Here is a 57,671-nt window from a genome sequence, read left to right as displayed (position 1 = left end):
CGGACATCGGGCTTTATCCTCCGCCGGGTTGCCTGACGGATCTGCGCCTGGCTTGCGAACGTACTGCATCGGATCGAACTGGCATGCGAGCGGATTCGTTACAACTCCGTCCCGCCCCCACATTCCGCCCGAACCAGCCGGTTCAGCAGCGACAACTGACTAGAGACCGGCGCCATTGTCCCATGTCTTCGCTTGTTTGATGTCACAAAACCTTGCGGCAAATCTGGTCTTAAAGAATGCGCGCGCCGGTGCCCGCATCGAAAAAGTGACCCGTCGTTATGCTCGGCACCAGCTTAACTGTCTCGCCTGGGTTCAAGTTAATTCTCTCAGAGAAGATCGCCGTGAGATCTGTCTTGTTGGTTGTCTTGAACAATACCTGTGTTTGTGCGCCTGTTGGCTCTACCACGGCGACTTGAGCGGGTATGCCCTCTTCCGTTGCGGAAATTGCAAGGTGCTCCGGGCGAATGCCGTAGACGATCTCATCTGGCATCGAGGGTCTGTCAGTTGCCGGAAAATCAACGTCAAAATGTTCGGCTAGTTTGAGTTTCTGATTGATTCTATCCCATTTGCCGGAAAGAAAGTTTATCGAGGGAGAACCGATGAAGGCGGCAACGAACGTATTGACAGGATGATCGTAAAGATCGAGCGGCGATCCCACCTGCTCAATAATGCCGTCCCGCATCACTACGATCCGATCCGCCATCGTCATAGCCTCTACTTGATCGTGGGTGACATATATTGAAGTTGTGCCAATACGCTGGTGTAGCTCTTTGATTTCGGTCCGCATCTGAACACGCAGTTTGGCGTCGAGGTTTGAAAGTGGCTCATCGAAAAGAAAGGCTTTCGGCCGACGAACGATGGCACGTCCCATAGCCACACGTTGCCGCTGACCACCGGACAAATGACGCGGATGCCGATTCAGATACGGAAGGAGGCCAAGAACTTCAGCCGCTGCAGACACGCGGCGGTCTATCTCAGTCTGTGCTACACCATTCATCTTAAGCGGGAAGGCCATATTCTCCCACACTGTCATATGTGGATAGAGAGCATAGTTCTGAAACACCATAGCAATGTCCCGATCCTTCGGGAGAACATCATTGACGAGGCGTTCACCAATACTGATTTCGCCCGAGGTAATGGACTCGAGCCCTGCGATCATTCGCAGAAGAGTGGACTTGCCGCATCCGGACGGGCCAACCAAAACAACAAACTCTCCATCTGCAACGTTCAAGTTGACGCCGTGGATGACCTCCAAACTCCCGTATGACTTTTTGGCTTCCACAACCTCGACACTCGCCATGTCCGCAATCTCCTAGCTCTTCCAGATCGCCGGAACGTCGATCAGCCTTTGACCGCGCCGGACGCTATCCCTTGGACTATGTGCCTCTGTACGAAAAAAGTGAGGAGAATGACCGGAATAATCATGATCGTTGAGACAGCGCCGAGCTGTCCCCACAGTACTCCCTCTTCCACTCGCATCCGTGATGCAATCACCGGGAGTGTTACGGCGTCAACGGTGGTCAGCGGTAATGAGAACACGAGATCATTCCACGCCAGCAGGCCTGTGAAAATCGACGTTGCCGCAAGCCCCGGTGCGGCGAGGGGCAGAATCACGTGCCAGAACGCTTTGATCCGTCCGCATCCATCGATCATCGCAGCCTCCTCCAACTCCTTGGGCAGATTCAGGAAGAAGCCAATCATCATCCAAGTCGCAAGCGGAACAGACAGGCCCACATAAGGTATAATGAGCGCCGTTTGTGTGTCGGTTATCCCCCAGGACTGGAAGATTCGGAATAGCGGCACGACCAGTACGATCGGGGGGAGCATGCGAACCCCGATGATAAATACGACAATGGCTGCCCCACCCGCTGGCTTCAGGCGGGAGAGCGAATAGGCCGCGGGACACGCGACGAGCAATGTGACGATCATGGAGATCCCGGTGGTCAGGATCGAATTGATGAACGCCTTTCCCAGCACTTCGCCGCCGCTACCGGAGAGCAATAGTCCGTAATGTTCGAGTGTGGGGGTGAAAAAGAACCTGGGAGGATACGAAACGGCGATGTTCGCTGGCTTCACGCTCGTCAAAATTATCCACGCAAGGGGGAAGACGGTGAACAGGATCACCGCGATTACGCACAGGCCGATGAGATATTTCTCTAAGAGCCGAACAACGCTCGGGTTCATGTCAACGCCTCCCTACGCAGCAGACGCATGTAGACGAGGGTGATTGCAAGAGTGACAGCGAGGAGAATGATGGAAAGTGTGGCGGCTATTCCCAGATTATAGTAGCGGAAGGCTGCACGATAGATATCGACGCCGATAACCAGGGTACTATCCGCTGGGCCGCCTCCGGTTAATACCCAGACCGGTGCAAAAACACGCAAGGTAAACATGGTTCGAAAAACCAACGCCAAAAGCAGGATCGGAGTGATCAGAGGGAGAACCACGTAGCGGAAACGTTGCCAGCGTGATGCGCCGTCCATCATCGACGACTCAAGCAACTCGCGTGGAACGGTCTGCAGCCCAGCGAGCATTATCAGCGTAACGAAAGGTGTATGCTGCCAGATCTCAACAATCATGACCGATGGGAGCGCCAAATCCGGTCCGAGCCACACCTGTGGCGACAAGCCGAATAACCCGATCAGGTAGTTCAGTAGTCCGAATTCGGTATGGTAGATGAGACGCCACGAGAGCCCTGCTACGACTTCGGAAATGAGCATCGGTACGAGTACCAATGTCCTCACGAAATGATTGCCTGGAAACGGCAGATTCAACAACAATGCGAGGGATGTGCCAAGAATTACCTCGGCAAGGACAGTGATCGCCGTGAAACGAACGGTCAGGAAGAGAGACGAGACGTGAGCCGGGTCTTGGATGACCTTAAGGTAATTCCCAAAACCGACGAAGGTGTTCCGTGCCGGGCGCAACAAGTTATATTCATGGAAGCTCAACCAGATATTGTAGATGAGTGGGACTACCAGAATGCACCCCAATGCGATAAGGGCCGGAACCAGGAGCAGATAAGGTAGACTGTTGTCGCTACTGAGAAGCCGGCGGGTGCGCCGGCGACTAGAAGCCTTCGGCACAACTGTTCTGGACGCGATTATCATGGCTCATCCTCTAGGATTGCCTTGTCAAAGTGCTGCGTTGACTGCTTTCTCAGCAGCGTCCAGAGCCTCTTTGACCGTCTTCGTGCCAGTCACCGCGGCTGACAACTCCCGGGCGAGGATGTCTTCAATCATAGTCCAACTCTCAACCAATGGACGATCAGATGCACTCGCCAAGGCCCCCTGGACATCCGCCGCGGCCGGAAACACCTTCAGGTAATCTGGGTCCTTGTAGACGGCGGAGGCGGTGGGAGCATTATTGTTCTCTACCGCTAGTCGCTTCTGTTCGGCGTCGCTTGCCACGAACTGAATAAACTGATGTGCCTCCTTCTTATTGCGGGAACTGGCGGCTACACCAAATCCCCAACCCGAGATGAGAGTGCGCCCCGTCGTCATACCTGTGGCTGGATCACGGGGGAGCGATGGCGCAATTGCCAATTTCCCAGCCACCTTGGATTCCTTCGGGTTGTTCATGTTGAGGAAATAGGGCGAGTAGGTGAGCGCCATCGCTGCAATCCCTTGAGAGATCGCAGTGATGATGTCTGATTGCTCGTATGCAGTAGCTCCAGGCGGCACGAGGCCATCACGCACCAAGTCCACGAAAAACTGTGTTGCCTTGATGCCCTCAGGTGAATTGAAGGCTGCCGCTGTGCGCTCCTTGTTGAGTATTTGGCCGCCATGGCTGAAGAGAAACGGTATCCACTGGACAACGAGGTAGTTGCCTTGCCGCAGAGCAGGGGCAAATCCATAAACGCCATCTTTGGTTAGCGTTCTGGCGGCGAAACGGAACTCCTCCCAAGTCGTTGGAGGCTTGAGTCCGGCCGCATCGAAGAGATCTTTTCGATAGATAAGCACCCATCCGGCGATGCGAACAGGCAATGCAACAAGCTTGCCGTCAGCGCGAAACAGATCAACCATAGAAGGTATAAGGTGCTTGGTATCAGTAGTCTGCTCGTCGATAGGATCGAGAAAGGGCGCGACCTCTGGCATCCAGATTGTTCCGTCGACACTTATCACATCGAGGTTGCCTGTCTTGCCGACCAGCTCGAGTAACTGTTTTTCGCGCACTTCAGCATAGGGATTTTGGATGACGTTTACCGGGATACCGGTAGCCGCGGAGAAATGTTTAGCGGCCGCCTCAAAGGTTCGTCCGGACCCCCCCGAGGAGACCAACATTGTGAGGGTTTGTGCATGAACCCCACCAGCGCCGAGTGTGATTGAAACGGCGGCTGCAAAGAAAAGGCGTCGAAACATAAACATCCTCCCGCTTTTTGTAAATTAAGACGGTGCGGTTGGAGTCGCACTCATCCAGAGAAATCGATTGTTGCTGCTGTTTGACACTCACCACTTCTCGAGAGCAAATACTTGTGCCGGAAAGCCTCCCTGATGGCTGGCGGGAAGAGCGCAAATCGCCAAGATGAACCGCTTTTTACGTAGGTTCTTCATATTTACACACCACTCGACCACGGGAATATCATTCTTGTGGAGGAAATAGTGGATCTTGTTAGGAGTGTACTTTACCGCAGGGCTCGAAGGCATGGGATCACTTTTCTCTACGGCGAAGTCTAGCACGAGAGCACGGATCTTCTTTTCGACGAGCCACATCGCTGCGTCAGGCGATAAGCCGGGAGTGTTGCCAGGCGTGCTGCCATAGAAGCTCCAATCGGTGATATCGGCTCGCATGACACAGATATCACCCGCCTTAAGTCCTGGGTCATTGCGTTTGAGATGCCGGCTGTCGATTTGTTGAAGGGGGCCGACTTGATCCGCAAGATCGATCAGAGCCGCCTCACCGACTAAGCGGTCTTTTGGTATGCGGATGTAGCGCTTGAGGATTTCTTCCGGCACGCCGTGCCGCCCCCAAGGATCGAAGAACGCTGCCTCAATGTGAGTCCCGGTTCCGTGACTGTACTCAATGTACATATCCTGGCCGATCTCGCGTCCTTGTTCATTCAACAGGCGAAAGGGGGTGAGGCGTGTACCACGCTGCGTTTTGCCCTGCTCCTCGCGAGGTTCAATGCGGCCGGGCCATGGGTTCGGGTAGTCGCCAATCTCGTCGATGGCAACTTCGCTCTCCGGTAGTGAAAAGGGTAGCGGGTGATCCCTATGGGTATTCGGGTGGAAGTCGACCACATGCGAAAGATCGACAAAATCGAGCGGGTTGTTCGGATCAACGGCGAATACGCGGGCTGGGCCACCCAGTGCCCAGCGGATCGGCAAAGGAATTCCAATGAAGGCCATGGTATGGGAATTCCGAACCTGATCCAGATTGGCCATATCGTCGATCACGACAATTCCAGCCTCGTTGAGGATTGTATAGACGGGGGTTTCTCCCTTGCCAGCGTAGCGTGGGTCGATTGTGCGCGCGTCTGATCCCAGCATGCGGATGCCGAGCGTTGTCAGATAATGAGCCGCAGCTTCATCGAGGACGGGGGAGCTCGCTAGGTACTCTTCATTCGGTGTTGGGGGGCGGTTCCGGGAATGTCCCGTACGAAGAAAGACAGTACGCTCAGGTCTCTGATCGCCAAGAGCATCCTTGAGCGCCGCAGCCGTGATAGTACCGTTTTCGATACTGTTTGTTACATCGAGCAACGAGTATGGACCGACAAGGTCTTTTGCTGGAAGCTCCGCCAAGTACCGTCCGGCCCAGCTATCGGTTTCTTTCGGATTGTGGAAAGTCGCATAAGTCGTGTAGGGCTTAGTCGTGAGCATGCCTTTCTGGAAGATCTCGCCCGGTTGTACGCCGGACATCGCGTAGGTTACTTTGTAGAAGCTCAATATTTCTGTTATGGAACGGTTCTCGTCCGAAGGCTCATGGAGAATAGGAGCTTCTGGGCGATAGCCGAGATTGGGGCGGACGACGCCCTCGCCATCTCCATTCGGTGCGGGATACGGCTTAAATGTTAGGTCGACACATCTAAACATTGCTTTGGTGCCCAGGCTACGAGTTGCTCTGCATCGCCTGCGTGTACGGCATTGCACAATCGCAAGCTGGTTAAAGATGAGGCCCACAAGGCTGGACAATTCCTGAGGTCAATACGCTCAATGGCGTTAGTCCCTATCAGAAGGAGTACTGTTCAGCTTGTGTCATATGAGAGCTTTTCATTGACGAAGCGGAGCTTCAAACGATATTTTGAGCGAACTCAGATGAGTTTTTGTTAAGTGAAGGGTGTCGTTATGCCGTGGCAATTACCGCCCCTGAACCCGCTCCGCTGCTTTGAGGCGGCCGCGCGCCATGGCTCAATAACGAATGCTGCTCTGGAGCTACATGTAACGCAGGCGGCGGTCAGTAAGCAGATCAGGGCCCTTGAGATTGCGCTACATCAACGTTTATTCGTACGCCTGCATCGCGAGATCCGCCTTACAAGCGCAGGTGAGGAATACTTCGCGACTATTACTCAGTTGTTCGGGGAGCTTGATAGGGCAACCCGGTCCGTCACAAGCCGTCGCGAACGCGCCCGAGTTCGCTTCATGGGATACAATACATTCAATCTACGCTGGTTGATTCCCCGTCTTGCGGACTTTTATTCTCAATACCCACATATAGAGATCGATGTCTCAGACAATCTGGAACCTGTCGACTTCTCCCGCCACAGAGTCGATTGCGCTGTACGGACGGGACGAGGAGAATGGTCGGATTGCACAAGTGTCCTCGTAGCACCGATCGAATTCAGGCCCATATGCAAGCCGTTAGGTCCGGCCGATCCTCCCCTCGATCAGGTTGAAGACCTCCGCCGTCATACTTTGATCATGTCAGCGACACGATCGAATGTCTGGGGCCATTGGCTTAGGATCGCGGCCGATACCCAGATCGAGCCCGCCGGCTGGCTGACCTTCGATCATGGAAGTTACTGTTATCAGGCCGCTGTTGAGGGGGTCGGAGTCGCAATCGGAGAGCCGATTTTCGTAGATGCCGATATCAAAGCAGGGCGCTTGTATTATCCCTTCCAGCAGTCGTACCAGGACAATATTTCGTATTATTTCCTGCACCCAGCGGGATCCGACAAGCCGGGCGTTCGTGAGTTTGGGGAGTGGCTTGTCCATCGTGCAAAGTCGGACGTGACTTCTGCTTTGCCAAAAAATATCAATGATTACTTCTCGGAATCTGCTGCGGTATTTTGAGCTGATTCAAATTAGGCGATTAGGCAATATCGTGCTGGCGGTTGCTGAGATATTTCTCGCATTACTCAGTCAGGAAGCTGTCGAACACCTAGCGGTAGGCGTGCCGTCGGCCAAGAACTCGGACGGCCGCCGATGGTCCGATGTGAGGCGAGATCTTCCGGTCGTATGTCGAGCAGGTGCCGGCGCTCGCAATCGCCAGTTCTCAATATGCTCGACTGCCAACAGTCCGCGGCGCCCTGCCACTTTGGATCCGCTCCTTTGAATGCCCACATCATCAGAATGGATGTGCTCTCGGACGAACTCTTCTCGAACTGCTCAGCAGGACAGCCCGCCAAGCCGGCCGTCACCGCGCCGCGACCTTAACTCCTGCAGCCCAAGCGCGTGCTCGTCACGCCTGCCGCTCTCGAGTGGGAGCACGGCCACGCCATGCTCACCCGCGCTGAAGCCTTGGGTTGTGAGGTCGTGCGCCTGAAGGCAAACCGTCTCGCGGGGCTCGCGGGCAAAGATCCGCGGCGCGCCTATACGGATGCAAAGAACACGCTCGCGATCGTCGTCGCTCCGCCTACCAACCCGCCCGATGCAACAAGGTCCGTGACGGCGGATCCGATGCCGCCGGATGCCCCAATGACAACAGCTCGAGCCGGTCGCTCAAGACTGCTCAAGAGCTATGGGCTTGACACGCCTGAGGCATCGCAATCACCCGTTCTTTGCGGCATAAGCTTAGACCTGAAGGACATGCACCCTGACAGCGTCTCGAACCAAGCATAGCTTGTCAGACTTCCGATACTTCTTCGGAATCCAGATAAACCTTAGGGAGCACTATTGCGCCGGAATAGTTCGGTTCTGGCGCATCCCGGAACGAGGTTGAATGTCCGCTCATGCAGTGAACAGCGGATGTTCGGGCAGGGCAGGGGATTGGCGGAGAATGACCCAATGATGACAGTGCCCTGAACGATTGTGGCGGTACGGCTCAGGAATGCTGTCAGGTCGACTGATCCTGTTGCACCGGCTGAACCTTCTGGGGGTAGCCGAGGGCGTTGAGACTGAGGAACAGCTCAAGGTTCTGAGTGATGCAGGTTGCGCCGAGGTACAGGGGTATCTGATGGGGCGCCCGATGCCCTCATGCGAGATCGCAGCTTTCCTGTTGCGGAGAGCAGCGTGCTGGGAAGGTCATCCGCTTGGTTCCTCACGAACCGGCACTCCCCATATCGGCGTGACTGGGCGCATGCTCAGCCTCAGCAGCCAGAGCCGATGTTCTGAGCTGGCGCATGGCGACCGATTCCGGCAGCCGGTAGGGCCGCTTGCGGAACGAAGCCGAATAAGGGAAATTCCCGAATGAACGGTCAATTTGCAGCTTGGGTAGGCCAAGCTGAGCTGCTCTCCTTTCCTGATCTTGAGTTTCCATGACCTCTCTCCCTTTCAGCCCCGACGACGAAGCCCTCCGTTGCCTTGTGGAGGCCCTTACCGAAAGCGGGCAGGCGGTCTCCATCTTCGATGCCGAGGACAATCTCCGGTACGCCAACAAGACCTACCAGGGTATGTTTCTTGGGAATTACGACGGTCCGCTCACCTTTACCAGCATCCTTCGTCACGCGCACAGGAACGGGCTTGGCGTCCGGATCGATGATGGTGATGTCGAGGCCTTCATCGCTCGAACCCTGCCGCGGCGGCGGAGCGTTCCCCGCAAGTCCTTCGAGACCGATCTGGTGGATGGCCGCTGGTTCTGGATCGACCACACGGTGCTCCAGAACGGCTGGGTGCTGTCCGTGGGCGCTGACATTACAACTTTGAAGAACAACGAGAAATCCCTGCGCCAAGCCCATGAGGCGGCGCTCAAGGCATCACGGACCGATCAGCTCACGGGGTTACCGAACCGCCGCCATATTCTAGGACTGCTGGATGAGTCGCTCGCCGCCGACGAGGCGACGGGAACAGGCTTGTGCGTAGCCGTGATCGACATCGACCACTTCAAGGCGATCAACGATGCCCATGGGCACGAGGCGGGCGATGCCGTTCTCGCGCATTTTGCACGGTTCTGTCGTGAGAGGGTGCGGGTCCAGGACCGCTTGGGCCGCACCGGCGGGGAGGAGTTCCTGCTGCTGCTGCCCGAAGTTCGTCTTGAGGACGCTGTGCGCATTATTGAGCGCATCCGGGACAGCTTTCCTGCGGCGGTGCTGGAGCACAGCGGTCTTCAACTGCCTTGCACCTTCAGTGCGGGCGTGACGGAGGCCATGCCGGATGATGACCGCAGCTCGATCCTCCGCCGGGCGGACCGGGCCCTGTACGCTGCCAAGGCGGAGGGACGAAACCGTACCAGAATCGGGCTTGAGGAAGCATAATGCTCGTAATGCCGGGCAAAGCACCGCTCCCGGCACTGAGCGGAAAAAGCCGAATGTCCGCCTTCGCTCGGCGAGCGGACCTTTGGCTTGGACCTCAACGCTAGGCACCTGCTCTGTTCCGAGTTCCCGTCCGGACCTCAATCGCGTTCTTTATGCCTTCGGGAAGATCGATCGGCGCTTCGACCATCTGGACCGTGCTTGAGGATGCTAATCCGGAGAGGAAAGTCCTATACTGATCCACCTTTGGCTCCTGCACGACATCGAGCGCTTCTGCCATGACACGCGGAAGATCATGGCGAGGCAGGCGGCTTAACGGCCTCGTAAATTGCAGTCACCGCCTTGTGGAGCCGGTCCATTCCGTCGGCAGGTTGCGAGTTGGTCTGCACCGTGATCAGAATGTCGTCCTGCGCAAACCAGACATAGAGAGTGCGGTAGCCAAGCGTTTCACCCTCGTAGAACCAGTGCGCTCCCATCGGTCCGAGGATCGACTGGGCTAAGCCAAGGGAGAAGCCGCGCGGGTCCTCCGGTGACACCTCGGCGAGGGGCGCCCCGGTGCGGGTCGAAACCATCCGAAGCCACTCAGCCTGTTGCTTGGGCGGCACGACCTTGCCCGCAAACAGCGCCCGCATCCAGCGATCGACGTCGCGTGCGTTCGAAACTGCGCCGCCAGCGGCCTGGGCCCACGATGAACTCATGGCACGCACGTCGCGCCCCACCAGCGGAAGGTTCCAGGATACTGCACAATCCTTCGGCTGGTAGTCGGTGCAGGCCGGGTTCTCGAAGTAGCCATGCGCCAGCCGCCGGAGCACGGTTTCGGGATAGATGCCACTTTCATAGAAGGTCGAGTGAAGCCCGAGCGGTTCGATCACCAGCTCATGAACCAGATCCCGAAATGTCTTGCCGCTTGCTCTCTCGGCGATCATGCTCGCCAAGATGTAATTGGTGTTGGAGTAGTGATAGCCCGTCGTGACAGGTAGTCCGTTGCTGCTGGTGGGGTACACGATCCTCACAAGTTCCTCGGCGCTGAGGTCGCGCTGGGCTTCCTCGACCCACAGGCGTGACATCGCCTCGGTTTCGGAATAGTTCGGGATCCCGCTGGTCATGTTGAGCAGGCGCCGGATACTGACATCCCGCCAGGCGGGATACTCCGGCAACCATCTGCCAACCGTCTCGTCGAGCGACAGCGCGCCGCCCGCCTCGAGCTTGAGTATCACAGCAGCCGTGAACGATTTCGACGTGCTGCCCATCTGGAACAGGGTGTCTTGGCTGACGGGCTTGTCGGAGGGCGACCGGCCTGTGGTGCCAGCAAAGGCCTCAATGGCCGGCCCAGGATCCCCCAGGCTGATATAGGCGGCAACGCCTGTGACCTTCTCCAATGGAGCTCTCTCTGCCAGCCAGGCTTCGAGTGCGACCTGCACCTTCTCGGGCCTGCCTGGCTCGGCACCTGCGTCGAAGCCAACCATCAACCCGATGACGCCGATACACGCGGACAGAGGAGTTCTTGCCCTGGCCATGGTTGCCTCCCTGGTGCCTCACAATCGGCTGCCATTAAAGCGGATCTATGGCCAAGCCAGCAGCGCACGCCCGGCACATTGCTGCGCCTCGATAGATGGTATGCGGCATCATCAGGTCCGTTCACCTTGGAGCTGGGGCTTTACCATGTACCGGCTCCCGCTCAACTCCGGCTGGATCCGTCGCAAATAATTCGTTTCAGAGTTTCAGCTAGCGGCTGGTCTCGCTCATAGGTCGGGATGCCATTGTCGTGGCGACGATCCAAGCCGGCGGGGCGGCGAGATCCCGCCTCCGCAATCTTGTCATCCCCGGTTGGCAGCAGACGTTGGCTAATCCGGATGACAATTCAGACTTTTCTTCGGGATCATGCCTGGCTTAGCTTGAGGTATGAAGCCTCATGACTACACCACCACTCCCACCCCAAAGATCGATCACCGCGCCAATCGCCTCTTGGCGGCTTTGGAGCCGGACGACTTAGCGGTACTGGAGGCGCACCTGCACGGGGTTTGCTTGCAACAAGATCAGGTGCTGTACGAGGCCGGCGATGCCCTACGCCACGCCTACTTTCCCCATGACACAGTGGTGTCGCTGGTGGCCATGCTGAAGGATGGCCGCACAGCCGAGATGGCCGTCTACGGCCGGGAAGGCGCTCTGGGCCTGGTGAGTGCCGTGACGGCTGTCCAATCCTTCGGACGCTACATCGTGCAGACCACTGGCACCGCTTCTCGGATCGAACTGGAGCGCCTGCACGAGGTGATCGGCCAACGCCCAAAGGTGCGGCAGCTGGTGCTGCGCTTCACCGAGGCCATGATGGCGCGGGTGCTGCAGAACGTGGCCTGCAATGCGGTCCACAGTGTCGAGGCCCGCGCGTGCCGCTGGATCCTCAGCATGCACGACCGGCTCGACGGGGACACCATGCCGCTCACGCATGAGTTCCTGGCCGACATGCTGGGCGTACAGCGCTCCACGGTCAGCAGCATTACGCGAGCCTTTCAGGAGGCAGGTCTCATCAAACAGGGCCGGGGTCTGATCACGGTGACGAACCGGCTCGGTCTTGAGGGAGCCTCCTGCGAGTGCTACGGCATCGTGCGCCGCAGCTTCGAGCGCCTGCTTCCTCACACCTACAGGACCGGCTCAACGTTTGACACGCGTTCGCAGCCTCGATGTTCTTGATCTCGGAAAGTGAAGGGGACAGGAGGACATTTATCAGGAGCAGAGCCGGTCACGGGACACCTGCACTCTTGGCCTGCTGAGCCGTTCTTGATACAGCCGAAGTGCCGACGATCCGGTTTAGTTGCTCGGCCCAGGGCCTGCTAGAGCCGACCGCTCATAACGGTCTGGTCGGGCTTCAAATCCGTCCGGGCCCACGTCAGGGCGCTGGTGTGCCAAGGGAATGACGCACACCCTGGATGTAGGCGGCCAGGAGGGATCGACAATCTGCATTCCACTCTGGTGCTGGTCCCCATGGCGCAATAAACAAGTCGTGCTAGGGGCAACGTCTGCCCTGAATGAAGTGGCCTCACCCCAAGCCGCAGCATCACGAACCCATCGTGTGTCCTGCCGGCTACAGACATCGGCGTACCAATCGGACAGATAAACGCCCGCCGGGCCGCACGACCGCTCGAATCTTTTTTGTCAATTTTCCAAGCCAGCTGAATTGTTTGAGGGTGCTCATCATGCGTCAGACAGATGTCGCAGTGCCGGATTTTCCTCCGGCGTCGGCACCAACGTTCAAAGGCGCCGCCATCCGGTTTGTCGTCTCGCTTGCGGCCCTGCTCGGCATCAGCCTCCTGCTGGCCAGCCTCTGAGAGTGCATCTCTCTTCGCCTGTGCTCTTTTCGATACAGCCACAGCCTTGTTCTTCAGGCATTCTGGTCATGGTCCATGATGGAGCGGCTGGGGGGCCGATCCTCCCTGGAACTTCAGCGCCTCTGCACACGCGGGGCGCTTCTCTTTGTCGTGAGCAGGCGTGATCAGCCATCGGCGGCCGCAGCTTAGCCTTCCTCTATCAGGGATGTGCGCTAGTCCAACCCGTTGAAGTACACCTCGCCAGTTGTCCCTGGTCTTTCGACGCAGGTTTCGGAAGATCTGCCGCTGATCGACGGATGTGACGATGGGGGATCAGCACGGTTCGGGCATCACGCTCGTAGCGATAGAGAAAGGCCGCTCAAGGCAGAGTTCAAAGGATGGTTGCGACCAGGAATCAGTCGCAGCGGCGTCATGTAGGTGTCATCGAGCCGCTTTAGGTGAGCCCCGTGGTCGCTTGACCTGAGGGGCAAGGACAGGCACGGATGCACTGCCGCCCTAGCCCCTCACCCAATCTTCTTCGCCGTAGCGGCAGCCAGTTCAGGCTTCAGAGGCCTTGGCGCGTCACTTGCCCGATATCGTGTCTTGCAATGCCAATGTCGGACAAGTCACGGTCGGACAGGGCACTCAATTGCCGTGCCGTTTCGCGAGCACGCAGCCAGCGACGCAAGCCTGAAAGAATGACTGACAAAAACATGACGCAACCTCAATGATAAGCCAGCCCAAGCGCGACGGCGCCACGCACAGGCAGCGAGAAAAAAGGCTTCCTGGGGGCGTCGGGTTTAGGGAGGAAACCCGTCACCGGGAGGCCGTGGCGGAGGAGGGTCATCTACAGCGCACCTGGCAAGACCTCCAGGACTGACATCTCGGGCAGATCGTCAGTCGGGAGCGGACTTGTGCCATGCAGACAGCGGCTCGTCGGGGCCCGCTCAGGCGCGGGTGCCCTCCACGGCAAGTACCCTTTGCACGGCTGCGACAACTGCCGCCTCAGTCACGCCGAAATGCTCGAAGAGCGCCTGTGCAGGAGCGGACTCGCCGAAGCTGTCGATGCCGACAACGGCTCCATTGAGCCCGACATATTTACGCCAGTAATCGGAAACGCCAGCCTCCACGGCTACGCGCGGCAAGTGTCCTGGCAAAACCGATTCCTGCCATGATGTTTCCTGCCGGTCGAAACGGAACGTCGATGGCATCGAGACGACACGGACATGCACGCCTGCCTCTGCCAGGCGACGCTGCGCCGCCATGGCTAGGCTCACCTCCGAACCCGTTGCTATGATGACCGCAACAGGGCTCTCGGCAGGCTCACTCAGCACATATCCACCACGGGCAATCGCCTCGATCTGCTCGATGCTACGTTGGTTATGAGGCAGGTTCTGTCGGCTGAGGATGAGGCTCGTTGGATGGTCGCTGCTTTCGATCGCCGCCTGCCATGCAACCTGAGTTTCAACCGCGTCGCAGGGGCGCCACACGTCCATGTTTGGCATGAGGCGCAGGGTGGCGGTCTGTTCGATAGGCTGATGCGTCGGGCCGTCCTCACCCAGGCCGATGGAGTCGTGCGTGAACACGTAAATCGGATTGAGTCTCATCAAGGCCGCCATTCGGAGTGCGTTGCGGGCGTACTCAGAGAACATCAGGAATGTCCCGCCAAACGGTCGGAATCCTCCGTGCAGCGCCAGACCATTCATGATGGCAGCCATGCCGAATTCCCGCACGCCGTAGTACACGTAGTTGCCGCCGCTCGGCTGATTGGCATCACGCGCCTGCTTCCAAAGAGTCAGGTTGGAGCCGGCCAGATCCGCGGAGCCGCCGATCAGTTCCGGCAATGTCGGGGCGAGCAGTGCGATTGCATTCTGGCTCGCCTTGCGGCTGGCAATTGTCTCGCCTTTGGCAGCGACCGCATCGGCAGCCGCCTTGGCCTGCTCCCTGAAACCGGCAGGCAGACGTCCGGAGAGGCGCCGGCGAAGCTCCTGGGCCAGTCCCGGATGAACTCGCTCATAGGCCGCGAACTGCTCGTTCCACGATGCCTCGAGCGCCGCGCCGGCATCCCGAGCATCCCATGCGCTGCGGACAGCATGGGGAACTTCGAAGGCGGGGTGCGGCCAGCCGAGTTCGGAACGCACTGCAGCCACCTCATCGGCTCCCAGCGGCGCGCCATGGCTATCGTGAGTACCTGCCTTGTTGGGTGACCCTTTTCCGATAACGGTCTTGCAGCAGATCAGCGTCGGCCGTCGCACCTCGGCCTTGGCTTCAGCTATGGCGGCGTCCAGCGCCGTGGAGTTGTGCCCGTCGATGTTGCGGATGACGTGCCAGCCATAGGCTTCGAAGCGAGCCGGCGTGTCGTCCGTGAACCAGCCTTCCACGTGTCCGTCGATCGATATGCCGTTGTCGTCCCAGAACGCGATCAGCTTCCCGAGCCCCCATGTGCCGGCGAGGGAGCAAGCCTCGTGGCTTACGCCTTCCATCAAGCAGCCATCGCCCATGAACACGAAGGTATGGTGGTCGATGAGCGGGAATCCGTCGCGATTGAATTCGCTCGCGAGCAGCTTCTCGGCCAGAGCCATGCCGACCGCATTTGCAAGCCCCTGACCGAGAGGCCCCGTGGTTGTCTCCACTCCTGGCGTGTATCCCAACTCGGGATGACCTGGGGTACGGCTGTGCAGCTGCCGGAACTGCTTGATTTCCTCTATTGGCAAGTCATAGCCCGTGAGATGCAACAGCCCATAGAGAAGCATCGACCCATGGCCGTTGCTCAGAACGAAACGGTCACGGTTCGGCCAGGCGGGATTGGCGGGGTTGTGACGCATATGGTGGCGCCACAAGGCCTCGGCGATATCGGCCATGCCCATGGGCATGCCCGGGTGCCCCGAATTTGCCTGTTGGACAGCGTCTACCGCTAACACTCGCAATGCATTAGCCAGAGTGGTTCGGTTCACAAGACCGGTCATAAGGTGCCTCGAATGGAATTGCCCGAAGTTTCGAGTGGGGAGCGGCGCCATCACTTGGGCAGCATGCGCTCCAGGGACTTTGCCATCGATTCGAGGATCAGGAAGCACGAGGTGGCGCCCGCATCGAGAACACCGATCGAGCGCTCTCCGAGGCGAGCCGAGCGGCCGATCCGCGCCTGCAATTGCTTGGTGGAGTCCTTGCCCTTCTCGGCCGCAACCCTCATCGCCTCAAGGCTTTGCCCGAAGCTCGAGCCGGAGGCCAGTGCATGGTGGTAGGCGTCCAGGGCGGGCACCAGGGTGTCGATAAGGGTCTTGTCTCCAACCTGAGCGTTGCCCATTCCCTGCACATTCGCAACTGCGGCTGCCAGAGCCTCGCCGAACAGCGCGGCATCCATTTCCGGGTAGGGCTTGAGCACGTCATGGAAGCCGAGGAAGAAGTTTCCGTAAAGAGGGCCCATCGAGCCGCCGATGTCATCCATCAGAGCCTGCGACAGCTGCTCCAGGGCCACCGGCAGGTCCTCGGCCTTTTCGCCCAGAGCATCCAGTCGTGCTCCACACCCGGTGAAGCCTTTGCTCATGTTGATGCCGTGGTCCCCGTCGCCGATGAGGCCATCGATCTCGCTCAGGTAGGCCCGATTGGCGTTGATGGTGGCGATGAGATCCCGCACGATGCTGCCGGCCTGACGCAGCTCGATCGTGGAGCCGGTCATCGTCCGGGCCGAGGCTTCAAGAACCTTGCGCGCCTCTTGACGGCCCGACGAGCGAACCGCCGACGTCGCTGGAGCATTGCCGCGCGGCAGATCACCCGCGACCGTCACGCCGACCGACCGGCAGGGGGCTGTCAGGCAGGCTTCCAACTCGTCATCAAGCTTCATCACCGTGAGCGTGATGCCCATCATCTCCAGCGACGTGAAAAGGTTCCCGATGAGATTGAAGCCGACTGTGATGCCATGGGCCTTAAGCCGCTCGGCGACTTCGGCATACAGAATATACTGTTCCATCAGAGGCGTGGCGCCGAGGCCGGAAACGAGCACGGCCACCTTGTCTCCATGGGCGAAGGGGAGGTCCGGCAGAATGATGCTGAGCATCATGTCGGCCATTTCGGCGGCGCTCGCCGTTTTGCGAACATCGATGCCTGGCTCGCCATGGTGTCCGATCCCGACTTCCATGGTGCCCGGCTCGATCGTGAAATTGGCCTTGCCGACGGCAGGAATGATGCAGGCTGACAGACCAATGCCGACGCTGCGGGTGTTGGAAATCGCCTTCTGGGCGACAGCAATCACCTCGTCCAGGGAGGCCCCCATCGCGGCCTTGGCCGATCCGACTTTCCACATCAGGATCTCTCCCGCCACGCCACGGCGCTTGGGTTCGTCCCCCTTGGGGGCGGAGGGCACATCGTCATTGGCGACAACCGTCTTCACGATGATGCCTTCGCGCTCAGCCATTTGTATGGCCATTTTCACGTTCATGTTGTCACCGGCATAGTTGCCGTAGAGACATGCCACGCCCGCGCCGCCATCAGCCTCCCGCATGGCGTCAAGGAAGCTCTTTGCGGTCGGCGACGAAAAGATCTCGCCCACGGCTACCGCATCGAGCAGTCCTTCGCCTACATATCCCAAGAAGGCCGGTTCGTGGCCCGACCCACCGCCAGTCACCACTCCCACTTTGCCGGTTTGTGGCGATCCGACCCGTTTGACCACCCGGGGGTTTTCGGTTCCGGTCACGGTATCTGCGTGGGCCAGCAGCCAGCCTTTCAGCATATCCTCAACGACCAAGTCCGGGTTGTTGATGATGCGGTTCATAAGCAGCCTCCGGCTATGATGTCCTGTTGGAACGTTTGATCCGATAAAGAGCGAATGCTCAGACTTGTGCCTCGCAGCACCTTTGACAGACCGTCAAATTATCGGGCCGATAAGGGTGCTCAGCTTGATGTAAGTCGGTTGAACACTTTATAAGATAACGGTTTTCGTGCATGACCGGCCATTGAACAAAAGTCCAATGCCTGGGCACTTGCCCAAAAGAGAGCGGAGAATAAGATCTATAGGCGAGCAACTGCTCAAGATTTGGTGGCGGAGGCCGTCGAACCTGGGATGGGAGCGGACGGAGCCGCTGGAGTTTGGGCTAGCCCTGCGGAAGCGGCGCTAAGCTCGCGTTGCGTCGGGATCATAACCGCTGCTGCGAGTCCTGGGGCAGATAGTGGATTTAAGCATCTTGCTCTGTTTGGGGCGCCTGATGCGGCGGGTGCATGGAGGTCTTGGTGAAGCGCGCCTTTTCTGATGGTCAGCTGAACTTTCTGGTCGGCGTTAATATCCTTGTGCTTGCATGCGCCGCCGTGCTGACCGGGGCGGACTTTCTGGATCCCTACAACCTGCAATCCATGGCGAGCCAAATTCCCGAGCTGGGGCTTCTCGCCATCGGCGTTATGCTGGCAATGATTTCGGGAAACGGGGGCATTGACCTGTCGGGCATTGCTCTTGCCAATCTTTCCGCCGTGGTCGCAGGCCTGCTCGTTCCAGGATTGGTGGCCCCGGATGAGGCTCCGCAGCTCTATGCCGTGGTGTTCTGCGCGGTCGCCTTGACTGTGGGGCTGCTGGGCGGGCTCCTCAACAGCGTCCTCATTGCGATCGTTGGGCTGACGCCGATCTTGTGTACTCTTGGCACTCAGCTGTTGTTCACCGGCATGGCGGTGGCGCTGACCAATGGCTCGGGCGTGCGCATCGATGGTGCGGGCTTCCTTGAAACACTCGGCTATGAGAACATCCTCAACGTACCCTGGAGCTTTGCTCTCTTCGCTGTGATTGCCCTGGCGATCGGTGCCTGGATGCGCTTCAGCCCGAACGGCGTACGTCTCTTCCTGATGGGAACCAACGCCCGGGCGGCGCAATATGCCGGCGTTCCCCGCATCCGCATGCTCATGATGGTCTACACGATCTCAGGGGTTCTCGCGTCGGTGGCCGGGATCGTCATCGCGGCGCGCACTTCCAGCGCGAAGTGGGATTATGGCAGCTCCTATGTGTTGATCGCGATCCTGATCGTCGTGATGGCAGGCGTGCGACCGGAAGGCGGCTACGGTCGAATGATCTGCCTGGTGCTTTCGGCCACGGCACTCCAGATCCTGTCGAGCACGTTCAACTTTCTCGATATTTCAAATTTCTTCCGCGACTGCGCCTGGGGGCTCCTGCTGCTGCTCTTCCTTGCCAGCTCAAGGATTGATCTCAGGATGTTTTGGTCTCAGGCGCCCCATAAGGGGGGCACTGCGACCCGGCCGCCGCTTTGACTAAATCAGCCATGGAGACCCGACATTACAGCTCTGAACAACACACGCATCGACATGAAATCAAAGAAGCTCAGTGGAGGAACTACAATGATTCGTAAGGCAGTCTGGGGGGGCGCAGCCCTGGCATGCGTCGTAGGAAGCTCGGCTTTGTACGCGCAGAGTGAGTCGACCATCGTGACGGTCGTGAAGGTGACCGGCGAGACTTGGTTCAAGCGCATGGAAGAAGGCGTTAAGGAGTTCGACAGCAACACGCCGAGCATTGCGGCAAGCCAAACCGGCCCGGCGAAGGCCGATGCGGCACAGCAGCAGCGTCTGATCGAGGATCTCGTGGCAAAGAAGGTCACGGCCATCGCTGTCGTTCCGATGGACCCGTCCTCGCTGGAAGGTGTGTTCAAGCGCGCCATGGATCGGGGCATCAAGGTCATCACCCACGAGGCCGATACCCAGAAGAATACCTTGGCCGACATTGAGGCCTTCGACAACAAGGCATTCGGTGCCCGCTTGAACGAGCGCATGGCAAAATGCATGGGTGAATCCGGCAAGTGGACGTCCTTCGTCGGCTCGCTGGGAAGTCTGACTCACGTCCAGTGGGCCGACGGCGGAGCGGAGAACGCCAAGAAGTATTCAAACATGACCTTGGTGGACGCCAAGAACGAGTCGTTCAACGACGCGAACAACGCATACCAGAAGGCTAAGGAAATCCTCCGTAAGCATCCTGATATCAAGGGCTTTCAGGGCGGCTCCGCGATCGACGTGATCGGCATTGGCCGTGCTGTGGAGGAGGCGGGCCTTCAGGACAAGACCTGCGTTGTCGGACTGGGGCTTCCGCAGGATAGCGGCAAGTATCTCGAAAGCGGCGCCGTCGACGGCATTGGCTTCTGGGATCCCAAGGATGCCGGCATCGTAATGAACAAGGTTGCGCAACTCGTAGTCGAAGGCAAGCCAATCACGGACGGCATGAATCTCGGTGTGAAGGGCTACGAAAAGGTTAGCGTGAAGAAGGGCGCCGGTGCCGGCGTCATCATCACCGGAGAAGCCTGGGTGGACGTCGATAAGTCCAATTACAAGCAGTATCCTTTCTAACCACGACGATCAGCGAGGCCGGGCGCTGCGGCGCCCGGCCCATCTTTGGACCCGAGCATGATGTCTCCTTCGAACCAAGCATCCGACAGCGCAGCGGTGGGAACACCCTTTCTCGAGTTGCGCGGTGTGCACAAGCGTTTTGCCGGTGTGCATGCGTTGCGCGGCGTCAGCCTTACGATCGAGGCGGGAAAGATCTATCACCTGATGGGTGAGAACGGCTGCGGGAAGAGCACGCTCATCAAGATCATCGCAGGCGCGCAGCCTCCCGATGAAGGCGAGATCATCATTCAGGGGAAATCCTACGGTTCCCTTACATCCATCGAGTCTCTCTCGGCCGGCATCGAAACCGTCTACCAGGATCTATCGCTGTTGCCGAACCTCAGCGTAGCGGAGAACGTCGGCCTCAGCGAGCAACTCGTCCGGCATCAGGGCCGCTTGGCCCACGCGTTGGACAGAAAACGGTTGAGGGAAACTGCGCAGCGTGCTTTGGCAGCCGTAAACCTGCCGACGACTGCCGCCTTCCTTGGCACGCCTGTCGAGGATCTGCCAATTGCCACCCGGCAGTTGATAGCCATTGCCCGTGCGATTGCTGTGCAGGCGCGCATGGTCATCATGGATGAGCCTACCACTTCGCTGACCAGGCGTGAGGTCGACAACCTAATCAAAGTGGTCGAAGATTTGCGCCAGCAGGGTGTGGCGGTCCTATTCGTCAGCCATAAGCTGGACGAGTGCTACGCCATCGGCGGCGAGGTGATCGTCTTCCGCGACGGCCAGAAGGTTCGGCAAGGGCCGATCAACAGCTTCACGAAAAAGGAAATTGCCCAGTGGATGACTGGCAAGCCGATCGAGGACACCCGCTATCGGCATGTGACCGCTGCCGGTGAACCGCTGCTGACCGTGCGCGCCCTGGGCCTGCGTTCCGCGTTCGACGACGCATCGTTCGTTCTCGGACGCGGAGAGATCCTCGGGATCACGGGCCTCCTGGATTCAGGCCGTAATGAACTTGCTAAAGCCCTGGCGGGCGTCGAGCCTGCCGACCGCGGCGGAATCGAACTCGAAGGACAAAGCGTTTCCCTACGCCGACCGGTCGATGCAATCCAGGCCGGGATCGGCTACGTGCCGGAGGACAGGCTGGACGAGGGCTTGTTCCTCGACAAACCGATTCGGGACAACATCGTCGTGGCCGTCCTCGATCGTCTGCGGGGCGCGCTTGGATGGCTCAACAAGAGCGAATCCGACCAACTCGCCAATAAGATTATCGCCGACCTTCAGGTCGCGACACCTGATATCGACCGGCCTGTGAAATCACTCTCGGGTGGAAACCAGCAGCGTGTACTGATTGGGCGCTGGCTGACAATCCAGCCCAAGGTCCTGATCCTGCACGGCCCGACCGTCGGCGTGGACGTCGGCTCCAAGGACACGATCTATAGAATTATTCAGCGTCTGGCAGACGAGGGCCTCGGTGTCATCATCATCAGCGACGACCTGCCAGAGCTGCTGCAGAACTGCGACCGCATTCTGGTCATGCGCAAAGGCAACATCACACGTAGCTTCCGCGCCGATAATGTGCAGGAAGGCGACATCTATAAAGAAATGCTAGCTGAAGGCATCAGCAAGGAAGCTGCATGATGACGACATCGACACTCCCTATCGCTGTGAAATCGGCACCGTCACGCTCATGGCAGGTGATGGACTGGCTCGTCCGCCGGCCCTCGAGCTTCACCCTCCTGCTGATCGTTCTCGTTTGCGGGGTCGTCGGCGCAATCAATCCAACGTTCTACAGTGTCGCAAATCTGTTCGACATCTTGCGCGCGTCGGTAGTCCTGGGCCTCTTCGCGCTTGGCGTCCTGGTTGTGCTGGCCGCTGGCGGACTGGACGTTTCGTTCGCGGCAATTGCAGCGCTCGTCATGTACTCGCTGACAAAAGCGGTCGTTCAATTCTGGCCAGATGCTCCATTGGCTCTCATCCTTCTGGCGGGGGCAGGCGGTGGAATGCTGCTGGGCGCGCTGAACGGTCTTCTGGTGCACACGCTCAGCGCACCATCCCTGATTGTCACGATCGGAACGCAGTACGTCTTCCGCGGTTTCCTGCTGACGTTTATCGGGACCGAGCTGTTCATGAACGTTCCGCCGGCCATGGATGCATTCGGCAAGGCGACGCTGCTGACCCTCAACACCGCCAGTGGGGGGCAGACCCAGCTCCCCGCTTTCGTGCTGGTTCTCGCCGCGGCGGCGATCTTGACGTGGTGGCTCCTGGAGCGAACTCTCATGGGGCGGGCCGTCTTTGCGATGGGCGGAAGTCTGAACATCGCCGAGCGGCTGGGATACAACCTGCGTACGGTGCACGTGTTCGTCTTCGCCTATGCCGGCATGCTGGCAGGTGTAGCCGGGCTGATGCACGTGGCTGCCAACCGGCTGGCGAATCCATTCGATTTGTCTGGAATTGAGTTGGACGTGATTGCGGCGGTCGTCCTTGGCGGCGCACGCATCACTGGTGGGCGCGGGACAGTAGCCGGGACACTGCTGGGTGTCCTTCTCGTGGCACTGATCAACAACGTTCTGATTTTGGCCGGGGTCCCGAGCACCTGGCAGAAGGCTGTTATCGGTGCCTTCATCGTCCTGGCGGGAGCTGTGTTTGCAATACGGAGAAGGGGTTGATTGTTCCTGGCGCGAGTCAACAGACTCTGACAGATCGAGATCCATGCATGCCTAATGAAACAATCGTTCGAGTTCAGCGCGCATCCGCCGCAATATCCATTGAGCAGCTGACCCAGCTGGCCACTCTCTATTATGTAGATGGTCAGACGCAGGACGAGCTCTCAAGGCGTTTCGCAATCTCACGCGCCACCATAGGACGAATGCTTAAAAGGGCGCAGGAACTCGGGATCGTCGAGATCCGGGTTCAGCATCACCCAACTCATACGGTCGACCTTGAGCGCGAACTGATCCAACGTTTCGGAATCTCCCGTGCGCTTCTGTCGATCGACCATAAAGATGCTGACAAACAGCGTGCACTCCTCGCCGGCATCGTTGCCAACTACCTCGACCGCACCTTGAGCGCTGGCGCGATCGTGGCAGTCGGAATGGGGCGCAATGTCAGCGCGGTGAGCGACTATGCGATCAGCGTCACCCCGCGAAACTGCACATTTGTTTGCGCAATCGGCGGCAGCTATCGGGGCGGCGAGACCATGAACCCCGATCACATCTGCCGTCGGCTCGCCGCGCGCTTCGGCGGTGAGAGCGAGACCCTCTATGCCCCGGCCATGGTCGGCGATCCGGAGGTGCGTCGCGCATTGGCCGAAAACGATACTGTCCGGCAGACTCTCGACAAAGCTCGCCGCGCCGACATGGCGCTCGTCGGAATCGGGGACGTGAGCGAAGAGAGCAACATCGTCCGAATGGGCTGGTTCTCCGCGCAGGAGATCACAGAGGCGAAGCGCACCGGCACCGTAGGCGATATCATGGGCTATGACTTCATCGACATCCACGGTCAGCCTGCGATGACGCCGATCCAGGGCAGGGTGGTTGGACTGCAGAGTCGCGACCTCAGGCGGATTCCGAATGTGATTGCGATCGCAGCTGAGAACTCCAAAGTGACGGCGATCCTCGGAGCGCTGCGGACAGGATTGATCGACACCCTGGCGACGACCGCCACGAACGCTATGGCAGTTCTGAGCCTTGATGAAGCGACCCGTTGAACGTGCTCATGGAGACAGGGGCCGTTCGTTCCACTAAGGCAGGCACGGTGCTCGCCGAGCTTTTTGAGTTGTAGGTCTGGATTTTGCTCACAATGACAACGAAGCACAAGACTTTAACTCAGTTCCTGGTCGAGCAGCAGTACAACGACGCCTGCATTCCAGAACAGCTGCGCATGCTGATCGAAGTGGTGGCTGGCGCCTGCCAGAGAATCAGCAGCGTGGTGAACAGGGGCGCGGTGAACGATCTGCTCGGGAATCTTTCGAGTGAGAACGTTCAAGGTGAGGTGCAGAAGAAGCTTGATGTCATATCCAACGACATCCTGCTGGATGCAAGCGCTTGGGGTGGCCATTTGGCGGCTCTCGCGTCCGAGGAAATGGAGACGATCCATCGCATTCCCAAGGAATACACGGCAGGGGAGTATCTCCTCGTTTACGATCCGATCGACGGATCAGGCAATATCGACGTCAACGGCGTGGTCGGGACGATTTTTTCCGTCCTTCGAACTCCGGATTCTGCCTCGGCCCGCGAAGTGACCGAGCAGGATTTTCTGCAGCCTGGACGCCAACAGGTGGCCGCCGGATACACTGTCTATGGCGCACAAACGATTTTGGTGCTGACGGTCGGCAATGGGGTTTTCGGCTTTACCCTCGATCGCGAACTCGGTACCTGGCTGTTGACCCATGATCGGATGGAGATTCCGGCGCAAACTCGTGAGTTCGCAATCAACATGTCGAACCGGCGCCACTGGGCTCCTCCCGTTCAGCGCTATGTCGACGAACTAGTAGCGGGCCAGCCAGGTCCGCGGGGCAATGACTTCAACATGAGATGGATTGCCTCGATGGTAGGTCATGTGCATTCGATCCTCATTCGAGGCGGAGTGTTCCTGTATCCTTGGGATGTCCGAAACAAGGAGCGAGGTGGCAGACTCCGCCTGATGTACGAGGCCAGCCCCCTTGGAATGATCGTCGAACAAGCAGGAGGGCAAGCGACGGATGGCTTGCAGCGCCTCCTCGATATTCAACCGACAGGGCTGCACCAGAGGGTTCCGGTAATCCTTGGCTCCTGGGAAGAGGTGGAACGCATCAAACGCTACCATGGGGAGGAGGCTGTCTCAGTCGGGCGCAAAGGCGACGCCCCGAATTTGCAGTAAAGCAGTTCGTTATCTCCAGTCAGGTTCATTGACGTATGTGAAAGAAGGAGAAGTGCTTTGAAAATCGTTATTGCAGGTGACAGCGCAGGAGAGCCTCTGGTCAAAGTCATATTCCAGCACCTGTCGGCTATCGGCAATGTCGAGGTCAATGACCTCAGCCAGTCTGAAGAGGGAGCTGCGGAATATTATGCCAGCATCGCTGAAAGGACTTCCCGGGCCATTCTTGATGGGCGCTATGACCGAGGCATCCTAGTATGCGGCACAGGGATTGGTGTGTGCATATCGGCCAACAAGATACCGGGTATTCGCGCAGCACTTACACACGACACCTACTCGGCGGAGCGTGCGCAGCTGAGCAACAATGCTCAGATCATCACCATGGGCGCGCGAGTGATCGGACCGGAATTGGCAAAAGCGATCGTCAATGCTTGGCTTCAGTCGCACTTCGATGTTAACGGCCGGTCAGCCGGCAACGTCGCTGCAATTGATGACCTGGATACGAAGTACAGAAAATAGCAAGCTCGACGCCATACGGCCAGGGTGCCTGAGGGACTGAGACAAAAACCGAGTTCCCGGCGGCTTTGTGCAGCCTCACCTTTGATGCGGTTGCAGAAAACCAGAGCGGGGATCAGCCCGTCCCATCGAGCCGGAGGACAGGACGAGGGAGCCCTGGATCCACGTTCCCTTGGGCAGGAGAGGCTGAACCGCTGCCGTGGCCCCTTTCTTCCGCCGGGAAACGGTGAGCCGATCCCGGGACCTTCTGTTGCGCCTAGCGCTTCTGGTCGGCTTCAGCCGGAAGGCTGCGCGGGCTCTAGGGCGCAGGCTGACCTTGAAAGACGCCATGATCGGACGAGCGGGACGGTCTCAAGGGCGCTGTCACGTTAGCTGCCAGCAGGGGCACCAACGAACATGCCTTGCCGGTGCCATTCCAGGATCATGACGACCTCCCCAAGCTGGATCACCGCCTGTCCTCCTGACATCAGGAGCAGCATCGGCGAAGAGAGCCTGCCGATCTTCCCAGCGGCGGCGGCCACGCTCACTTGAGGAAAATCCAATCGGCAGGTCTGGGGAGTTTCACTCCGGTATCAACAGCCGCTGCAGGTCTGCCTCGAGCATGTCGGAGGCCTCCTGTACCTATCCTGGGGCTACCAGCCTTTCGGTTTTGGGCGCTCTGCGCCAAGCGGTTACTGGGGCATGACCACGGTCAGGTAAGGAGCAGACGGTTTCTCGTTGGCTCCAACCGGACTGGGCACTTGGTTTCTGACCGGCCCCAGGCTTTTGAGATAGCTGGCAAGAGCCCGGGCATCTGCATCCGTGAGCTTGCTGTAGGAATGATACGGCATGATCGGCACAAGCTGCCGGCCGTCGGGCCTGATGCCGGTTCGCACCGCCTTAATGATGTCGGCCTCGCTCCACTTGCCCAGCCCCGTCTCAGGGTCGGGGGTGAGGTTGGGTGGATAAAAGATGCCGAGGCCAGGAATTTGAAAGCCGACCTCCGATCCTGCTAGAGGGCGCTGTATATCGGGCTTGCCGAGGAAGGTGCCGGGCGTATGGCAGCCGGTACAATCCATGATGGTCACCAGGTACTCGCCGCGTTGCGCTTGGCTCTGCGCGAAGACTGATGGGGCTGGCAGGAGGGAGCAGCATGCTGCCACGGCGGCGCAGATAATCGATCTCATCGAGCTTCTCTGACCGAGGTTGAACCCAGCCAAAGTGCCAGATCCTGGGCTGGAGTGAAGTGCGCAGAAGGCGTAGATCGCATACTGCACCGGTTATGGAATTCCTGTCGGAACTCTCCAGGATCGACCGAGGCAATGCTCACCTGAATCAAAGGTTTGAGATCGCTTTAACGGCACTTGCCGACGCTAAAATGGTCTTCCGCGAAATCGCAGCTCTACAGCCGAAAGGGGGATGCCGGGCCGATCAAGGAGACCTCATCCGATCACGCCGGCGTCGGGGCATCGGGATCAGGGCAGTCCGGCGGACCAGCCGACTGTTCCTGAGAGGCCGCAGGCCTCAGCCTATTCCTGAAAGCAGCCACTTCGAAGCTCCCCTTTGACTTATGCTGATCCAGCAAGCGGGTTAGTTCCTGAATGACCCAGCGCTTGGCCTGTCGTGCGGATGATCGTTTCATTACCATCTCCCAACCCTGTGGGGCGCTCAACGACGTGGTTTGATCGAGCTGTCAATGGTGGCGAGGTGGCCGGTGATCGGATCGAGTATGGTCATGGACAGTCCTCTCTCGTTCAGGCACATGGCCAACGCCGTGCGCCCAGTGTCGATCAAACTCACTTTAAGGTGTGGTTACGAGACAGTTACTGCGCCAGGACACTCGCATCCCCAAAGCAGATCGAGGCGGTCCATCCGCGCCCCAATTGCTTTGGAGGAGAGTGCCGATCCGCAACCCAACGGATCAGCCGGACCATGGTCGCCGCAAAATGGTTAACGGATCGTTGGCAGGAACCTGTCGGGTTGTGGTCCATCCGTTAACGGGCTGGTAACCATTCCGGGCGCCGAATAGGTTCGCTGATCAGGGGCATGGCCGTTGCCACGCCAGTTCGTTCTGGCCCCATTCCGTTTTGCCGCTCCTCGAACTCGTCCGTGCTTGCGTGGGTGCCGTGCCTCCTCACGGTCTCTGCTGAGAGATGCCAGCGATGAAGAAGCCAAGGCCAAAGCATTCCAAGGCGAAGACAAAGCCCAGGCAGGGTAGGGTCCTGGTGGTGACATCGGGCAAGGGCGGTGTCGGCAAGACTACCTCGACGGCAGCCTTGGGCGCGGCCCTGGCTCAGGACGGCCAGAAGGTCGTACTGGTCGATTTCGATGTCGGGCTGCGCAACCTGGATCTCGTCATGGGGGCCGAGCGCCGCGTGGTCTACGACCTGATCAACGTCATCAAGGGTGAGGCCAAGCTCGCGCAGGCTCTCATCCGCGACAAGCGCCTCGACACGCTCGCTCTCCTGCCGGCCTCGCAGAGCCGCGACAAGGACAGCCTGACCGAAGACGGTATCGCCCGCATCATCGCCGAGTTGCGGGCGCAGTTCGACTGGATCATCTGCGACAGCCCGGCCGGGATCGAGAAAGGGGCGACTCTGGCCATGCGGCATGCCGATGTGGCTGTGGTCGTGGTGAACCCGGAAGTGTCTTCAATCCGTGATGCTGACCGCATCATCGGCATACTCGATGCGAAGACTGCACGAGCCGAGAACGGACAACGCATCGAGAAGCAGTTGCTCCTTACCCGCTACGATCCCGTTCGGGCCCGGCGCGGGGAGATCATGACAGTGGAAGCCGTACTCGAGATCCTGTCCCTTCCGCTGCTCGGCACTATCCCCGAAAGCGGGGACGTGCTGCGCTCCTCGAATGTTGGAGCGCCGGTGACCCTCGGCAATCCTGGCAGCGCACCGGCTCGGGCCTATCGTGACGCAGCTCGCCGGCTGAAGGGTGGGGGCAGCGAGATCATCGCGCGAAGGGAAAAGCCTGGCCTGTTGCACAGGCTTTTCACCCGGCGCGCTGCCTAGACGAGCGCAACCGCCTCACTTTAGCTCGATCCAATGCATTCTGGTGAAAACCGCAATGCAGAATTTATTCTGGACTGAGCTCTCTAAGAGTTAGGACAATCAACAACATAAACCCTCGAACTTGAACTCAGACAAGCAATCCCTTACGTCATTATTTTTTCGAGCTCATAATCAGCATCTGTGATGAAGCGAAAACCAAAACCTTTTTCGGTTGAGATCAAGAAGTCCCGCGCTCACGGTCAGCGTCATCAACTCGTACCAAAGCGTCTGTTCGAATTGACGCCGGCTCAAGCCCCAACAATCGTTCAGGAGGAAGAGCCGCCGGCGGTCGCTCAGCCCGCGGCTGCGCCACGCATCCTGCCCAGCATTCTCGAACCGATGCGAGGCAGCTCTGAGGTCGTCGAGCCTATCCGTCGCAAGAGTGCTCCAAGATCGAAGCTCCGTCAGAGCCAGGTAGAATCCGATCTGACCATGGTAGCCTCGAAAGGCGCGCCGGATGCACCCGCGAACACTCCTGTGATATCGGAAGGCATGACTCAGGCAGGCGCTTGTTCTGTTGAAGAAGCTGGGTCACCTATTCCTGAGGATCAAGTTCAAGAGCCTGAGAGCACGAAGACGAAACCACGAAAGAAGGCTTCGAAGATCGTAGATCCGGTGACAGCGCCCGAGCCGGTAGCCCAGTCAGAGACAGCATCAGAAGCGCAACGGGTTGAAGCTCCGCCTGTGAGTAGATCGCGAAGGGCGGATCATCGTAGACTCACCAGGCGTCAGGCCGCTGCGGCTCAACTCCCGCGCCACGAGCGCTGGAAACGGCGCCTTCACGCCGCTGCCTGGTAGGAATCCCTTCAGCAGACAGGCTCCCACGGATTTCGGTTCCATAATCTTTGTTATGCGAAATTTCGCCTTATCCGCTGCTGGATCATGTGCACATCAATATCGAACGACAAAGTCTCGAGTTGTGTTTTGTCCAAATATGGACTAAATCTTTATCTAGACGGCGAGGATGGCCATGACCCGAAACGCACGCAAGCCGCAGCCAAGGATCGCGGAAGGTGTTCCCCGGTTGGAGCAGGCCCGCTTCGAACCCGCCAACCGCAAGCGCTTGAGCGCACCCGGCATGCGCACCTTCCTGGCAATCGCCGATCTATGGGGTCTGACCGAGCAGGAGCGCCTTCGGGTCCTCGGCTACCCACCGCGCTCGACCTACCACAAATGGGCGAAGCAGGCCCGGGAGCATGCGGAATTCACCCTTGACGCGGACGTGCTGACCCGGATGTCCGCCATCCTCGGCATCTACCAGGCTTTGCGGATCCTCTATCCGACCGAACAGGCGGGACTCGCCTGGCTCCGAAGCCCCCACGGTGCGACGGTATTCGGCGGCCATCCGCCGATGGACTTCGTCACGGACGGCACTCAGGACAGTCTCCTGATGGTGCGGCGCTTCCTCGATGCCGCTCGCGGAGGGCTCTACATGGAGCCCAATGCGGCAGACAGGGATTTCGTCCCCTATGACGATACGGACATTCGTTTCTCGTGACCGATCCCTACGCCGCGGCGCCCTACCCCACCTATCGCCTGATCCCTTCGCGCTTTCCGCCCATCGGGCTTTTCGACACGGTCGCGACGGCGGCCGACCTGGCCGCTGTCATGGATCTTGTCGGGTGGACGAACGATCGGCTGGTCGCCAGCCGCATCGCCCGTCTCCCGCATCAGGAATGGGTCTACGGCCGGCCAAACGCCAGCATCGTGATGGCGGCCTTCCTCCATGTCAGCCCTGCAGGAATGCGCTTCAACTCGCCCGAACTGGGGGCGTGGTACGCGGCGGCGGAGATTGAGACTGCAGCAGCCGAAGTCGGACATCACCTCCGCCGGGAGGCTTTGGCACGAAACGTTTCCGAGATGGTCCGAACCTACCGGAGCTATTCCGCTCGCTTGGATGGTCTTTACCGAGATATTCGAGGGCAGCAATCTCAGCTCGCAGACATCTATGCGTCCGATCGATACGATGCCTCGCAGCGTCTCGGAGAGGCTGTGCGTGCTTCGCGCCGGGATGGAATTGTCTATGACAGCCTGCGCCGACGCGGCGGCATCAATATCGTCGCGTATCGTCCCACCATGGTCCTTGATGTTGTTCAAGCCGACCATTTCGAGATCCGTGTTTCAGCCGTCGGACGTCGGATTGATGTCCGAAAGCTCACATCTCCCTCCAGACCTGAAGCGGCCAACGGCCGATGACGCGATGTTTTCGTCCATGGCAGGACGAGGCAAAGTCTGAACTCTGCCAACGCGAAGCCAGTGCAGCAAGCCGAGTTGTCCCCTGCCCCGCCATATGAGGAGCAGCAGGCTTCGACTGCGCGTGTAGCACCCTGCGCCTGATCATGCTGCGAGGAAAAGATCGCTGGCGCCTCGTTCCTTCGCCTCCTCCGATGCCGGTGGTCGTCATCCTCCGAGTGACCGCGCATGCGCATCGGCCTCTGGACGGCACTCGGCCCGTTCGACGAACACTCCAGCGCTCGACACAACGGTCATCGCCTGCTCTCGTCCAAGAGGAGTAGTTCAAATCGGCAGGGCTCCTCCCGCGCTGTTGTCTCGAGCTTGGTGCCGGTGCAGAGCCGAAAGCGCATTCAACAGGTCGTCGAATGGGCCGGCTTCATCGGGCGTGAGCCCGACCCGGCATCGCCGTTTCGCAGCTATTCCATGCACTTGTCGATCTCTCTCGAAAGCTGACGACTTCATCATCCCACTCAAAACCATCACGCCGTCGGCAATCCGGCCTGCATGCCGCGGCTGCGGCTAAATTGTGGCAAAGGAATTAGTCCTCGCGCATATTATCCTTTCTAGAAGGACAAGATTCAGCAAGTTCCTGCTATCAAACTCCCGAACTTGATGACGCCGCGGCGAAACGATGGCGGAATAAAGGCTAGACTGGGAGGATAAGTGCCATTGTTCTTTTTCACTGATGTATGGGTGCCTGCCGATACATCGCTTTCTACCGGGCAGGTCACTCAATACTCAATTTTACATCTCGACATCAGCCTCTTCCAGAACTGAACATCAGGGAACAACCACCATGAAGCGGATCATGTTTGCCGCTGCGGCAGCCGCTGCGCTGCTCGCATCGCCGGCACTCGCCCAATCGACGGGCACGACAACGAGCGGCACCTCGAACAGCAATTCAGGTGCCACCGCCATCGTGAATGGCGACACCATCTACAATCCGGCGAGAACGAAGCAGAGAATTGCTTCCACAGCCTCGGGCATCGCACCTGGCCTCACAGCGGCAGGTGTTCACTCATGCGCCGGCTCGGCGTCAATCGGTGTCGGCGGCGTCGGGTTCAATTTCGGTGCCGGGGCAACCTACGAAATGCAGGAGTGCAATCGGCGGGCCTACGCGGCGACACTGATGGGCATGGGCCAGAACGCTGCTGCTCTCGCACTGATCTGCAACAATCCGGAGGTACAATCCTCGCTCAACATGACCGGTGTGATCTGCCCGCAGCAGCGCGCCGAGGTGATCGCAGCGCAGCAGCAGGCTGCGGCGTCCGGCCGGATGGCGGTGGTCTATCCAGACGATGGTCGCGGTGCTTCGGCGGGCACCCGCTACATCCCGGCGAATGGACGCGGCGGCGCTCAGATGATCCCGGTATCTCAGGCTCCGAACGCTCGATATGCCAGCACGACGGGCTCCATCGGCTCGGCTCCGAACGTCCCACCGTTCTGCATGGACCCGCGCACCTATACCCCGTCGCTCTGCTCCGGGATGAGCGCACCTCGCTGAGGCGGCGCAGCCTTAAGAGGCACGGGTGGTTCGTTGCCGCCCGGCGTCCTCTTCGGGGTGCGGAGGACCGTCGCCAGCGTGATCATGGTGGTCACGTTTTTCGGGGGGCTGACCCCAATTCCCAAACAAGGACAATCTACGATGCGTAAGCTCATTCTCACGTCTGCCGTCGCCGTTCTCGCTCTGACCGGCGCCGCTCTCGCTCAGCCGGGTGGCCCGAAGGGTCCCCACGGCAACAACGCCGACGTGAATGCCAGCGCCCGCGGCTATGTGTTCAACCGTCAGGTCACGAACACCCAGGCTGCCAACGGTGCGCTCCACATCGACACCACCGTCGCCCGCACCCAGTCGGGCGGTTCGTCCTGGACGGTGAATGGCGCTCACACCTTCCAGTCCTCGGCTGTGAACGGCGTGGCTGCTGCGAACTCCACCGGCAAGGCCAACCAGTCTGCTTCGTCCTCCTACGAGAACAACGCCATGCGTGGTGCAGCCGCGGGTTCGGCTCAGATCGAGGATCAGGGTGGCTTCGCTCAGGTCGGCAACGTTGTCGGGACCTCGCTGACCCCGACCACGGGTTCGGCTCAGGGCTCGACCTCGGGTGGCTTCTCCGGTGGTGGCAGCTACACCAACACGAACCAGTACACCGGCTCGATCAATGCTTCGGGCAGCTACAATGCGACTCAGACGCACAACGCTTCCGGTTACGGCGCTTCGGGCTCGATCTCCTACCGGAACTGATCCGGCAGGCCATAGAGAGGCAGGGACTTCAGCCCCTGCCTCTCCCTTGGGACTTGCTTAAGGCACAAGGTGATCTGACGGAATTTGAAGCTCGGAGGTTTTCAATGCGCAGTGCGGTTCTCTCGATTCTCGGCCTCGTCGCCTTCAGCGGGCTCTCTCACGCTCAGACAGCTGACGGCACTACTCATCGTGGAACCATGGGAGTCGTGCTCGGCAATCTGCCACTGACGAATTCGCAGAATCTCGTGGCGGGACAGTTGTGGGACCAGGGTGTCCGTGCGGCTCAGCAGGCCATCAATCCGAATACCCAATCCTACGCGATCTCGAATGCTCATGCGGGCATGCGGGCGACATCCAGCTCGTCTTCGAGCGGCACGACCAATACGGTCCGCAACGGCGATAGCCGGTCGGGAACGAAGACCGAGACGAACAGCGGACGCAACGATTTCGAGATCTGGGGCGATGCGACGTTCGATGTCATGACGAAGAACGGCATCGGCACGGCTTGGGGACACAACAGCGGCAATGTCGGAAGCTCGACGACGCTCAATCATGGCAGTTCGATCAGCACCACCACATCTGCCTCCTCAACGAACTCAAGCTCTTCATCGAGTGCCGCAGCGATCACGGGTGGCAGTGTTCGACGGTAATCGAAACAGGTCAGATCATCCCCGCGTGCTCCGGTCCTCACTCACCCTTTGAGATGGCGTATCCATTGCGGCAGGACAGGCTCGCCCGAACCATCGGAGCCGGATAGGCGCTGGTAAGCTGCGCGTCGGGCCAAGCCCGACTCCCCGCGTGCCTCTCGCGGGGACATGCCGAACATCCGCCGGAACGCACGGCTGAAGGCGGCCTCGTTGCCGAAGCCCCAAACATAAGCCAGGTCTCCGATGGAGCGATGCGCATGGCTCGGCGACGTGATTTCGGCAAAGCAGCGCAGCAGGCGGCGTTCGCGGATATACCCCGCCACTCCCCCGAGTGGCTCGAACATGCGTGCCAACGTGGCGCGAGACAGGTGGAACTCGCGGGCAAGGCGATCGACGGTCAGGTCCGGGCACGCCAGATTGCCGTCGATGAAACGTTTGATGGCCAGGAGCAGCGCGCCATGCCTTGCGGCGACGACAGGTTCCTGCGCATCGGCCGATGGGCCGAAGCATCCCGCGATGAGGCTCGCGGTTGCCCCCGTCAGTCCGGCTCCGTCTTCTGCGCTCAACGTGCCCGCCGTCTCGTAGATCGTGCGCATGTAGCTTGCGAGCAGATAGCCGAGGGCGGATTGGCCCGGCAGCACCATGCCATGAAGGCCGTCAGGATTTTTCAGCAGCGGCTCGAGCAATGAGCGCGGAACAACCAGAGTGATATTGCGAAAGCTCTCAGCCTGCGTCCGCAATGTTCGGGACAGATCGAGGATGCTGATATCCCCGGGCTCGACACGCACGCTGCGCCCCTCGGTTTCTCCCGCGTATCCGCCCTGAGAATACAGCTGAACGCAGTAATGATCGACGCCACTCCTGGCGATTGTCGTAGGAGATCGGCGGAATTGCTGAGCCACGGACTCGACGTTGCCGATGAGAAGCGGTCCGAGATGATAAGTATCGATCATGAACCGGAAGTCCTCGACCGGACTGCTGTCGGGGAGCGTGACGTCGAACAGGACCGATACCATATCGCGCCAGATCCAATAGGCTTCTTCCGTCGAGGAGAACAGCGATCCGTCGACCTGAAAGGATGGGGAACTCGGCATAGCTCCGTTTGACTTCGTCCCTTGAATAACGAAAGATTAGCTCAAAAGGATTATAAGAAGAAATTCGGGATTTGGATACTGCTTATGACGTTTGTCCTGATCAATGCTCGACCGACGAATCTCTTCTTGAGCGGTGTGCTCCAACGGGTTTATCTCCGCATGGTACGTTTCGAAACGTTGTTTAGTTCCTGATCTGGCCGGCTGGACGGCGTGTTTGCGAGCGGCATGCTCGGAGGCGGAATCAGGATCGGCCTGCGTAGGGAGGATGCCGAGTTCATGAAGAGCTTCAACGAGGCCATCGGATCTGCCATCGAGGACGGCACGGCCAAAACCCTCTCGCTCGAATGTTTCAAGGCGGACGTGACACCTCGGGGTTGACAAAGGCCGCCTGGCAACGAACTTTTTCCTGCCGTCGGCCACGGTCATTCGCAAGGGCGATGCATAAATCGGCGGCATTGCCCAAATATTGCGCGGAAACATTCCCCAGATGCCCCGGAAAGCGGTGTTCCCGCTCCTCCGCCTGAGTATCGCCCTGACGACAAAGGAAAAAGCTGAGTTAGTCCCGACACGGACCGGACGATTCACACATGCCTCGAAGGGGCGAAACGGACCCATCCGTGCCGGATTATTTGTCTTGCGACCGCTGCTCCATTTGTCTTACGTTGCGTGAAGAGTTTCCGGGCCGATCTGGTCCATTGGGCAACAGCGCCCCGTTGCACGATCCAGCATCAGGAATCGTGCGGCGGGGCGTTTTTATTTGGATTTCGGATGTCACAGGCCATCAAAGTCGGCGTGCTGTATTCGACGGAAGGCGCCTATTCCGCGATCAGCCGCGACTGCTGGGACGGAGCCCATATCGGCGTTGCTCACGGACTGGCTCGGCTCTCTTCACCGATCGATCTCCAGATCGTCAGCGCCAATCCTGGCGCGGATCTCTCCCTCTATCTCAGCAACGCTCAGGCCATGCTGCGGGACCATGGCTGCCGGCATATCATCGGCACGGTCACGTCTGCGGCCCGCAAGGAAATCATCCCTCTCGTCGAGAAGCACGACGCCTTGCTTTGGTACGTCTGTCCCTATGAGGGCTTCGAGGCCAACGAGTCCGTCATCTATATGGGCCCCTGCCCCAATCAGCACCTTCTCCCGCTGCTCGACTACGCGATGCCGCGCTTCGGCGGCCGCGCCTATCTCGTCGGCGCGAACTACGTCTGGGGGTGGGAGATGAACCGTCTCGCTCGCCAGCTGATCGATGATTGCAGCGGGGAAATCGTAGGCGAGCGCTACCTTCCCATGGACGAGACCGACGTTGATCGCCTCATCGCCGAGATTCGGACCAGGGCTCCCGATTTCATCCTGAACAATCTGGTCGGCCCATCGAGCCATGCCTTCCTGCGCGCCTACCGGCGTCTGGGCGAAGAGGATGCGCGCTTTCACCCGAGCAGCCGGCCGGTCGTGAGCTGCAATCTGACGGAATGCGAGCTTTCGGCGATCGGACCCAGCGTCATGGAGGGCAATTTTTCCATCGCAAGTTACTTCGCTCGCCTGGATACTGCGGAAAACCGCGCCTTCCGGTCTGCAATCTCCACCCATCTCGAATCACCCCGCTCTCCATCGGCTCCCCTGGCGACGGCCTACACCACCGCGCGCCTCGTCGTCGACGCGATTGCCGCCACCGGAACGGATGAACCATCCACGGTCCGAAAGTTCATCACGTCCCGCTCCTTCAGCACGGCGCTTGGGCAGCTTGCGATTGATGGCCGCACCAATCATGCCTCCCTTCCTTTCCACGTCGGGCGTATTTCTTCTGACGAGAGCTTCGACATCGTGATGTCCTCCCTGCCGATCGCGGCCGATCCCTACCTTGCGCATCCGCAGGGCAAGAACGCCTCCCGCCCCGGACAGGAGCGCCATCTGAGGATCGTTCCATGAGGCGACTAGCACCCAATTTCGGTGGTCTGCGCGCCCTCGTCCTTCATCAGCCGGACGAGAGCACCGAACGACTCGTCCGTCAGCTGGAACTTCTCGGTCTTTCGGTGGAGGTCCGCTGGGCTCCCATCGTGCGCGACGAGCATTTCGATCTCATTCTCGTCGATGCCGACCAGGGATCCGACGATCTGCTTCCTTGGATGGAAGCGCAAGCCCCGGTCCCGGTGATCGGATTGCTGCGCTCGGAAGCGCCGGGCCGCATCGCCTGGATGCTGAAGCGTGGCATTTCGGCCATGATCCCGAAACCGATCCAGGCCTCGGCCGTCTACCCCGCGCTCGTTGTCGCGACGGCCATTCACGACGAGAGACAGGAAGCCCGCACCCACATCCTCCAGCTCGAAGAACGACTGCGGATGAGGCCGATCGTGCACGAGGCCATGAAGATCGTCGCCCGTGCCCATGGTCTGGACCAGGACGGCGCCTACCGACACTTGAGAGACTTGGCAATGAAGACGCGCAGACCCATCGAGCAGGTGGCCGCCACCATTGCGGCCACCGGAAAAGCCCTGCCGGAGGCCATCTGATGCGGGTCTTTCGAGAATTGCTGCGGCGGCCGCTTGCCCTGTTCGGCGTCGTCATCATCCTGCTCGTCCTACTCCTGGCGCTCAGCGCGCCCTGGCTGGCCCCTTATGCTCCCGACGAGCAGCTCTTCGAGGGGCTCTCGCTGGAAGGAGCCCCGCTGCCGCCGAACGCGCAGTTCTGGCTCGGCACCGACACGCTCGGACGCGATCTGCTGTCGCGGGTCATGTATGGCGCCCGAACCTCGCTTCTCATCGGCTTGGTCGCCAACGGCATGGCGGTCACCCTCGGCCTTCTGGTCGGGATGACGGCAGGCTATGCGCGTGGCGTGGTCGGCGCCATCCTCATGCGCTTCACGGACCTGATGATGGCCTTCCCGGCGTTGCTGCTCGCCATCGTCCTCGCGGCGCTTCTGCGCCCGAGCCTGTGGATCGTTGCCCTGGTGATCGCGCTTGTGAACTGGGTGCAGGTCGCGCGCATCGCCTTCACGGAAACGTCGGCCCTTGCTGAGCGCGATTTCATTCTCGCCGAACGGTCCCTCGGGGCGGGTCACGCCCGGATCGTGGGGCTGCACATCGCTCCGCATCTCGTGTCCACCGCCATCGTGTGGGGCACGCTGGGCATCGCCACCACCGTGCTTTTGGAGGCGACATTGAGCTTCCTCGGAATCGGCGTTCAGCCGCCCGAGCCGTCATGGGGCAACATCATCTTCGAGAGCCAGAGCTATTTCACCGCCGCGCCGTGGCTCGTCTTCTTCCCGGGCATTGCGATCCTGCTGACCGCCCTCTCCTTCAACCTCGTCGGGGACGCCCTGCGCGACATCCTTGACCCGACCCAGCGCGGGAGGGGTTGACCATGGCGAATTATCTCGTCCAGCGCCTGATCCAGACGATCCTGATCCTCTTCGGGATCGCGGCGATCACCTTCCTTCTGCTCTATCTGGTCCCCGCCGACCCCGCCGTGCAGATCGCGGGCCGCAGTGCCACGGCGCAGACGGTCGCGAACATCCGCCGGGAGCTCGGTCTCGACCAACCGCTCGCGACGCAGTTCCTCCGCTATCTCGGCGGCCTCATCCATGGCGACCTCGGCCGGTCCTACGCGCAGAAGACCGAGGTGATGACGCTCATTGCCGCGCGCATTCCGGCCACCATCACCCTGATGGTGGCCGGCATCGCGGCGGAGCTCGCCATCGGCGTCACCCTGGGCGTGATCGCGGCCGTGCGCCGGAACACGCTCCTCGATCGCATCGTCATGATCGCGAGCTTCACGACGATCTCGGCTCCGCAGTTCCTCGTCGCCCTGTTGCTGCTCTACGTGTTTGCGGCCACGCTGGGATGGTTCCCCATGTCCGGGTTCGGCAGCCCGGCGCATGTGGTCCTGCCGGCATTGACGCTCGGCATCCTGGGTGCCGGCTGGTACGCGCGCATCGTGCGCTCGACCATGATCGACGTGCTCAATCAGGATTATGTCCGCACCGCCAAGGCGAAGGGCGTCGCGCCGCTCCGGGTCGTGCTGCGCCATGCCCTGCCGAATGCCCTTCTGCCGGTGGTCGCGATGATCGGCATCGATATCGGGCAGTTCATGGCGGGCCTCGTCGTCGTCGAGGCGGTCTTCGGCTGGCCGGGCATCGGTCAGCTTGCCTGGCAAGCCATTCAGCAGGTCGACATTCCCATCATCATGGGCGTCACGCTCGTCTCGGCGCTTGCCATCGTCATCGGCAATCTTCTGGCCGATCTCATCGCACCATTCATCGACCCCCGCATCCGCTTACGGTGAGGGCAACACAGAGAGGGACCCATGAAAAATTGGTTGAGGAGTACCGTTTTCGCGACGATGGTCGCACTGACGCCGCTGGCTGCGAGCGCGCAGCAGCCGCAGAAGGGCGGCACCATGACCGTCACCTTCAAGGACGACGTGTCCACGCTCGACCCGGCCGTCGGGTACGACTGGCAGAATTGGTCGATGATCAAGAGCCTGTTCTCCAGGCTGGTCGACTACAAGCCCGGCACCGCGGAACTCGTGCCGTCGCTGGCCGAGAGCTTCGAGGTCGCGCCGGACGGTCTGACCTACACGTTCAAGCTGCGGCCGAACGCCAAGTTCACGAACGGTCGGACCATCACGGCGGCTGATGTGAAGTACTCGATCGAACGCGCGGTCGATCCCAAGACCCAGGGCCCCGGCGCCGGTTTCTTCGGCGCCATCAAGGGTCATGAGGACATGCAGGCCGGCAAAGCCAGCGAGCTGCCGGGCGTCGTCGCGGTCGACGACCGCACCGTCCGCTTCGAGCTGTCGCGCCCCGATGCCACCTTCCTGCACGTCATGGCCATCAACTTCGCTTCCGTCGTTCCGAAGGAAGAGGTCGAGAAGGCCGCGGGCGATTTCGGCAAGAAGCCCGTTGGTTCAGGCACCTTCAAGCTCGCCGACTGGACGATCGGCCAGCGGCTCGTGTTCGAGCGCAACCCCGACTATTTCGACAAGGGCCTGCCCTATCTCGACAAGTTCGTGATCGAGGTCGGCCAGGAGCCGCTCGTGGCGCTGCTGCGTCTGCAGAGGGGCGAGGTGGACGTGGCCGGCGACGGTATTCCGCCGGCGAAGTTCCTCGAGCTGAAGAATGATCCCGCCTACAAGGATCAGATCATCCAGGGCGATCAGCTGAACACGGGCTACGTCACCTTGAACACGCGCATCAAGCCGCTCGACGACGTGCGCGTCCGTCAGGCCCTGAACATGGCCGTCAACAAGGAACGCATCGTCCGTATCATCAACAACCGCGCGGTTCCGGCGAACCAAATTCTCCCGCCGCTCATGCCGGGCTACGACAAGGAGTACAAGGGCTACGCCTATGATGTCGCCAAGGCCAAGGCGCTGCTCGCGGAAGCCGGCCTGAAGGACGGCTTCTCGACGGTTCTTTATGCCACCAACACAGATCCGCAGCCCCGCATCGCCCAGGCGATCCAGCAGGATCTCTCCGCCATCGGTGTGAAGGCGGAGATCAAGTCCTTGGCCCAGGCGAACGTGATCGCGGCGGGCGGAACCGAAGGCGAAGCTCCCATGATCTGGTCCGGCGGCATGGCTTGGATCGCCGACTTCCCGGACCCGTCGAACTTCTACGGCCCGATCCTGGGCTGTGCGGGCGCGACCCAGGGCGGCTGGAACTGGGCCTGGTACTGCAACAAGGACATCGACGCGCGCGCCACGGCCGCCGATGCCATGTCGGACCCTGCAAAGGCCGGCGAGCGGGCGAAGGTGTGGGGTCAGATCTTCACGGACATCATGAAGAACGACGCTCCGTGGATCCCGGTCTTCAACGAGCAGCGCGTGGTCGTGCGCTCCAAGCGCATGGGTGGCGATGCATCGATCTACATCGATCCGACGCGCGTGCTGAACTACGACGCGCTCTGGATCAAGCAGTAACATCCACAGGACTACAATCCCGGGAGGCAAGCCTCCCGGGCATCCCTCTTCACAGCATACAGCCCGCCACAGGGCGGACCATCAGAACAGGAGGCACGCCGATGTGCGTGGCATGCGACCACACCATTCACCGTGCACAGCATCATTTGGGCTGGAACCGGGACTTCCCGCCGGCCGTGACCTGCAAGCCAGGCTCCACGATCCACTTCGAATGCCTCGATTCCTCGGGAGGACAGCTCGGGTCCGACGCCACCATCGACCATCTGAAGGTTCTGGACTTCGGGAAGGTCAATCCCGTCACCGGTCCCGTCTATGTCGAAGGTGCCGAACCCGGTGACGCCCTCAAGGTGACGATCCGCCATTTCGAGCCCTCGGGCCATGGCTGGACGGCCAACATTCCCGGCTTCGGCCTTCTCGCCGATCAGTTCCTGGAGCCCGCTCTTCACGTCTGGAAATACGATCCCTCGACGATGGCGCCCGCCATGTACGGGCCGGGCGGCCGGGTTCCGCTCAAGCCTTTCACCGGCACGATCGGCCTCGCTCCGGCCGAAGCCGGACTCCATTCCGTCGTTCCGCCGCGACGGGTCGGCGGCAATCTCGACATCCGCGACGTGTCCGTCGGGACTACCCTCTATCTGCCCGTTGAAGTGACCGGTGCCCTCCTGTCGATCGGCGATACCCATGCGGCGCAGGGGGACGGCGAGGTCTGCGGCACGGCCATCGAAAGCCAGATGAACGTCACGGTCCACATCGACCTGGTGAAGGATGCACGGCTGGAAACGCCCCGGTTCACCACCGACGGACCGGTGACCCGGCATCTCGACGGTGCGGGCTATGAGGTGACGACCGGAATCGGCCCTGATCTCATGACGGCCGTGCGTGAAAGCCTGATGCGGATGATCGACCTGCTCGCAAAGGAGCACGGCATGGCGCCCGTTGACGCCTATATGCTCTGCTCGGTCTGCGGCGACCTGCGCATCAGCGAGATCGTGGATATGCCGAACTGGGTGGTGTCGTTCTACTTCCCGAGGATCGTGTTCGCATGATCGTGGAAGCCGTGACCGCACCTGTCCTTTCCGTTCAGGACCTGTGGGTGGAGGCTCGGACTCCGAACGGTCTGCGCCCCATTCTCGAGGACGTGAGCTTCACGCTCGCGCCTCGCGAAACCCTGTGCCTTGCAGGCGAATCCGGATCGGGCAAGTCGGTCACGTCGCTGGCGATCATGCGGCTCTTGCCGAAATCGAGCCTTCGGGTCGCCCGCGGCTCGATTCAGCTCTCCGGCCGCGATCTTCTGTCCCTGTCCGAGGCCGAGATGCGGAAGGTGCGCGGCGGCGACGTCGCCATGATCTTCCAGGAACCGATGACTTCGCTCAATCCGGTGATGACCATCGGCGCACAGATGAGCGAGGCGATCCGCATCCATCAAGGCGTGGGCGAGCAGGAGGCCCTGGCGCGCTCCAAGGATATGCTGGACGCCGTCCACATCACGGACCCGGCACGGCGCCTGCGTCAATACCCGCACGAGCTTTCCGGCGGAATGCGCCAGCGTGTGATGATCGGCATGGCGCTCTCCTGTCGCCCGAAGGTTCTGATCGCCGATGAGCCCACGACCGCCCTCGACGTGCGCGTGCAGGCTCAGATCCTCCGGCTCATGCGCGAACTGAGCGCCGATTTCGGAACCTCCACGATCCTCATCACGCACGACATGGGCGTGGTTGCGGAAATGGCCGATCGCGTAGTCATGATGAAGACGGGCCGCATCGTTGAGACGAGCCCGGTGGACGATATCTTTCTTTGCCCCAAGGCGGCCTATACCCGCGAACTTCTGAGCGCCGTCCCGCGCCTGGGCGAGCGCAAGGGCACGGATGGCCCGCCTGTCCTGTCCGCGGAACGCGAGCCCGTGCAGAAGGATGCCGCCGCGCCCGTTCTGGTGGTGCGGGATCTCAATGTCAGTTTCCAGCAGCCGGGCAGCCTGCTCGGCCCGAGGCCTGCGCCCGTCCAGGCGGTCAAGGACGTGTCGTTCTCCATCCCGGCCGGTCAGACCCTCGGCCTCGTGGGGGAGAGCGGCTCGGGCAAATCGACGACCGGAAAGGCGATCGCCAATCTGATCCCCTGGACCGGCGACATTCTCGTCGGCGGCCGCTCCATCCGCAATCTCTCGACACGGGAGCTGAAGGCGGTCCGCCGGAAGGTGCAGATGATCTTCCAGGATCCCTATGCCTCCCTCGATCCGCGCATGAGCGTCGGTGCGCTGATCGCGGAGCCGCTTGCCATCCATGGGATCGGGAGCCGTCGGGAACGGGAGGAGCGCGTGGCGCAGGTTCTCCAGCAGGTCAGGCTGTCGCCGGATCACCGCACGCGCTACCCGCACGAGTTCTCCGGCGGTCAGCGCCAGCGGATCTGCATCGCCCGCGCCCTCATCCTGGAACCGGAACTCATCATCGCCGACGAGAGTGTCGCGGCCCTCGACGTCTCGGTGAGAGCGCAGGTCCTCGACCTGATGCTCGAGCTTCAGGAATCGCTGGGACTGGCCTATCTTTTCATCTCCCATGACATGGCCATCATCGAACGGATGAGCCATGCCGTTGCCGTCATGCGGTATGGCAGGATCGTGGAGATCGGCTCCCGCCGCGAGGTCTTCGAGAATCCTCGCGAGGTCTATACACGGGAGCTCATGGATGCAGTTCCCATTCCCGATCCGACTTTCGCCCGGTCCAAGCGCCGCCAGGGACTTCTTGTTTCCGACGAAGCAATCTGATGCGCCGGCAGCATCATTCGCAGCTGGCGACCCTCGTTGAAAGGCTGCAACGGATCCATGTGGACATGGTGTAAAGAACCTGGGGACACGTCTTCCAGCCCGTGCTCATCATGTTGACGCTGGCCGATCGCGCCTGCACCATATGTAGTAGTCATGGGTCTCCGGATCAGCATCCGGAGCTAAGAGGGAATCCGGTGAACCATTGAGGTGAATCCGGGGCTGCCCCCGCAACTGTGAGCGACGAGTCTCCTGCCATCCAGCGTCACTGGTGAGCGATCACCGGGAAGGCCGGCAGAAGGCGACGACCCGCAAGCCAGGAGACCTGCCCAGGGCTGACGATCATGTCCTCGGGCGGGGTGCCCCGATGGATCGCTCAGTGCACCGCGCCATTGCGCGGGCGTAGGATGCGTTCCTCGGCCCATGCCCCCAACTTGTATGGGGTTGCCGAATGTCCACCACTCTCTCCATCGCGCCTGCAACAGGGGCGGTATCTTCCACTCCCTCCGCGGATTCCTCATCACGGCCTGTGTCCGATTACCGGATCATTCGGCGCAACGGCAGCGTCACGCCTTTCGATGCCTCGAAGATCGGGGTGGCGCTGACCAAAGCCTTCCTCGGCATCGAAGGCTCGACGGCCGCCGCCTCTCGGCGGATCCATGAAACAGTCGCTGTCCTGACGTCGGAGATCGTCTCCGCCCTCACCCGCCGCGCCGAGACGGGGCGCACGTTCCATATCGAGGAGGTTCAGGATCAGGTCGAACTCGCGCTGATGCGCGGCGGCCACCACAAAGTGGCTCGCGCCTACGTGCTCTACCGTGAGCAGCGCGCCGCCGAGCGGGCGAAGGCCCTGCCCAGCGTTATCGCGGAGGAGCCCCTCCTCCACGTGACGCTCCAGGATGGCACGCGTGCTCGTCTCGATATGGAGCGCCTTCAGGCTCTCGTGGCCGAAGCGTGCGATGGCCTAGCGGACGTCTCAGCCGCAGCGATCCTGACCGAGACCCGACGCAACCTCTATGACGGCATCACCGAGGCCGAGCTGGCGCTGGCGCCGGTTCTCGCCGCCCGCACGCTTGTGGAGCGGGAACCGGATTATGCTTACGTCAGCGCGCGCCTCCTTCTGGACAGCTTGCGTCGAGAGGCCCTGAGCGCGGTACACGGAGGGCACCGGCAGGCGACCCAGGCCGAGATGGCCGAACGCTATGCCGAGTATTTCCCGGCCTATGTGCGGAAGGGCATCGCGGCCGAGCTGCTCGATCCGGAACTCGCCCGCTTCGACCTCGCTCGCCTCGCGGCCGCGCTCAAGCCGGAGCGGGACCTGAATTTCCAGTATCTCGGCCTGCAGACGCTCTACGACCGCTACTTCCTGCATGTGGCCGGCACACGGTTCGAGCTGCCGCAGGCCTTCTTCATGCGGGTCGCCATGGGACTCGCCCTGCGCGAGATCGACCGGGAAGAGAAGGCGATCGCCTTCTACGATCTCCTGTCATCGTTCGACTTCATGGCCTCGACCCCAACCCTGTTCAATGCCGGGACGACGCGGCCGCAGCTCTCCTCCTGCTTCCTGACGACGGTGCCGGACGATCTCGACGGCATCTTCAAGAGCGTGAAGGACAATGCCCTCCTGGCCAAATACTCTGGCGGACTGGGCAACGACTGGACGCGCGTGCGCGGTCTCGGGGCCCATATCAAGGGCACGAACGGTGAGAGCCAGGGTGTGGTGCCGTTCCTGAAGGTCGCCAACGACACGGCCATCGCGGTCAACCAGGGCGGCAAGCGCAAGGGAGCGGTCTGTGCCTATCTCGAGACCTGGCACATCGATATCGAGGAGTTCCTCGACCTGCGTAAGAACACGGGCGACGACCGCCGCCGCACCCATGACATGAACACTGCGAACTGGATTCCGGATCTGTTCATGCAGCGTGTGGCCGAGGACGGGGTCTGGACCCTGTTCTCCCCGGACGAGACGCCGGATCTGCATGATCTCTACGGGCCGGCCTTCAGGGCGGCTTACGAAGCCTACGAGGCCAAGGCCGCCCAGGGTGCCATCAAGGTCTTCCGGCAGGTGCGCGCCATTGATCTCTGGCGCCGCATGCTGACCATGCTGTTCGAGACGGGACATCCCTGGATCACGTTCAAGGATCCCTGCAACATCCGCTCGCCTCAGGGACACGTCGGGGTCGTGCACTCGTCCAACCTCTGCACGGAGATCACGCTCAACACCTCGCTGGACGAAGTCGCAGTCTGCAATCTCGGTTCGGTCAATCTCGCACGTCATGTGACGCCACAGGGGATCGATCATGAGCGCCTCGCACGCACCGTCAGGACCGCCATGCGGATGCTCGACAACGTGATCGACATCAACTTCTACACGATCCCGGAAGCGCGCCGCTCCAACCTGCGCCACCGCCCTGTCGGGCTCGGCCTGATGGGCTACCAGGATGCGCTTCATACCTTGCGCCTGCCCGTGGCATCCGAGGGTGCCGTCACCTTCGCGGACGAGAGCATGGAGGCGATCAGCTATCATGCAATCGCAGCCTCCTGCGATCTCGCGGTGGAGCGCGGCCGCTACCCGAGCTTCGAAGGCTCGCTCTGGTCGAGAGGAATCCTGCCCATCGATTCTCTCGAGCTTCTCGCGGAGGCACGTGGCGGGCTCGCTCTCGACCGGTCGTCGACCCTGGACTGGGGCGCCCTTCGGGACCTGGTCATGCGCGTGGGCATGCGCAATTCCAACGTCATGGCAATTGCGCCCACCGCCACGATCTCCAACATCTGCGGCGTCTCGCAATCCATCGAGCCGACCTTCCGCAATCTCTACGTCAAGGCCAACATGTCGGGCGACTTCACGGTAGTGAACCCGGCCCTCGTGGAGGATCTGAAGGCTCGCGGTCTTTGGGACGAGGTAATGATCGCGGACTTGAAGTATTTCGACGGCAGCCTCGCTCCGATCGACCGTGTTCCGGACGATCTCAAAGCACTCTATGCCACCGCCTTCGAGATCGAGCCGTCGTGGCTGATCGAGGCGGCGGCCCGGCGTCAGAAATGGATCGATCAGGCCCAGTCGCTCAATCTCTACATCGCCAACCCGAACGGCCGGAGACTCGACGGGATGTACCGGCTGGCTTGGGAACGCGGGCTGAAGACAACCTATTATCTGCGCGCGACCGCGGCGACCCACGTGGAAAAATCGACGCTGAAAGGCACCGACGGGAAGCTGAACGCCGTTCCGGTGGCCCCGGCCTCGGCCGGCGCCGTGGGCATGGCCTGCTCCCTCGACGATCCCAGCTGCGAGGCGTGCCAGTAGTCCCGCGACACGTCTCCGATCCGTTTTCATGTGCGGCCGCGCCCGGAACTCTTGCGCGCGGCCCCCTACCCGACCGCTCAAGGACAATCCCATGCTCGACTGGAACGAACCCCGATCCCCCTCATTGCCCTCCCCCGCGGATACGACGGGACTGGGCTCCATCGACCGCAGCGGCGGCCGCGTCAGCGTCGACGAGAAGGCCATGATCAATTGCCGTGCCGACGTGAACCAGTTGCTCCCGCTCAAGTACAAATGGGCCTGGGAAAAGTATCTCGCGGCCTGCAACAACCATTGGATGCCCACCGAGGTCTCCATGCAGGCCGACATCGCGCTCTGGAAATCCCGCGACGGGTTGACCGAGGACGAGCGGCGCATGGTCAAGCGCAATCTCGGGTTCTTCGCCGCATCGGAGAGCCTGGTGGCCAACAACATCGTCCTGGCGATCTATCGCCACCTCACCAACCCGGAATGCCGGCAATACCTGCTGCGGCAGGCCTTCGAGGAAGCGGTCCACACCCACACCTTCCAGTATATCGTCGAGAGCCTCGGCCTCGACGAGGGCGAGCTCTTCAACATGTACCGGGAGATTCCGTCCATCACCGACAAGGCCGCCTGGGCCCTCCGGCATACCCAAGGGATCGAGAATCCCTCCTTCACTACCGGCACGCCCGAGGCGGACCAGGCTTTCCTGCGCGATCTCATCGCCTTCTATGTCGTCTTCGAGGGGATGTGGTTCTACACCGGGTTTGCCCAGATCCTGGCGCTGGGCCGGCGCAACAAGATGGTCGGCATCGCCGAGCAGTACCAATATATCCTGCGCGACGAGAGCATTCACCTCAACTTCGGCATCGATGTGATCAACCAGATCCGGATCGAGAACCCGCACCTGTGGACGGCCGCGTTCCAGGAGGAAGTCCGGCAGATGCTGCGCGAGGCGGCCGAGCTCGAAGCGGCCTATGGCCGGGATACGATGCCGCGTGGCTTCTTGGGCCTGAACGCCGCCTTGTGCGAGCAGTACATGCACTTCATCGCCAACCGCCGCTGCGCGCAGCTCGGATTGACCTTCGTGTTCCCCGAGGCCGAGAATCCGTTTCCGTGGATGTCGGAGGCGATGGACCTGAAGAAGGAGAAGAACTTCTTCGAAACCCGCGTCATCGACTACCAGAGCGGAGGCGCTCTGGCCTGGGACTGATCCTCGGAACCGACGGAGAGACTCATTCGCGGGTCCGTTGGGGCCTCACTGGACGTGATGGGTGCCGGTCTTCCCCGGCACCGTGATCGAACATGCTGACGGACGCGGGAAGCGGCCATGCAGCGCGGCAGAACGCCGCCGGCCCTTTCGATGGATATCCACGCCTTATGATCCGTCTGACGAGCTCCCCTTCAGCAGACCTTCCTGCATGAGTCAGGCTGCAAAGAAGAGCTCGCTCTGACGCCACGTAGCCGGAGGCTTGCGCTCCCTGGGCTTTGCCAACGCGATTCTCTCCTCGAAGCGTCCCTGCGCTTCCTTGAGCAGGCGGCGCTTCCGGGCATATGGCTGGGACGCTGCCGTGACATCCTTCACGATGGCGGCGGCCGCGGCGTAGAGATCGGCCGTCGCGGCATCAAGGCCGGGATCGCGTTCGAACAGGGCGAGGAGGCTGGCGAGGCTCTTTCTGAGCAGCGTCTGGAGGTCACGAAGATAGGATTCATCTCCCCCGGCCTGTATTGCTTTCAGGATAGGGTCGATCATGTTCAGTTTCTCTTGGATCGCTTCGGTGAGGGTCTTCTCCGTCATGGGCAATCATCTCCGGATGAGGGGCCCGCCCAGTCCCTGATTCACGTAAGGAAAGAATGCGCTTTCCAGGTTAATCAAGGGTTTCAGCTCGATGCCGATCACGTCCTGAACCCGGTCCGATCAGAGTCTCTGGAGCCGCCGGCGGCAATTCCCCAGGTGCCGTAGAGCGCACCTCATCCGTGGAGGCTCTCACCACGCAAAAGCGCCTCCCACCCGTTACAGTACCGCCGGTAATCCTCGGACGAAGCGAGAGTCGAACCAGCCTCCTCCGACGCCGACATCGTTGGCACCGAAAGATGGGCAGCAAGGAGTGCCGCTCCCATGCTCGTCCCCGTCGAGCCCGCTGCCGCCGTGACCGGGCGCGCAACCGCGTTGGACAGAGCCTCGATGTAGAGCCGGTTGCGGGCGAAAGGACCTTCCACAACGATCGGCCCGGCCGCACCTGTCAGGTCGAGGCAGGTCTTCGTCATCGACGCAGCGTAGAGCGAGGCCGCCACATAGGTCTCGTCCGCATCGAGTGCGTGAGAGGCATTCACGACACGATGCTGCGCATGAGGATAAGGTCCGCAACCGGGAACGACGCCCGGTGTCAGAAAAACACCCTCGTCCAACACGCGTTTGACGGCCTGTGGCGTCGCCGCGCCTTTTCCTCCGGTCAGCAGCTCGAACTCCCGGCCGCCCATGAAGCGAGCCGACGGCACCGCGCGGCCGAGGGCATCGACGTTCGCCAGGGTATCGCGTTCGGGAGCAAGGCGATCGAGATCCCCACCAACCGCGAACAGCACGATCCAGGTGCCTGTCGACACCACCGCGAAGGGCGCCTCGCGCTGAAGCAGATGCGGCAGAAGAGACGCATTGGAATCGTGGATGCCGCAATAGACCGGAACAGGCTCAACGAGCCCGATCCTGGCGGCGACGTCGCCGGCCACGTGACCCAGCATGTCGGCGGGCTTTCTGACCGGCGCCAGCTTACCGGCGATATCGAGGCGCTCGACAAGGCTGGAGAACGTACCGGTTCGCGGCAGCCACAGATCCGTATGGCATCCGAGAGAGGTCACATCCATGGCCGAAGCACCGGTCAGCCGCCAGCCCCAATATTGCGGATAGGTGACGATCGCGCGGACGTTCCTGAACTCGTCAGGAAAGGTTGCTTTCTGGAAGTGGAGCTGAGCTCCGAGGTTCAGTCCGCCGGGCAGGCGCGGCGAGAAGGTTTCCCGGAACGGTGGTCTGATCGCATCATAGGCGCGATCGATATCGGCCGAATAGCGGAACTCGTAGTCGAGAACCGGAAGGGCCAAGCCGTCGTCGGCAATAAGGGCGCCGCTTGCGCCGTGGGCCGTGATCGAGACGGCCTCGAACCCGAATTCGGCATGAAGATCCTTCAAGGAGGCGATGAAGAAGGTAAAAATCCCGTCCACGTCGAAATGGGGATAGGGGCCGTCCGTCAGCACCTTGTTCGGCTTCGTGCGCGCCGCAAGTTCGCGGCCGGCCTCCAGATCCACAACGACGGCCTTGACGTTGGTCTTGCCGACATCGAGCACCGCAACCTTCATGGACTCACGCTAAATGGAAGACGGTGACGAGCGGCTTCTCCACCGGCGACTGGTCCGGATTGGTCACCATGATATCAGCCATGAAAGCCCACCAGCGCTTCATCAGCGGGTGGTTCGGAAGATCCGCCATGTTGTGATCGATCGGGCGCCAGAGCACGGCGAAGAGGATGTTGGTCTCACGGTCGAGATGAATCGAGTAGTCCTCCACGCCCGCGTCCTTCAACAGCTCGGCCAGCTCCGGCCAGATCTCATCATGGCGGCGGCGGTATTCCTCCTCCATGCCCGGATGAAGCTGCATCTTGAATGCATGTTTTTCTTTCTTGCTCATGCGGCGGCCTTCGAGCGGATGCGACGGAACAGAATCGGCAGTGCGATCACGAGGATGAGTAGCAGGCCGATGAAGATCGACATGACGATGCCCGGCACGTTGAGCAGGCCGAGCCCAAAGGTCACGAGGCCCATGACGATGGCCGCGAGCACCACGCCCGGGATCGTGCCGGAACCGCCGAGAATGCTGACGCCCCCGAGTACTGCCATGGTGATGGCTTCGAGTTCCCAGCCTGCCGCGATCGTATGCCGGGTCGACCCTAGACGGGAGGTGAGACACACGGCGGCGAACCCGCTCATCACGCCCGTGAGCAGAAACAGAACGAACTTGGTGCGCTGGACAGGTATCCCGGAGAATTGCGCAGCAAAAGCGTTGTTGCCGATGGCGTAGATCCAACGCCCGAAAGTGGTCCGATGCAGGAGGATCCCGAACACGAGCGCGAAGGCCGCAAAGGCCACCATCTCGAAGGTGACGACCTCGAAGCCTGGAAGCGCGGGCCACCACGGGAAATCCGACATATAGCCCTGGCCGAACCAGGCAAAGCTCGCCGGATAACCGCCATAGGCCTGATCGCCGAGGACGATCTGCGCGATGCCGCGGAACAGGCTCATGGTGCCGATCGTGACCACGATCGAAGGCAGGCCGATGCGGGCGACCAGCAGGCCGTTGAACGCACCACACAACAGACCGACTCCCAGTCCGATCCCGACCAGCGCCGGGGTCTGAAACCCGGCCTGGGCGGCCGCTCCCATGGCGGTCGAGGCGAGCGCGATGATGGCGGCGACCGACAGGTCGATTTCTCCCGAGATGATCAGAAGGGTCATGGCGAAGGCAATCATGGCCTTCTCGGTGAAATTGTACGTGGCGTCGGACAGGTTCCAGGGATCGAGGAAATGGGGCGATGCCAGTGAGTTCGCAATGAAAATCGAGATGGCGACCGCAGCGAGGAGCATTTCCCAGCTTCCCAGAATCCGGCTGATCGGCGTGGAGAGCTTGTCGGGGATGACGCGCACGGGCCGTTTCTCGGCGGTCAGGATCGTCATGCGGCGGCTCCTTCGACGGGGACTTCGATCCGGGGGGGGCGGCGCTTGGCGGTCTCGCGCAGGATGAGACGACCCTTGCGGCGCTCCTGACGAGCGTTGAAGAGAACGGCAATGATGATCACGAGGCCGGAAATCGCCATCTGCCAGAACGGCGAGATGTTGATCACGGGAAGCGCGTTCTTGATCACGCCAAGGAACAGCGCTCCCAGCACGGCTCCGCCGACCGAGCCGATGCCACCAAGGGTCGAAATGCCGCCGATGACGCAGGCCGCAACGGTATCAAGCTCGAATCCCGCGGCGATGTCGACATACGCGACCGCATACCGCGACACCCAGAGATAGCCGCAGAGACCGGCCAAGGCTCCCGACAGCATGAAGGCGAAGAACGTCGTGCGACCGACATCGACGCCGGCATAGAGCGCCGCGGTAGGATTGCCGCCCGCCGCATACAGGGAACGCCCGAAAACAGTGCGCCTCAACACGATTGCGATGACGGCGATCACGAGGATCGCAGTCCATCCGAGCAGGGGAAGGCCAAGCACCGGCATGCGCGGCGTGTTCAGGAAAGCGGGGGTCATCTGGGTCTGGTTCACCCACGCGCCGCCCGACAGGACGAAGGCCATGCCGCGATAGATGGTGAGCGTCCCAAGCGTCGCCACGATGGCGGGAATGCCGATTTTCCACACCATGAGGCCGTTGATCGCGCCGAGCGCGGCTCCGATCGCGAGCGCCGCGCAGATGAGAAGGGGCAGCGGGATTCCAGGATAGGCCGCATTGAGCATGGCGACGGCCATGCCCGTGAAGGACAAATTGGCGGCCACCGAAAGGTCGATGGATCTCGTCAGGATCACCGCCATCTGGCCGAGGGCCAGGATCATCAGGATCGAGGTATCGTTGAAGATGTTCGCAAGGCTCCTGGGAGAAGAAAAGCCCGGCGCCCGATAGGAAAATGCGGCGATCAACACGCAGATGATCCCGAAAAGCAGGAGTTCTCGGTACTTCAGAATGCGGCTCATCGCGTCGCCCTTCCCGTCACTCGTTCCCGGTAGCCGCACGAACGAGGGTCTCGGCGTCGAGCCCCTCACGATTCCAGATACCGGCCACCCTGCCCTCGCGCATCACCATCACCCTGTCCGACATGCCGAGGATTTCGGGGAGCTCTGACGAGACCATGATCACGCTGAGGCCCTCTCCGGCGAGTTCGCTCATGAACGCATGAACGGCCGCCTTCGAGCCGATATCGATGCCCTTGGTGGGCTCGTCGAGAATGATCACCTTCGGCCTGGTGGCGAGCCATTTGCCGATGACGACCTTCTGCTGATTGCCTCCCGACAGGGTGCCGACCGGAACCGACAAGGCGGCGGCGCGCAGGTCGAGCCTCTCCGCATATCGGCGTGCGAGGGCGAATTCCTCGGCCTGGCGGAGGAAGCCCGCCCGCGTGGTTCTGCCCAAGGTGGCCATCGAGAAGTTCTGGAAGATCGGCATCTGGAGCACGGCGCCGTGACGGCCGCGCTCTTCCGGCACATAGACGATCCCGGCCCGGATGGCATCGGACGGGGAGCGGATCTCGATGGAGCGTCCTTCCAGTTCGAGCCTGCCGGTGCTCGGGCGCGTGATGCCGAAGAGGGACTGACAGAACTCCGATCGCCCCGCTCCGACGAGGCCGTAGAGCCCAAGGATCTCGCCACGGCGCAGCGCGAAGGAGATGCCGTCGAATTCCGTCGGGTGGGAATAGCCGGAAACCTTCAGGACGGTCTCGCCGATGGTGACGGCGGCTTTCGGAAACACATGATCGACCGAACGGCCCACCATCATGCGCACGATCTCGTCCTGGCTGGTTTGTGCCAGCAACCCCGCGCCGATCGAGCGGCCATCGCGGAAAACCACGAACCGCTCGGCGATCGCATAGACTTCCTCGAATTTGTGGCTGATGAAGAGGATGGCCTTTCCCTGCCGCTTCAATCTCTCGATGATGCGGAAAAGATCCTCCACCTCCTTGTAGGACAGCGCCGCCGTCGGCTCGTCCATGATGACGACCCGCGCCTCCACGGACAGAGCCCGTGCGATGGCGACGAGATGGCGCTGCGCGATCGAGAGATCCTTCAGGCGGGAGTAAGGGCTGATGGGCGCGTCGATGGACGTCAACAACGCAGCCGCACGGGCATTCATGGCGGCCCAGTTGACGAGACCCCATCGGTTGCGCGGCGCATGCCCGAGGAAGATGTTCTCGGCAACCGAGAGCTCGTCGAACAGCACGGTTTCCTGATGGATCGCCGTTATGCCGCTACGAATGGCAGCCTCTGCGCTCGTGAATTGTACGGGCTCACCCTCGACGACGATCTGGCCGCCGTCCGGCTGGTAGATGCCGGTGAGGATCTTGACGAGGGTGGACTTGCCCGCGCCATTCTCCCCGATCAGTGCCGTCACGGTTCCCGGATAGAGAGCGACATCGACGCCGTCCAGCGCCTTGACGCCAGGAAACGATCTGGAAATGCCGCGCATCTCCAGAAGCGGAGCCGAATTCTGAGTGAGCGCTTGTACAACAGACATGGGGACTCCCCCCGCAGACCAACGTGGGCAAGGAAGGCGCGATGTCACCGCGCCTTCATTCTGCGCGTATCGAGACCTCAGAAGATCTTGGCGAATTCGTCGACGTTCTTCGCGTTGTAGACGAAGGGATCCGCCATGGCGGCCTCGCCGTTCTCGCCGATCTTGATCTTGCCCATGCGGCCGGCATTGATCTCGGAGCCCGGCTTGCCGTCGGTCTCCTTCTTGACCAGACGGTAAGCAATCTGCGCCGCGGAGTAACCGAGATCGATCGGGTTCCAGATCGCGAACTCCTTGGTCGCGCCGGAATGCACTGCACCGGCCATCTCGGACGGCAGGCCGAGACCCGTCACGTAGACCTGGCCGATCTTGCCGGCGTCCTTGACCGCCTGCGAGGCCGCAAGCACGCCGACCGTGGTCGGAGCGACAATCACCTTCACATTCGGCTGGGAGGAGAGAAGGCCCTGCGCTTCGCGATAGCTCTTGTCCGCAAGGTCGTCGCCGTAGACCGTGGTCACGAGGTTCAGGCCCGGGTATTTCGGCAGCTGCTTCTTCATTTCGGCGATCCAGGTGTTCTGGTTCGTCGACGTGGAGGTGGCGGACAGGATCGCGAAATCGCCCTTTCCGTCCGGCAGGTGCGAGGCCGCGAGCTTCAGGCACATATTGCCGATCAGCTCGTTCGACGAGGGATTGAGGTGAAGGATCCGCCCGTCCTTGTTGACGCCGGAATCCCAGGAAATCACCTTGATGCCGCGCTGGGCTGCTTTCTTCAGGGCCGGGATGACGGCGTCGGGATCGTTCGCCGAGATTGCGATGGCATCGACCTTCTGGGCGATCAGGGCGTTGATAACCTCGATCTGCCCCTCGGCGGTCGTGGTGGTAGGACCTGTATAGATGATGTCCACGCCGCCGAGTTCCTTGGCCGCTTCCTGTGCGCCCTTGTTGGCGGCCTCGAAGAAGCCGTTTCCGAGGGATTTCACCACAAGGCCGATCTTGATGTTCTCGGCGCTCGCCGCGCCCGTGAGCAGGGCGAGGCCGAGGGCCGTGCCGACGGCGAGTTTCGCGAAAAGTTTCATGTTTTCTTCCTCCCTTTCAAAAGCCTATCGCCGGCTCTCAGGCCGCCGATGAGGATTCCGTCTGCTGATCTTGTGCAGCCGTCGAGGCGACGATCAGCTTGATCCCTGCTTCCTCGATCATGGTTCTGGCGGCATCCGGGATGCCATCGTCCGTGATGAGCGTCGAGACACGGTTGAGGGGGCAGAGAATCAGGCTCGAACGGCGCCGGAACTTGGTGGAATCCACCATCAGCACCAGCTCGTCCGCCTGATTGATCAGCTTCTGCTCGGCTTGGATGATCAAAGCATCCTGCTCCATCACGCCGACAGGACCGACGCCCTGCGCACCCATGAACATGCGGCGCGCGTAGAAATTACGGGTCACGTCATTGTCGAAGGGCGACAGAATGATGCTCTGGTCGCGGTAGACGGAGCCGCCAGGCAGCATCACCTGGTTTTTGGAATGCTTGATAAGGTGCTCGGCGATCGCGAAGGAGTTGGTGAAGACCTGCATTCGGCGAGCGGTCAGGTAATGCACCATCTGAAACGTGGTGGTGCCGCCATTGATGATGATGGCGTCCCCGTCGCTGCAGAGCGCGACCGCTTCGCGCGCAATGGCCCGCTTCATGGTCGCGTTCTCACCTTCCGAGATCCGAAACGGCTTGGCGGCCAGGGGGCTGATCTGCTGGGGGTGGAGAGCCTCCGCACCGCCGCGCACGCGCCGCAGGCGCCCTTGAACGTGAAGCGCCGCGATGTCCCGGCGGATCGTGGCCTCGGACGCTTCCGTCAGCTCCATCAGGTCCTGGATGGTCGCGACGGGCCGCTCCTGAACCAAGCTGAGAATGATCCGATGCCTTTCACGTTCGTGCATAAATCCTCACAGGAGTGGTCTGAAATCGAGCAAGATCGCCAAGAGGCCATCAAATCCGCCCAAGAGCAATCCCAGGGTTACGGAGATTTAGGGAGCCGTCAATCATCTCCCGTCTTACCCATTCGTATTATGATCGAAGTTGATTGCTTATGATTGGTTTTGGTTGACAATCACAGGCGCCTCGCCAATGTTCACAGCCTCGGCGTGCGGCGAGGCCCGCCCGCTTCAGCTTGGCAGGAGGTCAATGTGGATATTGCGGCGCAAACCGTGAAGCTGCTGGATAGCCAATGGGATGATGCGACAGCGGCCAATCTCGACGAGCCCGGCCTGCTTCTCTACCGCTCCAACCTCCTCGGGGCCGACAAGCGCATCACCAATTACGGCGGCGGTAACACCTCGGCCAAGGTGGTCGAAACCGATCCCCTCACGGGCGAGCAGGTCGAGATCCTTTGGGTGAAGGGCTCCGGAGGCGATGTCGGCACGATCAAGCTCGACGGCTTCGCGACCCTCTACATGGACAAGCTGCTGTCGCTGAAGTCTCTCTACAAGGGCGTCGAGGACGAGGACCGCATGGTGGGCTTCCTGCCTCACGCGACCTTCAACCTGAATCCGCGCGCAGCCTCCATCGACACCCCCCTGCACGGCTTCCTCCCCTACCGGCACGTCGACCACGTGCATCCCGATGCGATCATCGCGATCGCGGCTTCCAGGAACTCGCGCGAGCTGACGCGGACGATCTTCGGCGATGAAATCGGGTGGCTGCCCTGGCGCCGCCCAGGCTTCCAGCTGGGCCTCGATCTTGAGGCCTTCGCCAAGGCCAATCCGACGGCGAAAGGCGTCGTGCTCGAAAGCCACGGACTCTTCACCTGGGCCGACACCGCGAAGGATTGCTACGAGCTGACGTTGCGCATCATCAACCAGGCGATCCGGTGGTTTGCGCAGCAGACGGCCGGCAAGCCGGCCTTCGGCGGCCCGGCCGCCACCAGCCTTCCCCGGGATGAACGCCGCAGGATCGCCGCACGCCTCATGCCGGAAATCCGCGGCAGGATCGGTCAAGCCGAACGCAAGCTCGGTCACTTCGACGATCAGGACGCAGTGCTCGAATTCGTCAATTCCGCCAACCTGAAGCCCCTCGCCCGGCTCGGCACGAGCTGCCCGGACCATTTCCTGCGCACCAAGATCCGCCCACTCGTGCTCGACTTCGATCCGAAGGCACCGGATATCGATGCCGTCGTGGCCGGTCTCGACGCTGCGCTCGAAGCCTATCGCGCCGACTACACGCGTTATTATGAGCAGTGCAAGCACCCGAACAGCCCGAAGATGCGCGATCCGAATCCGGTGATCTTCCTGATCCCGGGCGTGGGCATGGTATCCTTCGCCCGCGACAAGGCGACTGCGCGCATCGCCAGCGAATTCTACGTCAATGCCATCAACGTGATGCGCGGCGCGTCCTCCGTGTCCGAGTATCAGGGCCTGCCCGAACAAGAGGCGTTCGATATTGAATATTGGCTGCTCGAAGAGGCGAAGCTCCAGCGTATGCCGAAGCCGAAGAGCTTGGCGGGACGCGTCGCCTTCATCACCGGCGGCGCAGGCGGCATCGGGCGTGCCACGGCCGAGCGGCTGATCGCGGAAGGCGCCTGCGTGGTTCTGGCCGATATCGACCAGGCCTCGCTCGCCGACACGGTCGAGGATTTCGGCCGACG

General features: G+C 60.8%; 52 protein-coding genes, 1 pseudogene and 1 riboswitch (2 of these 54 cut by a window edge). Of the genes and pseudogenes, 30 read left to right on the top strand and 23 right to left on the bottom strand.

The window, feature by feature from the left end:
- From E4K09_RS02130 to E4K09_RS02105, 6 genes are all read right to left on the bottom strand, one after another.
- A protein-coding gene (locus E4K09_RS02130; protein WP_134494797.1) for an alpha/beta hydrolase family protein crosses the window boundary here: on the bottom strand, positions 1-7 show its beginning. Its footprint begins 371 nt before the window's first position; only the first 7 of its 378 coding nucleotides appear in the window; the start codon lies at positions 5-7; its stop codon lies off the left edge, out of view.
- A gap of 222 nt (positions 8-229) precedes the next feature.
- Positions 230-1,300, bottom strand: a complete 1,071-nt coding sequence (locus E4K09_RS02125) for an ABC transporter ATP-binding protein (RefSeq protein ID WP_134494795.1) — start codon at positions 1,298-1,300, stop codon at positions 230-232.
- 41 nt (positions 1,301-1,341) lie between these two features.
- Positions 1,342-2,184, bottom strand: a complete 843-nt coding sequence (locus tag E4K09_RS02120) for a carbohydrate ABC transporter permease (RefSeq protein WP_134494793.1) — start codon at positions 2,182-2,184, stop codon at positions 1,342-1,344.
- A complete protein-coding gene (locus E4K09_RS02115; protein ID WP_134494791.1) occupies positions 2,181-3,110 on the bottom strand; it encodes a carbohydrate ABC transporter permease in 930 nt (309 codons plus the stop codon). Before E4K09_RS02115 ends, E4K09_RS02120 begins: the two co-directional genes overlap by 4 nt.
- 24 nt (positions 3,111-3,134) lie before the next feature.
- Positions 3,135-4,361: an extracellular solute-binding protein gene (locus E4K09_RS02110; RefSeq protein ID WP_166802110.1), complete on the bottom strand. Its 1,227-nt coding sequence runs from the start codon at positions 4,359-4,361 to the stop codon at positions 3,135-3,137.
- 87 nt (positions 4,362-4,448) lie between these two features.
- The gene (locus E4K09_RS02105; RefSeq protein WP_166802109.1) at positions 4,449-5,885 is read right to left on the bottom strand and encodes a cyclase family protein; all 1,437 of its coding nucleotides are present in this window, start codon (positions 5,883-5,885) and stop codon (positions 4,449-4,451) included.
- Positions 5,886-6,269: 384 nt separating this feature from the next.
- On the opposite strand from E4K09_RS02105, the gene E4K09_RS02100 reads away from it, so the two are divergent.
- The 3 genes and pseudogenes from E4K09_RS02100 to E4K09_RS30605 form a co-directional block, all read left to right on the top strand.
- Positions 6,270-7,229 carry a LysR substrate-binding domain-containing protein gene (locus tag E4K09_RS02100; protein ID WP_134494785.1) on the top strand — a complete coding sequence of 320 codons (960 nt, stop codon included), beginning with the start codon at positions 6,270-6,272 and terminating at the stop codon, positions 7,227-7,229.
- Positions 7,230-7,610: 381 nt separating this feature from the next.
- Entirely contained in the window at positions 7,611-7,997 is a 387-nt protein-coding gene (locus E4K09_RS30930; RefSeq protein ID WP_134494783.1) for a hypothetical protein, read from the top strand.
- A 208-nt stretch (positions 7,998-8,205) separates the two neighbouring features.
- A pseudogene (locus E4K09_RS30605) lies at positions 8,206-8,331 on the top strand (EAL domain-containing protein); the annotation flags it as partial.
- Between the two features lie 84 nt (positions 8,332-8,415).
- On the opposite strand, the gene E4K09_RS29975 reads toward E4K09_RS30605, so the two are convergent.
- Positions 8,416-8,634, bottom strand: a complete 219-nt coding sequence (locus E4K09_RS29975) for a hypothetical protein (RefSeq protein WP_244610320.1) — start codon at positions 8,632-8,634, stop codon at positions 8,416-8,418.
- Here E4K09_RS29975 and E4K09_RS02085 point away from each other — a divergent pair.
- The gene (locus E4K09_RS02085; RefSeq protein WP_134494779.1) at positions 8,633-9,568 is read left to right on the top strand and encodes a GGDEF domain-containing protein; all 936 of its coding nucleotides are present in this window, start codon (positions 8,633-8,635) and stop codon (positions 9,566-9,568) included. The genes E4K09_RS29975 and E4K09_RS02085 overlap by 2 nt on opposite strands.
- Before the next feature lie 290 nt (positions 9,569-9,858).
- On the opposite strand, the gene E4K09_RS02080 is transcribed toward E4K09_RS02085, so the two are convergent.
- Positions 9,859-11,082 (bottom strand): serine hydrolase domain-containing protein, encoded by a 1,224-nt coding sequence (locus E4K09_RS02080; RefSeq protein WP_134494777.1) that lies wholly within the window; start codon positions 11,080-11,082, stop codon positions 9,859-9,861.
- Positions 11,083-11,590: 508 nt separating this feature from the next.
- Between E4K09_RS02080 and E4K09_RS02075 the strand changes: the two genes are divergently transcribed.
- Together E4K09_RS02075 and E4K09_RS30600 are read left to right on the top strand one after the other, a co-directional pair.
- Positions 11,591-12,253, top strand: coding sequence for a Crp/Fnr family transcriptional regulator (locus tag E4K09_RS02075; protein ID WP_244610319.1), 663 nt, complete (start codon positions 11,591-11,593; stop codon positions 12,251-12,253).
- Between the two features lie 503 nt (positions 12,254-12,756).
- A complete protein-coding gene (locus E4K09_RS30600) occupies positions 12,757-12,888 on the top strand; it encodes a hypothetical protein (protein ID WP_280177437.1) in 132 nt (43 codons plus the stop codon).
- A gap of 544 nt (positions 12,889-13,432) precedes the next feature.
- On the opposite strand, the gene E4K09_RS02070 is transcribed toward E4K09_RS30600, so the two are convergent.
- The 3 genes from E4K09_RS02070 to dhaL all read right to left on the bottom strand — a co-directional run bounded on the left by E4K09_RS02070 (position 13,433) and on the right by dhaL (position 17,635).
- A complete protein-coding gene (locus tag E4K09_RS02070) occupies positions 13,433-13,582 on the bottom strand; it encodes a DUF1127 domain-containing protein (protein ID WP_134494773.1) in 150 nt (49 codons plus the stop codon).
- Between the two features lie 232 nt (positions 13,583-13,814).
- Positions 13,815-15,833, bottom strand: a complete 2,019-nt coding sequence (tkt, locus tag E4K09_RS02065; protein WP_134494940.1) for a transketolase — start codon at positions 15,831-15,833, stop codon at positions 13,815-13,817.
- A 50-nt stretch (positions 15,834-15,883) separates the two neighbouring features.
- Positions 15,884-17,635, bottom strand: a complete 1,752-nt coding sequence (dhaL, locus tag E4K09_RS02060) for a dihydroxyacetone kinase subunit DhaL (protein WP_204985676.1) — start codon at positions 17,633-17,635, stop codon at positions 15,884-15,886.
- Positions 17,636-18,090: 455 nt separating this feature from the next.
- On the opposite strand from dhaL, the gene E4K09_RS02055 reads away from it, so the two are divergent.
- The 7 genes from E4K09_RS02055 (at position 18,091) to derI (ending at position 25,557) form a co-directional block, all read left to right on the top strand.
- On the top strand, positions 18,091-19,110 hold the full coding sequence (locus tag E4K09_RS02055; protein ID WP_134494769.1) for an ABC transporter permease: 1,020 nt from the start codon (positions 18,091-18,093) through the stop codon (positions 19,108-19,110).
- 87 nt (positions 19,111-19,197) lie between these two features.
- On the top strand, positions 19,198-20,193 hold the full coding sequence (locus E4K09_RS02050; RefSeq protein ID WP_134494767.1) for a substrate-binding domain-containing protein: 996 nt from the start codon (positions 19,198-19,200) through the stop codon (positions 20,191-20,193).
- Between the two features lie 57 nt (positions 20,194-20,250).
- A complete protein-coding gene (locus E4K09_RS02045; RefSeq protein ID WP_166802106.1) occupies positions 20,251-21,822 on the top strand; it encodes a sugar ABC transporter ATP-binding protein in 1,572 nt (523 codons plus the stop codon).
- Complete coding sequence (locus tag E4K09_RS02040) at positions 21,819-22,850, top strand: ABC transporter permease (protein WP_134494765.1); 1,032 nt, start codon at positions 21,819-21,821, stop codon at positions 22,848-22,850. The genes E4K09_RS02045 and E4K09_RS02040 overlap by 4 nt, the downstream gene beginning before the upstream one ends.
- Complete coding sequence (locus E4K09_RS02035) at positions 22,847-23,890, top strand: sugar-binding transcriptional regulator (protein WP_204985674.1); 1,044 nt, start codon at positions 22,847-22,849, stop codon at positions 23,888-23,890. Before E4K09_RS02040 ends, E4K09_RS02035 begins: the two co-directional genes overlap by 4 nt.
- 92 nt (positions 23,891-23,982) lie before the next feature.
- Positions 23,983-25,041 (top strand): class 1 fructose-bisphosphatase, encoded by a 1,059-nt coding sequence (locus tag E4K09_RS02030; protein ID WP_134494763.1) that lies wholly within the window; start codon positions 23,983-23,985, stop codon positions 25,039-25,041.
- Positions 25,042-25,098: 57 nt separating this feature from the next.
- Entirely contained in the window at positions 25,099-25,557 is a 459-nt protein-coding gene (gene derI / locus E4K09_RS02025; RefSeq protein WP_134494761.1) for a D-erythrulose-4-phosphate isomerase, read from the top strand.
- A gap of 365 nt (positions 25,558-25,922) precedes the next feature.
- On the opposite strand, the gene E4K09_RS28675 is transcribed toward derI, so the two are convergent.
- Both E4K09_RS28675 and E4K09_RS02020 read right to left on the bottom strand, forming a co-directional pair.
- Positions 25,923-26,081: a hypothetical protein gene (locus E4K09_RS28675; protein WP_166802105.1), complete on the bottom strand. Its 159-nt coding sequence runs from the start codon at positions 26,079-26,081 to the stop codon at positions 25,923-25,925.
- A gap of 144 nt (positions 26,082-26,225) precedes the next feature.
- Positions 26,226-26,720: a c-type cytochrome gene (locus tag E4K09_RS02020; protein ID WP_134494759.1), complete on the bottom strand. Its 495-nt coding sequence runs from the start codon at positions 26,718-26,720 to the stop codon at positions 26,226-26,228.
- A gap of 975 nt (positions 26,721-27,695) precedes the next feature.
- Between E4K09_RS02020 and minD the strand changes: the two genes are divergently transcribed.
- The 7 genes from minD to E4K09_RS01985 all read left to right on the top strand — a co-directional run bounded on the left by minD (position 27,696) and on the right by E4K09_RS01985 (position 33,725).
- Entirely contained in the window at positions 27,696-28,559 is an 864-nt protein-coding gene (gene minD / locus E4K09_RS02015) for a septum site-determining protein MinD (protein WP_134494757.1), read from the top strand.
- A 1,009-nt stretch (positions 28,560-29,568) separates the two neighbouring features.
- Positions 29,569-30,096, top strand: coding sequence for an MbcA/ParS/Xre antitoxin family protein (locus tag E4K09_RS02010; protein ID WP_134494755.1), 528 nt, complete (start codon positions 29,569-29,571; stop codon positions 30,094-30,096).
- Entirely contained in the window at positions 30,093-30,794 is a 702-nt protein-coding gene (locus E4K09_RS02005; protein ID WP_134494753.1) for an RES family NAD+ phosphorylase, read from the top strand. The genes E4K09_RS02010 and E4K09_RS02005 overlap by 4 nt, the downstream gene beginning before the upstream one ends.
- Positions 30,795-31,019: 225 nt before the next feature.
- The gene (locus E4K09_RS29575) at positions 31,020-31,286 is read left to right on the top strand and encodes a hypothetical protein (RefSeq protein ID WP_134494751.1); all 267 of its coding nucleotides are present in this window, start codon (positions 31,020-31,022) and stop codon (positions 31,284-31,286) included.
- A gap of 343 nt (positions 31,287-31,629) precedes the next feature.
- Complete coding sequence (locus E4K09_RS01995) at positions 31,630-32,337, top strand: hypothetical protein (RefSeq protein ID WP_134494749.1); 708 nt, start codon at positions 31,630-31,632, stop codon at positions 32,335-32,337.
- 141 nt (positions 32,338-32,478) lie between these two features.
- Complete coding sequence (locus E4K09_RS01990; protein ID WP_134494747.1) at positions 32,479-33,075, top strand: hypothetical protein; 597 nt, start codon at positions 32,479-32,481, stop codon at positions 33,073-33,075.
- Positions 33,076-33,179: 104 nt separating this feature from the next.
- Positions 33,180-33,725: a hypothetical protein gene (locus tag E4K09_RS01985; RefSeq protein WP_134494745.1), complete on the top strand. Its 546-nt coding sequence runs from the start codon at positions 33,180-33,182 to the stop codon at positions 33,723-33,725.
- Between the two features lie 41 nt (positions 33,726-33,766).
- Here E4K09_RS01985 and E4K09_RS01980 read toward each other — a convergent pair whose 3' ends face one another.
- Together E4K09_RS01980 and E4K09_RS28670 are read right to left on the bottom strand one after the other, a co-directional pair.
- Positions 33,767-34,816, bottom strand: a complete 1,050-nt coding sequence (locus tag E4K09_RS01980) for a helix-turn-helix domain-containing protein (protein ID WP_134494743.1) — start codon at positions 34,814-34,816, stop codon at positions 33,767-33,769.
- 36 nt (positions 34,817-34,852) lie between these two features.
- Positions 34,853-35,296: a hypothetical protein gene (locus E4K09_RS28670; RefSeq protein WP_166802104.1), complete on the bottom strand. Its 444-nt coding sequence runs from the start codon at positions 35,294-35,296 to the stop codon at positions 34,853-34,855.
- Between the two features lie 288 nt (positions 35,297-35,584).
- On the opposite strand from E4K09_RS28670, the gene E4K09_RS01970 reads away from it, so the two are divergent.
- The 9 genes from E4K09_RS01970 to E4K09_RS01930 all read left to right on the top strand — a co-directional run bounded on the left by E4K09_RS01970 (position 35,585) and on the right by E4K09_RS01930 (position 47,986).
- Positions 35,585-36,745: a transporter substrate-binding protein gene (locus tag E4K09_RS01970; protein ID WP_134494741.1), complete on the top strand. Its 1,161-nt coding sequence runs from the start codon at positions 35,585-35,587 to the stop codon at positions 36,743-36,745.
- The gene (locus E4K09_RS01965) at positions 36,742-37,326 is read left to right on the top strand and encodes an ANTAR domain-containing response regulator (RefSeq protein ID WP_134494739.1); all 585 of its coding nucleotides are present in this window, start codon (positions 36,742-36,744) and stop codon (positions 37,324-37,326) included. The genes E4K09_RS01970 and E4K09_RS01965 overlap by 4 nt, the downstream gene beginning before the upstream one ends.
- Entirely contained in the window at positions 37,326-38,174 is an 849-nt protein-coding gene (locus E4K09_RS01960) for an ABC transporter permease (protein WP_134494737.1), read from the top strand. Before E4K09_RS01965 ends, E4K09_RS01960 begins: the two co-directional genes overlap by 1 nt.
- A gap of 2 nt (positions 38,175-38,176) precedes the next feature.
- Complete coding sequence (locus E4K09_RS01955) at positions 38,177-39,097, top strand: ABC transporter permease (protein WP_134494735.1); 921 nt, start codon at positions 38,177-38,179, stop codon at positions 39,095-39,097.
- 21 nt (positions 39,098-39,118) lie between these two features.
- A complete protein-coding gene (locus tag E4K09_RS01950) occupies positions 39,119-40,735 on the top strand; it encodes an ABC transporter substrate-binding protein (protein ID WP_134494733.1) in 1,617 nt (538 codons plus the stop codon).
- Between the two features lie 101 nt (positions 40,736-40,836).
- A complete protein-coding gene (locus E4K09_RS01945; protein ID WP_134494731.1) occupies positions 40,837-41,781 on the top strand; it encodes an acetamidase/formamidase family protein in 945 nt (314 codons plus the stop codon).
- Positions 41,778-43,493 (top strand): ABC transporter ATP-binding protein, encoded by a 1,716-nt coding sequence (locus E4K09_RS01940; protein WP_425293802.1) that lies wholly within the window; start codon positions 41,778-41,780, stop codon positions 43,491-43,493. Before E4K09_RS01945 ends, E4K09_RS01940 begins: the two co-directional genes overlap by 4 nt.
- A gap of 138 nt (positions 43,494-43,631) precedes the next feature.
- A riboswitch (cobalamin riboswitch) is annotated at positions 43,632-43,837 on the top strand.
- 104 nt (positions 43,838-43,941) lie between these two features.
- The gene (locus E4K09_RS01935) at positions 43,942-46,794 is read left to right on the top strand and encodes a ribonucleoside-diphosphate reductase subunit alpha (RefSeq protein ID WP_134494729.1); all 2,853 of its coding nucleotides are present in this window, start codon (positions 43,942-43,944) and stop codon (positions 46,792-46,794) included.
- 91 nt (positions 46,795-46,885) lie between these two features.
- Entirely contained in the window at positions 46,886-47,986 is a 1,101-nt protein-coding gene (locus E4K09_RS01930) for a ribonucleotide-diphosphate reductase subunit beta (protein WP_134494727.1), read from the top strand.
- Between the two features lie 213 nt (positions 47,987-48,199).
- Here the strand turns inward: E4K09_RS01930 and E4K09_RS01925 are convergent, their stop codons facing one another.
- The 8 genes from E4K09_RS01925 to E4K09_RS01890 all read right to left on the bottom strand — a co-directional run bounded on the left by E4K09_RS01925 (position 48,200) and on the right by E4K09_RS01890 (position 55,968).
- The gene (locus E4K09_RS01925) at positions 48,200-48,571 is read right to left on the bottom strand and encodes a hypothetical protein (RefSeq protein ID WP_134494725.1); all 372 of its coding nucleotides are present in this window, start codon (positions 48,569-48,571) and stop codon (positions 48,200-48,202) included.
- A 173-nt stretch (positions 48,572-48,744) separates the two neighbouring features.
- Complete coding sequence (locus tag E4K09_RS01920; RefSeq protein ID WP_134494723.1) at positions 48,745-50,124, bottom strand: FGGY-family carbohydrate kinase; 1,380 nt, start codon at positions 50,122-50,124, stop codon at positions 48,745-48,747.
- Positions 50,125-50,128: 4 nt separating this feature from the next.
- Positions 50,129-50,452 carry an L-rhamnose mutarotase gene (gene rhaM / locus E4K09_RS01915; protein WP_134494721.1) on the bottom strand — a complete coding sequence of 108 codons (324 nt, stop codon included), beginning with the start codon at positions 50,450-50,452 and terminating at the stop codon, positions 50,129-50,131.
- Entirely contained in the window at positions 50,449-51,495 is a 1,047-nt protein-coding gene (locus E4K09_RS01910) for an ABC transporter permease (protein WP_134494719.1), read from the bottom strand. The genes rhaM and E4K09_RS01910 overlap by 4 nt, the downstream gene beginning before the upstream one ends.
- Positions 51,492-52,511 (bottom strand): ABC transporter permease, encoded by a 1,020-nt coding sequence (locus E4K09_RS01905; protein ID WP_134494717.1) that lies wholly within the window; start codon positions 52,509-52,511, stop codon positions 51,492-51,494. The genes E4K09_RS01910 and E4K09_RS01905 overlap by 4 nt, the downstream gene beginning before the upstream one ends.
- Before the next feature lie 16 nt (positions 52,512-52,527).
- On the bottom strand, positions 52,528-54,045 hold the full coding sequence (locus E4K09_RS01900; RefSeq protein ID WP_134494715.1) for a sugar ABC transporter ATP-binding protein: 1,518 nt from the start codon (positions 54,043-54,045) through the stop codon (positions 52,528-52,530).
- 77 nt (positions 54,046-54,122) lie between these two features.
- On the bottom strand, positions 54,123-55,118 hold the full coding sequence (gene rhaS, locus E4K09_RS01895) for a rhamnose ABC transporter substrate-binding protein (RefSeq protein ID WP_134494713.1): 996 nt from the start codon (positions 55,116-55,118) through the stop codon (positions 54,123-54,125).
- A 37-nt stretch (positions 55,119-55,155) separates the two neighbouring features.
- Positions 55,156-55,968 (bottom strand): DeoR/GlpR family DNA-binding transcription regulator, encoded by an 813-nt coding sequence (locus E4K09_RS01890; RefSeq protein WP_134494711.1) that lies wholly within the window; start codon positions 55,966-55,968, stop codon positions 55,156-55,158.
- A gap of 246 nt (positions 55,969-56,214) precedes the next feature.
- Here E4K09_RS01890 and E4K09_RS01885 point away from each other — a divergent pair, with 246 nt between their 5' ends.
- Positions 56,215-57,671 carry the 5' portion of a bifunctional rhamnulose-1-phosphate aldolase/short-chain dehydrogenase gene (locus tag E4K09_RS01885; RefSeq protein WP_425293801.1) on the top strand. It continues 649 nt past the right edge of the window, so only the first 1,457 of its 2,106 coding nucleotides appear in the window; it begins with the start codon at positions 56,215-56,217; the stop codon falls past the right edge of the window.

It is taken from the genome of Microvirga pakistanensis (genome assembly GCF_004458765.1).
GTDB lineage: Bacteria > Pseudomonadota > Alphaproteobacteria > Rhizobiales > Beijerinckiaceae > Microvirga > Microvirga pakistanensis.
Note: the sequence above shows the minus strand (reverse complement) of the source record. Positions and strands in the feature narration are given on the sequence as shown.

Coding starts and splice junctions, on each gene's coding strand:
- E4K09_RS28670 (WP_166802104.1), bottom strand. CDS start 35,296: ATGTTTCCGCGCAATATTTGGGCAATGCCGCCGATTTATGCATCGCCC.
- E4K09_RS29575 (WP_134494751.1), top strand. CDS start 31,020: ATGCGCATCGGCCTCTGGACGGCACTCGGCCCGTTCGACGAACACTCC.
- rhaS (WP_134494713.1), bottom strand. CDS start 55,118: ATGAAACTTTTCGCGAAACTCGCCGTCGGCACGGCCCTCGGCCTCGCC.
- E4K09_RS01990 (WP_134494747.1), top strand. CDS start 32,479: ATGCGTAAGCTCATTCTCACGTCTGCCGTCGCCGTTCTCGCTCTGACC.
- dhaL (WP_204985676.1), bottom strand. CDS start 17,635: ATGAACCGCATCATCAACAACCCGGACTTGGTCGTTGAGGATATGCTG.
- E4K09_RS01910 (WP_134494719.1), bottom strand. CDS start 51,495: ATGACGATCCTGACCGCCGAGAAACGGCCCGTGCGCGTCATCCCCGAC.
- E4K09_RS02085 (WP_134494779.1), top strand. CDS start 8,633: ATGACCTCTCTCCCTTTCAGCCCCGACGACGAAGCCCTCCGTTGCCTT.
- E4K09_RS02050 (WP_134494767.1), top strand. CDS start 19,198: ATGATTCGTAAGGCAGTCTGGGGGGGCGCAGCCCTGGCATGCGTCGTA.
- E4K09_RS02040 (WP_134494765.1), top strand. CDS start 21,819: ATGATGACGACATCGACACTCCCTATCGCTGTGAAATCGGCACCGTCA.
- E4K09_RS01970 (WP_134494741.1), top strand. CDS start 35,585: ATGTCACAGGCCATCAAAGTCGGCGTGCTGTATTCGACGGAAGGCGCC.
- E4K09_RS01905 (WP_134494717.1), bottom strand. CDS start 52,511: ATGAGCCGCATTCTGAAGTACCGAGAACTCCTGCTTTTCGGGATCATC.
- E4K09_RS01965 (WP_134494739.1), top strand. CDS start 36,742: ATGAGGCGACTAGCACCCAATTTCGGTGGTCTGCGCGCCCTCGTCCTT.
- E4K09_RS02115 (WP_134494791.1), bottom strand. CDS start 3,110: ATGATAATCGCGTCCAGAACAGTTGTGCCGAAGGCTTCTAGTCGCCGG.
- minD (WP_134494757.1), top strand. CDS start 27,696: ATGAAGAAGCCAAGGCCAAAGCATTCCAAGGCGAAGACAAAGCCCAGG.
- E4K09_RS02030 (WP_134494763.1), top strand. CDS start 23,983: ATGACAACGAAGCACAAGACTTTAACTCAGTTCCTGGTCGAGCAGCAG.
- E4K09_RS01945 (WP_134494731.1), top strand. CDS start 40,837: ATGTGCGTGGCATGCGACCACACCATTCACCGTGCACAGCATCATTTG.
- E4K09_RS02110 (WP_166802110.1), bottom strand. CDS start 4,361: ATGTTTCGACGCCTTTTCTTTGCAGCCGCCGTTTCAATCACACTCGGC.
- E4K09_RS01995 (WP_134494749.1), top strand. CDS start 31,630: ATGAAGCGGATCATGTTTGCCGCTGCGGCAGCCGCTGCGCTGCTCGCA.
- tkt (WP_134494940.1), bottom strand. CDS start 15,833: ATGACCGGTCTTGTGAACCGAACCACTCTGGCTAATGCATTGCGAGTG.
- rhaM (WP_134494721.1), bottom strand. CDS start 50,452: ATGAGCAAGAAAGAAAAACATGCATTCAAGATGCAGCTTCATCCGGGC.
- E4K09_RS29975 (WP_244610320.1), bottom strand. CDS start 8,634: ATGGAAACTCAAGATCAGGAAAGGAGAGCAGCTCAGCTTGGCCTACCC.
- E4K09_RS01950 (WP_134494733.1), top strand. CDS start 39,119: ATGAAAAATTGGTTGAGGAGTACCGTTTTCGCGACGATGGTCGCACTG.
- E4K09_RS01955 (WP_134494735.1), top strand. CDS start 38,177: ATGGCGAATTATCTCGTCCAGCGCCTGATCCAGACGATCCTGATCCTC.
- E4K09_RS01900 (WP_134494715.1), bottom strand. CDS start 54,045: ATGTCTGTTGTACAAGCGCTCACTCAGAATTCGGCTCCGCTTCTGGAG.
- E4K09_RS02120 (WP_134494793.1), bottom strand. CDS start 2,184: ATGAACCCGAGCGTTGTTCGGCTCTTAGAGAAATATCTCATCGGCCTG.
- E4K09_RS02080 (WP_134494777.1), bottom strand. CDS start 11,082: ATGGCCAGGGCAAGAACTCCTCTGTCCGCGTGTATCGGCGTCATCGGG.
- E4K09_RS01920 (WP_134494723.1), bottom strand. CDS start 50,124: ATGAAGGTTGCGGTGCTCGATGTCGGCAAGACCAACGTCAAGGCCGTC.
- E4K09_RS02045 (WP_166802106.1), top strand. CDS start 20,251: ATGATGTCTCCTTCGAACCAAGCATCCGACAGCGCAGCGGTGGGAACA.
- E4K09_RS02010 (WP_134494755.1), top strand. CDS start 29,569: ATGACCCGAAACGCACGCAAGCCGCAGCCAAGGATCGCGGAAGGTGTT.
- E4K09_RS01980 (WP_134494743.1), bottom strand. CDS start 34,816: ATGCCGAGTTCCCCATCCTTTCAGGTCGACGGATCGCTGTTCTCCTCG.
- E4K09_RS02125 (WP_134494795.1), bottom strand. CDS start 1,300: ATGGCGAGTGTCGAGGTTGTGGAAGCCAAAAAGTCATACGGGAGTTTG.
- E4K09_RS01985 (WP_134494745.1), top strand. CDS start 33,180: ATGCGCAGTGCGGTTCTCTCGATTCTCGGCCTCGTCGCCTTCAGCGGG.
- E4K09_RS30600 (WP_280177437.1), top strand. CDS start 12,757: ATGCGTCAGACAGATGTCGCAGTGCCGGATTTTCCTCCGGCGTCGGCA.
- E4K09_RS01960 (WP_134494737.1), top strand. CDS start 37,326: ATGCGGGTCTTTCGAGAATTGCTGCGGCGGCCGCTTGCCCTGTTCGGC.
- E4K09_RS01940 (WP_425293802.1), top strand. CDS start 41,778: ATGATCGTGGAAGCCGTGACCGCACCTGTCCTTTCCGTTCAGGACCTG.
- E4K09_RS01930 (WP_134494727.1), top strand. CDS start 46,886: ATGCTCGACTGGAACGAACCCCGATCCCCCTCATTGCCCTCCCCCGCG.
- E4K09_RS01935 (WP_134494729.1), top strand. CDS start 43,942: ATGTCCACCACTCTCTCCATCGCGCCTGCAACAGGGGCGGTATCTTCC.
- E4K09_RS02070 (WP_134494773.1), bottom strand. CDS start 13,582: ATGTTTTTGTCAGTCATTCTTTCAGGCTTGCGTCGCTGGCTGCGTGCT.
- E4K09_RS02020 (WP_134494759.1), bottom strand. CDS start 26,720: ATGAGATCGATTATCTGCGCCGCCGTGGCAGCATGCTGCTCCCTCCTG.
- E4K09_RS01925 (WP_134494725.1), bottom strand. CDS start 48,571: ATGACGGAGAAGACCCTCACCGAAGCGATCCAAGAGAAACTGAACATG.
- E4K09_RS01890 (WP_134494711.1), bottom strand. CDS start 55,968: ATGCACGAACGTGAAAGGCATCGGATCATTCTCAGCTTGGTTCAGGAG.